The following is a 57,671-nucleotide window of genomic DNA, read 5'->3' on the forward strand; positions in this document are numbered from 1 at the left end:
GAGAAATAATGATAAAGTCAAAGTTTTGTGATATGGTTGGAATTAAATATCCTATAATACAAGGTGGAATGGCTTGGATCGCAGATAGTTCTTTAGCAGCAGGAGTATCAAATGCAGGTGGTCTTGGAATAATAGCAGCAGCAAATGCGCCAGTTGATTATGTTAGGGAGCAGATAAGAAAAGCAAAAAAACTTACAGATAAATCTTTTGGTGTTAACATAATGCTTCTTAGTGATAATGCTGAAGAAGTAGCTAAGATTGTTTGTGAAGAAGGGGTTAAGGTTGTTACAACAGGAGCAGGAAATCCTGGAAAGTATATAGGAATGTGGAAAGAACATAACATAAAAATAATACCAGTAGTAGCTTCAGTAGCTCTTGCAAAAAGAATGGAAAGAAGCGGTGTAGATGGAGTAATAGCAGAAGGTATGGAATCAGGTGGACATGTTGGAGAATTAACTACCATGGCTCTTGTTCCACAAGTGGTAGATGCAGTAGATATACCTGTAATAGCAGCAGGCGGAATTGGTGATGGCAGAGGTATTGCAGCGGCTTTTATGTTAGGAGCAGAAGGCGTTCAAGTAGGAACAAGATTTTTGGTTGCTGAAGAATGTACAGTTCATCAGAACTATAAAGATAAGGTTATATCAGCTAAGGATATAGATACTATGGTTACAGGAAGACCAACAGGTCATCCTGTACGTGTTTTAAGAAATAAGTTAACAAGACAATTTCAACTTCTTGAAAAAGAGAATGCAGAGATTTTTAAATATGAAGAATTAGGAAGAGGGGCTTTGCCTAAAGCTACTCGTGATGGTGATGTAGATTTAGGCTCTGTAATGGCTGGTCAAATATCAGGTCTTGTATGTAAGGAACAGTCTTGTAGTGAAATAATTTCAGAGATGTTTGAAGAAGCTGAGAGAAAATTAAAGATGATATATTCCTTGGGATTATGTACCAAATGAAGAAAGGAACTGATGAAGTTCAAGCATATGTTATTCCACCAACCTACGACTCTATGATTGCAAAACTTATAGCCTATGGAAAAGATAGACAGGAATTAAAAAGTCGCCCAATATTGAAGGCGACTTTTTATTACTACCTTAGTTTAGATTTTCTTCAGCCCATTTAACCACATATTCTATAGCATGTTTATCATTAGAACTGCACTTGTATTTTATTTCATTTAACAGCTTTTTATTCGCATTTGCTACGCAAAATCCATAGCCTGATTTCTTAAGCATTTCATAATCATTCATGTTATCGCCTACTGAAATTGTGTTGGAAATATCTATATTTATCATTTCACACAGCCTGTGTAAAGCATGTCCTTTTGAAGTATTTTGAGGTAATATTTCTAAAAAGTTTTCTCCGCTTCTAACTAAATTTACTTGTCCAAAAATAGAAATAAAGTCTTCCTCCAGCTTATCTATCTGTTCTTCTTCACCTAATATTAAAACTTTTGTCCAATTTGTGTTCCATAATCTTTCAGGTATATCATAATACACATCAGGTCTTTTGGCATCAAATCTTTTTGTAAACCTGCAGTGATTGAAAATACAAACATTTTCCTCACAGTATATCTCTATTCCTAAAGAAGCATCATACTGCTTTATCTGCTTAATAATGCTTTTAATTTTATCTTCTAAAAACAGTTCGTATATAGTTTCCTCTTTATTATAGTCATAAATCTTTGTGCCATTGTATAATATTACGGGAATATTTATATTAATAAGGTGTAGATATCTTCTTGCTGATTCCACCATCCTGCCTGTAGCCAGTGTAAATATTCCTCCTCGCTCTACAAAGCTGTTTATAGCCTTAATATTTTTCTCAGAGATTTTTCCATCATTATCAATTAGGGTTCCATCCATATCTGAAACCAATAAATAACCTTGAAATTTTTTATCCATATCCTTCTCCATCTTTCTAGTACTAAATAAAATATTTACTTTATATACTTAGATTTTATACTAAAAACTCAAATTGTCCAGTAAAAATGTATTTATTATTGCTTAACTTCATGCAATTAGTCCTTACCCTGTTCTACAATTGCTATGTTAGTCTCTAAAGAATGATGTCTCATGCATATAAGTATTAACTTAGCTATTACACCAAATCTTTTTTTACCTTCATCTACAGCAGCTATTATGGATTTTACAGCTTCGTGAAAATCCATTTTTTCGTTGATAAAAAGCTGAGGAGAAAATCTAATTTCAATATATTTAACATTAGCTTTATATGAATCCTCTAATAATTCTAAAGTAATGCGATAAAGATATTCTGGTTTTTGCATTACTTTTAAAACTAAATCAAATTTTTTAAGATAATCTTTTAATGATGTACATTGATCTTGTACTTTTAAATGCTTTTCCAATTCTAAAATATCCTTACTCGGTAGTAGGATATTTTCCTTATTTGATATTTCAAGTACTGTTTCTGGTCTTACACTACCGTCTAAATGGCAATGTAGCTCTACTTTGGGAAGATTTGAAATCAATTTTACTATATCCATAAAATTCTGCTGCTTTAAATATGCACAAATGTGTTTATACAAAGATAACTCCTGTATTATATTTGTAAAGTCAGCAGCAGCTTTTTCACCACCTTTCATTTTATTAGTATATTCTATAATTTTTAAAGGTGTTTGTCTATTTTTTAAAGAATTATTTACATCTATTAAATTACATAGCTATATAGATAAAAATAACAGACACTAAAATAAGTTTTCTGAATTTTCAAAAAGTATATTGTATTCTGACAAAGGCTACGATATAATATATATAAGAAGTAAATAGAACTTCTTACAATAAATCCCAAATCACATATTAATATTATAAAAAATATTCTTTATAAAGAGTGTACAAGCTTTGTATAAGTATTAACCAATAGTAGTAACTAAGTTTCAGTACTAACTATATTATAAATATTAAATATCCATAATAGTTTAAGTAATTATTATGAAGCAGAAAGGGTGATGGCAATTCAAATAGAGTGTAATTGTTCAGATTCAGATTCAGATGGGTTGGGATTTGTTTGAACACCAATTAGTGTCATTTAGCTAGTTGGTGGTTTTTAATTTATTAGCCTTATAGGTGTAACTGAAGTTAAAGTTAACCCAAATTGTTATATAAAAGTTGAAGTGAGTAATGTTTGTGTGGGAAAAAATGGGTTTGATTTTAATTACTAATCTAACAGAATACTTATAATTGTTAAATATACTAATTCAACAATGTCATATTATAGTAAATATTTGTGTACATCAATTGGTGTAAGTGAAGTAGAAGTAGAAAGTAAAAATAAAATTAAAATAGGGAAAGAAGGTAGGCATATGGGCAATTCACAGTTAGTAATTTCAAAAATATCAAAATCTAGGGGGTTTATGGAATTTATTAATGCATTAAATATCAATAATATATTAGTTTTTGGAACTGTTCTAAGAGATGAATTTAATGATGACTCAGATGTGGATATAGCAATTTTATCAAATGAGAAACTGAATTTAAATGATATATTAAACTTAGAATTGTTATTAGAAGATATGTTAGATCGGTATATCGATGTAGTAGATTTAAATAGTGATAATTTAGATTTGTTCGTTAAAATAAGTATATTAAATACTGGAAGAAGTGTATATTCTTCTGATGAAAACAAGAGCTTAGAAGACATGATATACAAAGTAGAAAAGTATTATAGAGAAAATGAGAATTTCTTTTATTTTAGGAGGTTAGATTTATTATCATGAATAAAGAAAGACTATTAAATATAATTGAAGATATGTCTGAATCTATAAAAAATATTCAAGACTGTAAAGAGGTTTTAAAATCAACTCCAGAAAATAAGACAACCATTTTTATTGAATTTGGATTGAAGCAAATTTTTGCAGACTTTTTTATTACTGTTGAAAATTTAACTTCTATGACATTAAAGGAATTAGGAGAGTTTAAAATAGGTATTGATATGAAGAATTCATTATTAATACTGAATAATAATAACATAATTGATTCAGATATATACTATTTTTTAAATCAGGCTAGATTGTTAAGAAACAGAATCTTTCATAGATATAAGCAACCTTCTAGAGAAGAATTGTTAGAGTTTATTGATAGTAATATAGATAAATTTAATAGTGTACTAGAGTTAGCAAAGAAGTACATTAAAGATTAATAGAATCATGAAGATTTATTTTAGTATTAACTAACAGAGCCTGGACTATATACCACATTTAAAGAGTATATATATAAGTCTTGACTGAACTGCTACGTTAATATGTGCAGTTTTATTAAAACAATACATGTTTGAAGCTGGAAAATATTTGAATAAAGAAAAGCTTCCAGAATTTAGATCAATAGATACTTAATATAATTCTCTGGGTTAAAAAATATATATTAATGTGAAAAAATGTGGCAAAGTGGGGTAAAATTAAATTAGTAGTAAATAACTTGGAGGTGATTTGCATGGCTATTGCTGAGGCAACAATAGTACCAGTAGGAACAGGTTCTACAAGTGTTAGTAAATATGTGGCTGACTGCCACAAAATATTAAATGATGAGAAGGGTATCAAATATCAACTTACTCCTATGGGAACAGTATTTGAAGGTGACTTAGATACCATTTTAGAGGTAATAAGAAAAATGCATGAAGTACCCTTCGAAAGTGGAGCTATGAGAGTTATTACTTCAATAAAAATAGACGATAGAAGAGATAAAGAAGCCTCAATGAGTCAAAAGTTAAATTCAGTAAAAGAAAAACTGGATAAGTAAATAAAAGTAATTGGTCTGAAGAACACGTAACTTATTAGGAGTCAGATGAAGCTTAAGCTTCATCTGAATTAAATTTATAAGCATTTAGTAACAGGAATCTGTATTTCCGTTATATATTCATCAGGGCTATGCTTTGACCATTCTCCCTCTAGATAAAGTTCTCTATTTGCTCCAGCAATTTTATAGTTGTTATCTTCAATCCACTTTTGGAGAACAGTATATGCGTTTGTCAAATTTTCATAACTTCCTTTGTGTATAACACATGCCATTTCCTTTACAGCTTCTAGCTCCTTGACTTTTATTCTATCAGTTTCTGGGGCATTGCCTATGATATGCTCACATACTTCAATATCAACATCACTTTCCTTATATCCAGGGTCATAGTAGATTGCAACACAAGGTTGGATAACTTTTATATTATGCCTACCTAAGTGACTCATTAGTTCCTGCCATAAATGGTGCTGTTTGCTGTAGTCAGGTATTATATCTCTTATTGAGGCAACCTTTAGAGAATCTACTTCTTTTATAATAACATCATAATTTAACATAAATACATTTTCCTCCTCTTTAATTTTACTAATTAATGTCTGTAAACGGGAAAGCTTGATTTCTTCACTTTTGATGTTTTCTTCAATCTCGTTTCTTTTTATGTTTAGCATTGAAATTACGGTATCTGTGGTAAAGTTATTATCAAGCATTATAGATATCTGATTTAGAGAAAACCCTAAGTCTTTTAGTGCAAGGATTCTGTTTAGTCTGGGAAGCTGACTGGCTGAATAATACCTATAACCTGTTTGTTCATCTACTTTCATAGGTTTCAATATATCTAGTTCATCATAATATCTAAGGGCCTTTACAGAAATCTTATTAAGTCTTGAAAAATCACCTATTTTAAACATTTATAACCTCTCCTATGTGCACATATTTTAGTTACAATTTGATGATAAACCCTTCCATAGGAGGAGAGTCAATACATATTTTATAATTATAGAAAATTTTATAGCTTGTAAAAGAGAAATGGGAATAAAAAGGGAAATAAGTAAGGCGGAGATTGTGTACTTTTTTAAGTAAGGAAGAGCTAGCTCTAGTTAGAAACGAAATTTTTGCAAGACATGGATATGTTTTTCAAACAGATCCATATAAAAGCTATTTTAATGGGAAATCATAGTACAAAGCTGATTCAAATTTTAAGGGCGGTAATGAAGGATTAAATGATGCTGAAAAATACAATGTGCAGTTAATTTTAAAATATGAAAAAAAATAATCAGGTAGCAAGGGAACAGAACAGGGAAGGTTTTTTCTGCCACTGTGGCAGAAAAAACCTTCCCTTTCTCCTAAATACCTTTAGCTTCTCCATGAACAATCTTTAGCATATTGTTCTCTCTAGATATATTGTATGTAGTGCTATACTTACTTAACTTAGTACTATTACCATTTCTTTCAGTAGCGTCTATGATAGTAACTACCTGCATACCGTTGGAAATTTTTGAAATTGTCATATTTTCTACTTTTACTGATATAGTGTTTAGATATCCCTTTCTAAAGTCTGTATAAGATGTTTTTGTCTGCCAATCTGCACCTAAAAGCGAATATGCTGTAACATAATCCTGAGAATTTAAGCTATCATAAAAATAAGAAACCAAATACGCTGCATCCTGTTCTGACAAACTTTGTTTTTGTTTAGAATTACTAACTTCAGATTTAGTTGATGAAACAGATGGATTTGCAGCCCAGCTGTTTGCTAAACTTAAAACCTGATTTATGGGAATAGAAAATCCTATGGTTTCTTTACCCACTTTTGCAGAATTTATACCTAAAACTTCCCCGGTTTTTTTATCAAGCAAAGGTCCTCCGCTATTTCCAGGATATATAGGAGCTGATATTTGGTATACTCCCTTATATGCATAGTTTTCTATATTAAAATCACGATTTACACCACTTATAATACCAGTAGTTACTGTATTCTGAAGACCTAAAGGACTTCCAAGAGCTATCACTTCGTCTCCCACTTCCATATTTTTGGCTTTTGCTATTTTAAAAGGTTCTTTACCTGTTAGCTCCGCAACTCTTACTAAGGCTACATCCGTTGTAGAACTTTTTCCTATAACAGTTCCTCTATATATTGTAGTATCAGCCATTTTTACATTAACAGTAGATGCATCTCCTACTACATGAGAATTAGTAATAATATCGCCTTTATCGTCATAAAAAAAGCCTGAACCTAGTGCCGTACCTTCTCCAGTTTCAGCTTCTATAGAAACTACCAGTTTCTGACTTTCATGTATTATTGTTTTTAAATCTTTATTCTTTACTTCATTTGATTTAGAAGAATCCATATCAGCAAGTTTAGAAGGGTTAGCAGAGACCTTATGACTCATGGAGTTATGTATAAAAAAGGCTCCTATGATTCCACATATAATTATTAATATAGAACTTAATACAGAAATTATTAACTTTGTATTTTTCCCCATAATTTAATTCTCTCCTATCTTAAATACCAAGTCATTCTAGTAACCTTTATATGATGTCCACTTGGTACTCCGTATTGTACATTTTGAAAATCTCCTGTATCATTTATGTTAAGATAATTCGGAGATACATAAGCATAATCTGTACCAAGCTCCTTATTATTAGCATCATAAATTGTGTAATATACTTGTACAGAACTTATGGGCTTTGTAGCTACATTTTTTACTTTTCCACTTACAACAAGATCACCATATTGATTTACAGAAGCGTTGGTTTCAACAACCTGTACAGCATTAGTTCTGTTACTCTTATCTTCTTGTGCAGCAGCTGCCATAGCTTGTGCAATTCTATTCTGCTCTTGTTTTTCAAAATCCTCTTTATGCTTTGTAATTGTGCTTTTAAAAGATATCAACTTTTTATTACTAGCATCATATTTTAGGCCATCTTCTATAGCCGCTTCAGCGCTGGAAAAGTCATTTTTCTTTAAAAATTCATTAGCATTATTATAAGCTACAGTTCCTATCTTTGTCTTAAGAGCCTCTGCTGTATCCTTTGCTTCTTTCACATTATATGCAGATATTTTAGCAAACAGTGCTGATAGCTCTTCAATAGAGTTTTTATTATTCATTTCACTTTTTATCTGAAGAACTGTTACTCCTGTTTTTTTACTTTCTATATTTTTCTTAAGCACATCATAAAAAGCTCCATTACTATTTGCAATGGCTTTCCTGGCACTATCCAGTTCATTTAAAGCTTTGGTATAATCTTGTTTTTTTATAAAGGCCTCAACGTTATTTATATGCTGCTCAACACTTTGGCCATCCTTAACAAAATTTTTGTTTGCTTCAAGTGTCTTGTTATTTGGTCTTAAAGCTAAAGCTTTATCTATTATGGTGGCAGCCTCTGAAATTTTACCCGCAAGGGCCAAATCTTCTGCTTGCTTACGCATGTTTTCAACTTTTGCAGTAACTCTAGTTTCATAGATGTAAAATCCTAAATTTAAAGCTGCAACAGCTACTAGAGAAATTAGGGGAATTAACCAAAGTATCTTTTTCCTGTTTTGCTTAATGGATTGTCCTGATTCATAGGTATTTATAACATTGTTATTTTCTTCTTTATAGTCTGGAAGCACAATTACTTTGTCCATAACAATAGTTTGATCTTCCTGGTTAACATTAGTTTCATCTTTTTCTATAAGGTTTTTAGTAAAGCCCTCCTTAAATACCTGTATATTATCTTTTTCAAGATCTTCATTATTAGAATTTTCTTTTACTTTTGCGCCACAATTATTGCAAAAAATGGCATCATTTTCGAGTTTTGTTCCACATTTATAGCAAAACACGATCATTCCTCCTCTTTTCTGTCTGTATTCTTTTATGTATTCTATACATTTCATAAAAACCCTTCAATAATAATATAAAAAAACAGTGGTAATTTATGCCTATTTGGATTACTTTATGGTATCTTGTAGAATTTTAATGCCTTCGGTATTTAAAAACTAATAAATATTAAAGCTAAAGAATTAAAAAAGCACAGAAGATTTTATCTTGTGTATGAACAACAGATACTTGTGTAAAGAACCATAATTTTCTATGTGTTATTTCATGAAACAAAAAAACCTAAACAATGATATACAAAAGAAAGAGAAAATAGAAAGTAGCATTAAAAGAAAACCACCGCATATTTACGTAAATGCGGTGGTTTTCTTAAATTCAAGTCTTTTAAATTAAACAACATCAATACTTTCACTAATGAACAATTGTTTAAAACAGAGCCTATTAAGTTTGTCATATTGGAACTGTTATATATCCTGTCTATATATGTAGTATAATAACCTAATTGGTTTAATAAGACTTGGACTGTTTTGTGTTTTGTAAATTACCAATAAAGTTCCCATAAATCATGTAGTATAATCAGTGTAATCAGCAGTAAACCATTTAATAGATATACTAAGCTTCCCAGTATCGTCTTTAGGATTTATCTGAAGCTCGTCTGCACTTATATTGCTTCCATTTAACAATAATGCTGTGTTTTCAGCATCATCACAGTAGAAAGTTAAACCTCTAATGTTTTCTAAGGTAGGAGTGAACTTACCGAAGATAGGATCGTTTATATAATTTATATTTATATATGTCTTACCACCTTCAGTTACCTTTTTATATGTTACATATTTATGGATATTAGCATAGTTTAAAAGTCTTGAAGTTTTAGCAACCAGTATCTTACCATTGGATTCATAGTTCTTTAACCTTCTAAGGGATTTTATGTTTGCTTCTGTAAACAAATTCTCTGCATCTACTCCAAAATGCTGTGCTACTATGGAGTATTGCTTATTTTTTATTAGATTATCCAAATTTTCTTGAGTTAGCTGACGATAAATATTTTCAGGAGTCCAAGTCCAGTGAATTTTACCATTTGTTAAATTATTTGTATATCTGTAAAAACCCCAAACCTTTTTATTATCTCTTAATGTAATTTCATAAAGTGGGTAGTCCTGCCCAAAGCTATAGTCAGATATAGAATTCCAAACATACTTTATGCCATTACCTAAAGTCAAATCTGTATGATAATGAGGTGATTTAGGGTTATCTCCTTGCTGATAACTCATGAATTTTGTTGTGCCATAAGCACCAAAGTTTTGTTCATTAGAGGTATTTCCATGATTTATCCAAACTTGTGTTTTAAAATTTATTGATTTATATGTTTCCCAGGCATCCACAGCTAGTTTCCTGTTAAAAAGGGTGCTTTTTTCATTTTCTGTTGAAAAGTCACCGAAAGTGTGAAGGCTGTCTATCCATCCAGCATTAATAAAATGTATTATTTCATCTGCATCATGTTTCTGTGTCTTATCCGTACCCTTGAAAAAGGTCATTGTATTTTCAATGCTGTTGCCATACTTATCTACACTACCTTTCATATTGTCAGCCATGTATAGCCACATAGAGTCTCCAATGTCTAGTCCTAAACCTTCTCCGTAGGGAGTTTGTGCTTTTGTATTTAGAAACTTATGATAAGTTCTAAACTCCTCAGAAGTTGTATCGTCAATATCAGAGCATATAGCTAACATTGCATCATATGGGTAAGGAAACTTTCTTAAATCTTTATTTTTAGTATCTGTATTAGAATCTTGGTCATCATAAGAGTTTAAAACTTTTAAAACAGACACTGGGATTTCATCAGAAATTTTACTTTTTGTATTATGTAAATTCTCTATGTTATTTGGAGCAGGGGATTGTACAATATTTTTATTGGAAAATCTAAAAGCACACGTGTATCCCAATAAAATCATTAAAATAATAAATAAAGTTAAGTATAATCTTTTAGTTTTTTTCATAATTATATACCTCAGCAGCAAAGTTTTTATAAAAGCACATTTTAAATATATTAAGTAATACCATTATTACTTAATTCACAATAAAACTTATTAGTATGTGAATTTACGCTTAAATTATACTACAACAGAAAAATATTTTATTCCACTTTTAGAAGATTTAACTTATAATTAATGTAAAAAGATGCTGATAGTCGAAGGGGTAAAAATTTATTAAAAGGAGAGATGGTGAAACAGTGGGGAGTAGCAGATTTAAAAAGCCACTAATAGTGGTATTTATATCTGCAGCATTGTGTTAGCAGAAAAAAGGGGATTTATCAAATACAGTTACAGCACTCCCAGAAATAATAGAATATTTAAAATCTGGAGGCTATAAATTTGCTAAAATCCCTGAACCATTGGATATTTCTCCGAGCCTGTCATAGGAGGTTTTGTATAATATTATAAATACTAGATATATTGCTAGGTTTTAAGTTTTTTTAAAAAACTTGCTTTATACCAATTAATATTAGTATAATACCTGCGATTATGTTTGCCCTTTTCCCTAGATTCCACCTGTTAAAAAATTCTGTAATATAGTTTCCAGCCCAAAGAGCTAGAAAACTTATTATGGCAGAAAAAAGACCTACAAAGAACGAGTTTAATCCTATCATGCCAGCGCTTAAGCCTCCACCAATATTGTTAACTGATAGGGCGATTCCTAGAAAGGTTGCTTCTTTATAATCAATGTCTTTAGAGTTATCTGCATCTGCATTTTCTGGTTTCATCAATATACTGTAAATTGTGGTACTGTTTTTATCATCAGTTTCATGGATAACAATATTTTCCTTCTTAAAATAAGGTTCTAGTATAATCCATAGTCCAATAACAACCAGTAATATCATACTTATTAAAGAGGCAGTATGATTATTAAAAAAATTAGATATAATTTTTCCAGAAAAAGCGGCAAGAGAGGAAACAAAGAAAGTAATAACTGAAATCCATAGATTCTTTAAGGTTGAAATCTTTATTCCTCGAATACTATATGCAATTCTAACACTTATGTTATCTAGATTATTAGCAAGTGCAATAAAAATTGTATAAATAAAATGCATATCAATTATACCTCTCAAAATCTTTGTACAATTTTATTATATGCTTTCTAGAAAAATATGTGTCTTAATATTTTTTATATAGTTGCTAGCCATTAACATGTATAAGAAAAAATCTTATTCTGCTGTCTCCCCAGCCTAAATCCCATGGAACGTGGTATCTATCTGTTGTATGTGAGTTTACAAGAGGGTAACCATGAGAATCATATGCTGTAACTACAGCAAAGTGGTCTATTTGACCCTTTTTTTCATAACAAACAAGATCCGCTAGGTCAAGTCTTTCAACAGCACCTCTAGAGTAGTCTGGAGTAGCAGCGGTCAGATCCTTAAAAGTACCTACTTTTATAACACTGCCTTTTCCACTGTTCAACAAATAGCGTTTTAACTCACTGGCGTTAATCCAAGCCGTACTCCCTTGGCTGTTACCATATTTTAAATACTCACATCGCCATGTTTTGTCCGTTGGTAGTGCTCCTGCTTCTTTATCGCCTAGCACTTGAGAAGCATAATTTGTGCAATCACCACCAATGCCATTGAAATCCTTATATTTAGCATTATACTTAAAATCATTACCACTACCCCAAGCAGCACCACAGTATTTATCTGCATATTCTACTGCTTTTTCCCTATTATAATAGCGATTCTTTGGGATTTCACGTTGGTTAGATACTGCAGAAACATATTTGGAGTTATAGATCTGTTGAGATGTTTCAGAGGAAACCAAGTTTCCAGTTATCTCACCAGAATAAGCCTGAAGAGCGTCTTCGAAACAATCTGTGTACTCATCATTATAAATCAACAGTTTAGTATCTTTATTAATAAGACTAAGTGTATGCCTTATTCCTACACCAAAAGAATTGGTTACGGGGTCCACATCTGTAGGATAAATATAATCAAACTTATATGTTTCTTCTAGAGCTAACTTTATGGTTTCTTTCGTAGGATATATCTTCTTAATTCTTACAGTAGATTGTATGTTTGTAAATTTTATTCCTCTTGCTTTAGACCAAGTATTTAAATATTTTAAACGTTTCACTTCGTGTTCTAATGCCCATTTACCGTATTTTTCAGATGTATCAAAGTATTCCTTTAAAGATTCCAAATCACCAGTAATAAAGGTACAGGAACGTTTATTATATATGTTCTCAATTTCAGTTTTTAATCCTTCCTTATCATATGGCTCAGCAAATAAGTTAGTAGAAGATTGAAGTGAATAGTTTTCATATTTATTGTTATAAATTATGGGTATTATATTTATACATGCAACTAGAAGAGTATATGTAAATAATCTCTTAATATATTTTAAATATGAATGCAAGCAGGCTTCCTCCTTTTAATTATAAAGATTATCAGTGCTCAATTTAGTATTTACATTTTGAAATTTTTTAATATAATCATAGAAATAAATAATTATACTAAATGGTTATCTATATAACCTAATGTTTACATTTTTCGAAAATGTATTTGAATGATATTGCTTTTTCAAAGTTCTTTGAATTTTGTGCAAGTTGTATACTGAATAAATTGTTAAAAATAGATTATTGCATTGATGTTTTTTATAGATATATTGGGAAAAGTGGGCTATAATAATAGAGCATTATATAAAAGAACGACAAATATTTTATTTTTCTATACATTTTAAACTGTGCTTAAAAGGAGCTGTAAATGTTTATGAATACTAGTAATATAAGAATAATCTATACAATAATTGTTTTTATAGCTTTAGCAGCCTTTGATAACATTATTATAGGATTGTTTCCACCACTTTTTTCTTCTATTGCAAAGGAATTGAATGTACCAGTGTCAGCCTTAGGATTGGTTTCAGCTGCTAATATTTTAGTTACAGCTCTCTCATCAATTTACTGGGGTTATCTTGCAGGAAAATTCAATCGTAAGAGGCTTATTATCATAGGTACCATTTTTTGGTCACTGTCAGTATTTTTAACTTCACATAGCAGTACTTACGTCCAACTTTTTATTTTTCAAATTTTTACTGGAATAGGGCTGGGATGCATAACATCCATTGGGTTTAGTGTTTTAACTGATTATATTCCTCATAGATTCCGTGGAATGTTATTAAGTCTTTGGGGAATGTCACAGGGTTTCGGTGGAATCGCAGGAGCACTAATGGCGTCTCTAGTTGTTCCTGTTGCAAGTTGGAGAAAACCCTTTGAAATTGTTAGTATTATAGGATTCTTATTAATTATCTTATATTTCTTTATAAAAGAACCTGCTTTAGGCGAATCGGAACCAGAATTGAAAGAACTTATTAAAGAGGGCTATGAATATAATTATAGTATAGAATTTAATCATCTGTATGACATTACTTCAAAGGGTAGTAACATTTTACTATTTTTACAGGCATTTTTTATGAATATTACAACTGGAACTTTAATATGGCTTCCAACCTTATATATTGCAAAAATTCAGCAACAAGGATATAGTACTAAAACTGCAATAATTGCCTCTGGATATCTTTTTGCTTTATTTCAAATAGGCGGCTTGACATCAGCTTTTTTTGGCTATCTCGGGGATAGATTTCAGAGGAAAACTTATAAAGGAAGAGCTCTACTCACATCATTTTTTGTTTTTATTATGATGCCTATTTATGTTGTAATGTTTATGCTTCCAATGAATAATCTATCATTACCTAATAACAATGATTCTCTATCAATACTTTTAGCTTTATTAAAGCAAATAATCATAAACCCCTGGATGACATTAATATTTGTTTTGTCTTTTCTTGCAAGTGCAGCGCAATCTGCCAACACACCAAATTGGCTTGCTTTGGTAACGGATGTAAACCTTCCTGAGCATAGAGGAACAGCCTTTAGCATAGCTAACCTTGCTAACGGCTTAGGAAGAACCTTAGGAAATGCTGGAGTTGGTGTTTTACTTTCTATTGTTTCCATACACACAAGAGAACCACAGAACTATATAATTACGCTAGCATTGTTTCAAATGCTTTTAATTCCTTCATCTTTATGCTATATAAAGATGTTAAAGACTAACGTCAAAGATATAAGAGAAGCTAAATTAATCCTTCGTAACCGTACCAAGTTAAATTAGTTTCATAATATTGCTATTAAAAGTTATACTAGGGGAGAAAATTAGACTTTAATGCGTACATAGCTTTATATTATAATAAATATGGTTCTAATTTCCTAGAACCAAGATCTTTAGTGTACTATCCACAGTAATAATGATTTAAAATAGGAGGGTTAGCTAATGACCAAATATAAAAAATACTATTTTGTTTTAATTATTTTTATTTTTCTTTTTACTGGATGTGAAAATCCACTGAGCTCATCAAATAATAAGCAAAGTTCTACATCTCCAAGTACAACGAAAAACTCTGCTTCAAAAAATTCTACACTTCCAACTATAAATAGTGGTGTAAATGCTCCTAATGCTAGTATTATTGTTGGTCCTAGTAATGTTGGAGCATCTATAAAGTTCTCATCAGTTATACAGGCTGGCAACACTTTATATTATTCTAACTGGTCTGATAAAGATAAGATATACAAAATAAATGCAGATGGAACAGGAAAACAAAAAATTAGCGATGATTCTGCATCTGAATTAATTTTATCAAATAATACAATTTACTATAGTAATAAATCTGATTCTTATAAGATTTATTCTATAAATACAGATGGAACAGGTAGAAAGAAATTACTAGATGAGAGAACTTATAATTTAATACTTTTGGGTACTTTTATATACTATATTGGTCCTAATAACACTATATATGCACTGGATGTTAGCAATGGAAGTAAGTCTTCTTTAAATATACAATCAAGATGTTTTGATAGTGATGGAACTAATATTTACTATGAAGACTATTTGATGAATGGCTCATTGAGTAGTATACAGATTAATGGTACTAACAAAACAAAGATTTCTGATGATGCTCCAATGGATATAGTAGTACAAGCTAAAGTAATTTACTATTCTAATGCTGGGGACGGCAATAAACTATATAAAGTTTCCAGTGATGGTACCAATAAAACTAAGCTTAACGACTTTAAATCTATGAATTTAGTGCTTGATAACGGATGGATATATTATATTAATGATTCTGACTATGATAAAATATATAAAATTAAGCTTGATGGAACCAATAATACTAAAGTAAGCGATGAAAGCTTCGTAAAATCTTTTTCAATTGCTGGAAACTTTATTTATTTTAATAAAAAAACAGATTCTACTTCAGCACCTTTTATATATAAGATAAGCAAGTAATGTAGAGTTTTTATAGGTACGGAACTTTTAAATATAATATAAGTCAATGTGATAATGCAGCATAATATTTACTTAAACCGATAAACTAATAGTTAGAATACCGAATAGAAAGGATGAAACTTATGTATTCTAATTCAAGTATTTCTGTGTATAGTGAGATAGGGCAGCTAAAATCTGTTTTGCTTCACTGTCCCGGGGAAGAGATTGAAAATATTGTGCCGGATTATTTACGAAGACTTTTATTTGATGAGATTGCATACTTAAAACAGGCTCGTAAAGAGCATAATGAATTTGCAGATATTTTAAGAAAAGAGGGAGTAGAAGTTCTCTATTTAACAGATTTGATGGCAGAAATTTTGGAGGAGTCAAAGGTTAGGCAGGAATTTTTAACTGAATTTATGGAAGAAGGAAAAGCTACTACAAAAGGACTACAAGAGGCACTTATGGAGTTATTCAGCACTTATTCTTCCCATGAACTTATAAGAAAATGTATAGCAGGAGTTAGAAAAGAAGAACTCAAGGATATTAAGCCAAAATCTTTAGGAGATATGGTGAAAAATCCATATCCTTTCTACCTAGATCCTATTCCAAATTTATATTTTCAAAGGGATCCCTTTGCTTCCATTGGAAAAGGAATTTCTTTAAATGTCATGGCAAATGTAACTCGAAACAGAGAAACTTTATTTGCTAAGTATATTTTTAACTATCATCCTAGATTTAAAAATGTAAAGAGATGGTACAATAGGGACAAGAGGCATTCTGTAGAAGGGGGAGACATTTTAGTTCTTTCTGACAAAGTATTAGCTATTGGAATAAGTGACAGAACAGATGCAACAGCCATAGAAAGACTGGCACATAACCTTTTGAGTTCAGATGAAGAACCTTTTGAAGTGGTTATGGCTTTTGATATTCCGAAAGCACGAGCTTATATGCATTTAGATACTGTATTTACCATGGTGGACTATAATCAGTTTAGTATCTATCCAGGAATTGAGGAGCCCTTAGATATTTATAGTATTACAAAAAAAAAGAATAAGGAAATTAAAATTATTTATGAACATGAAGATTTATCCTCCATATTGAAAAGACATTTACACTTATCCGAAGTAAATTTAATAAGGTGTGGAGACGGGGATCGTATTGCTGCCAGTAGGGAGCAGTGGAGTGATGGAAGTAATACTTTTGCAATTTCACCGGGAAAAGTTGTTTGCTATGATCGTAACTATGTAACCAACGAGGCATTACGAAGAAACAATATAGAAGTATTAGAATTTCAGTCCTATGAACTGTCAAGAGGACGTGGAGGTCCAAGATGCATGAGCATGCCATTGGTTCGGGAGATGTTATAATTATTTTTACAAGAAAATTCACCTTCAGCTCCTAACAAATATTGTTTAGTAGGAAGTTATCAAGGAAAGTTAAAAATTAAAGGTAATAATTTAATATCTAATAATTTAATATCTAATATGGGAGAACATAAAAACACTGAAATAAATTTAGATAGTATAATAAATAGTTTGAATGATTTTGTTAAATCAAAAAAATAGAGAAATTTATATTAAATTCAGCAGGTAACTTCTTTTAGGTTTTCTAAAAGTTACCTGCTTTTTAACTATAATAAAATTTCGGTGTAGATTAGAGCTTATAGATTCTAATTAATTTTAGTGCCTATTATTTTTATTTATATAAGTATGTAATTTAATGATATAATGTTAAATAATTAATATGTAGTGGTAAATTATTCTAAACTAACAACATTAAAAAATTGTTAAAATTGAAATAAGAAAAAGGAAGTGATTGCTATAATAAAGAAGAATTTTTAAACCAACCGAATATTTCTAAATATTTAAACGGAAATTTCAAGATAAAATGATATCAAGAGAAATGAATATTCTAATGAAAAAGAGTTTATTATGAGCTGGTATATATAAATTAAACGAAATCTTTATGAAAAATTACATTATAACAAATGCTGCATTGTGGCAAGATATATATTAGTACTTACATAGAGTAAATAATTACTTTTAAATGAGGTGTAACAATGATTTCTAATTTCTTAATAAAAAAATTTATAAGAGAATATTCTGATGTTAAAAACAAAAAAGTGAGGGACAAATATGGGTACCTTGGTGGAATAGTAGGAATCTTAGTAAATGTACTTCTCTTTGGTGTTAAATTTACTATAGGAATGGTTGTAAATAGTATTGCTGTTACCGCTGATGCCTTTAATAATCTCTCTGATGTAGCTTCATCCATTGTAACTATTTTTGGCTTTAAGCTATCTAGTAAACCTGCAGACAAAGAACATCCTTTTGGACATGGTCGAATTGAATATATTTCTGGATTAATAGTGGCCTTTTTAGTATTATTAGTAGGATTTGAATTTGTTAAGAGTTCTTTTGATAGAATTAAAAATCCTACTCCTGTGGAATTTTCTTTTGTACCCTTTATCCTATTATTAATTTCTATATTATTTAAAGTATGGCTTAGTAGATTCTATAAGAATGTAGGAGAGAGGATAGATTCCTCTGCACTTAAAGCTTCCGGTGTGGATGCTCTTAGTGATGTAGTTTCTTCTGCAACAGTGGCATTTTCTCTTTTGATTTCTAGATTTACTTTAGCACCCATAGATGGATACATAGGTATGGTTGTTTCTGTTGTTATTCTTTATGCTGGATATAAGTTAATAAAGGATACTTTAGATCCACTTCTTGGCTCTGTACCAGATAAGGAACTTGTGGAAGATATCCAAAAAATGCTTTTAAATTATGAATACATAGACGGAGTTCATGATTTACTAGTCCATAATTATGGTCCAGGAAGAATCATTGCATCTATTCACGCTGAAGTTCCTTTAAATATATCAATAGTTAAAATACATGAAATCATAGATAGAGCAGAGAAAGAAGTATCTGCAGCCCTTGATATTTACTTAGTAATACATATGGATCCCATTACTGCTGATGATAAGGAAATATTAGATGCTAAAAAGGAGCTTATAGAAGCTCTAAAAGCTGTCCCTATAGTAAAATCCTTTCATGATTTTAGAGTAGTAGGTGAAGGCGAAAATAAAAATTTAATTTTCGATGTGGTAATTGATGCTGATCATATACTTACAAAAGATAAGGAACTTAAATTGCAAAAGGATATAAATTTAAATTTAAAAAAGCTACATCCAAATTATAATGCAATTATAACTGTAGATAAAGATTATTTAGGTGTACAAAAATTAAGTAGTGAAGACTAGTATCCTATGTATTTTAAATGTTTAAAAATATATTCCAGGTAGTTATATCCAGCACACCGCATATAGTACAAGTTCTTCACAGCACTCCTTAAATTTGTAGCTTACAAACTGTTGATCTTTATCAGTTCTTATAACAGGTTTTACAACAAATCAATGCATCTTACATACTTAATATTGCATGTTGAAAGGAATCTATAGCTTAGATTTATAAAATTTAATACAATGAAATTGTAAAGAGCAGGAGGTGTTGGGTTTGAAAATAATTATTTTAAATGGAAGTCCAAAGTCAGAAAAAAGTGTTACAATGCAATCAATGAAATATTTACAGCAAAGTTATAAAAACCATGAATTTGAGTATGTGAACATTTTAAAAGAAGTAAAAAGATATGAAGAAGACAAGGAAGAATTAGAAAAGCTGTGTAAAAAAATTGAAAGTGCAGATGGTATTATATGGGCTTTTCCACTATATCATACTTTAGTACCTTCCCATTATAAAAGATTTATTGAATTAATATTTGAAAATAACTTAACAGATTATTTTTCGGATAAATATACTAGTGTGTTTTCTACATCTATTCATTATGCAGACATTCATGCACACAATTTTATGAGGGCAATCTGTGAGGATTTAGGTATGAACTATGTAGAATATCTATCCCATGAAATGTATGATTTAACAAAAGAAAAGGGAAGAAGGGAACTTAAATTATTCTTTGAAAATTTACTGATTTATATTAATGAAGGTCTAACTACTAATAAATTATTTAAACTCTTAAGTAAAAGTATCTTTAAATACAAGTCAGGTGAAACAGATAAATTTATCCATACAGCTAAAAAAATAATTATTGTAACAGATGCAGAAAAAGAAGATCATAACATTAATGAAATGATTGATAAGTATAAAAGTTATTTTAAAAATCCAGTAGAAGTGTTTAATCTTCATGATGTAGATATAAAAGGTCCTTGTTTAGGTTGCTGTAAGTGTGCTGCAGAAAATATATGTGTTTATGATGATAAAGATGGTTACCGAAAATTTTTAGATTATATTATTAAAAATGGAGATATAATTATTTTTGCAGGAACTATAAAAGATAGATATTTATCCTCACGTTTTAAGCTTTATTATGATAGAAGCTTTTGCTATAATCATATTCCTTTCTTAAAAGATAAGCAAATAGGCTATATGATTTCGGGTAAATTAAGTGAACATCAGAATTTAAGGCAAATACTAGAATTATATACTGGAGAAGATAGAAATTTAATTGGATTTGTTACTGATGAAAGTGAGGATAGTGATATTATAGATAAACAAATATATACTTTTGCTAAAATGGGTGTAAGCTACTGTGAAAGAAATTATTTTAAATCAGAAACCTTTTTGGGTGTAGCTTCGAGAAAATTGTTTGCTGATGCCATAGAAGGAGAATTAGGAGCCATATTTGCAGCTGACTATAAATACTACAAAGAAAATGGAATTATGAAAAAAATATCCTTTAAGCAGAAAATGCAGGGGAAAGTTATGAGATACTTTATGGGAAAAGAAAGATTCAGGAAAGAGGTACAGAAAAATATGATTGATTATATAATTGCTGGTCATAAAAAAGTTATTGAAAAAGGTAGGGAGTAAAATAATGATCAATAGTTTGAAAGTAACTTTAAATGTAACTCTAGGATTTGTACCTTTAATATTTCTTTGGAGTATTTCAAATAAATTGGGACTTATTTTAGGCTTAGCTTCTATTTTAATACTATTTGCAAAAAATATAATAAATAAAAATATAGGAATTATGTCCAGTGTGTTATTAGCCTACTTTACTATTTATAATATACTATATTTTTATTTTGATATGGACTTTATTATTCAATATAGATATTTAACTTCTTATGTAGTACTAGCTTTAATGGGGTTTGTTTCTATTAGGATAGGAAAACCTTATACCATGTATGAGGCTAAAAGCGGATATAGAGAAGGTTTTGGGGAATCTCCATTATTTATAGAGGTTAATGTTTTGATAACAAAAATATGGGCAACAATTTATTTAATTAATGCTATTATAGAATTAATGGGACATAACACTATTACTATTATCGTTATGAATATACTAGTAGCTCTAGGAGTTACATTATCCATTATAATTCCAGGGTTACTTCCAGAAGCTTAAAGTAAAAGAGGTTTTTATATGGAGATGGATGTAATTTGCTCAGAAAATATTAGAAGAATATTAGAAGAAATTCTTACTAATCGTAAAATAAGGATTATTAAAGATGCTAAGGTGTGTATCATTGAAAAAGGATTTGATTTAGAAGCAGGCAAAATAGGCATATATTTTGATATGACAACTATAAATGTTTTAATTGACTATTTAGACCAAATATCAGTGAGCAAAGAAGAGGTTAAAAATATAATCACAGGAAGATGTGAGGAAGATGAGCTTAAAGTACTGACTTATGATAATATTTATTATTTTGAAGCCATGGGCAATGATGTTTTTTGTATGACAAAAGATAAAAAATATAAAGTGAAGGAAAAGCTTTATGAATTAGAAGAAAAGTTAGAAAATAAAGGCTTTATAAGAGTAAGTAAATGTTTTATTGTAAATATAGTCAAGGTAGATCGTATCATTTCCTGGTTTAATAGTAAGCTAATATTAAAAATTATGGATATAGATGAAGAAGTTTATGTTACACGAAAATATTTAAATGAATTCAAAAAATTTCTTGGATTTTGAGGTGTTTTAAGTATGAAAGAGAATTTAAAGGATTTTTTATTTAATTTATTAATATCTATATTTATTGGATTATTTGTTGGTATGGTTCAAATAACTGCTATAAATATGGACAGTGAAACTGTAGCCATACTAGTTATGAGTTCAATAATTGGAGGCGTTATTGGAACAATTTCTAGACTTGTTTTCATATATATATTTGAGATAAAACGAAAGAATGTAAAGCTAGCATTTATATCAGTGTTTATTATAATAGGAGCTATTTCCTGTATACCATCTGTTTATTATTATTTAGTTGAAAATGCTAATATTTCTATAGTGGAGTTAGTACCAATTTTAGTATCAGCAGAGCTTCTTGGAATGAGCTTTTGTTATTACTCTTATAAAAGGTGTTTGGAGCTTAATTTAAAACTCACAAATAAAAAACAACAGTTAACAAGTAATGATTAAGAAAAAGCATTCCAATACATAACGTGGAATGCTTTTTATTTGAATTTTTTCCATGTGGGTATCAGGTTAGTACATTTAAGTTATTTTATTTTGCCAATTGATATATTAACACGATAGTTACCATAACTTAAAATTTCATCTAATATATTCATAAGTTCTTCTTCGTTTGATACATTTACCTTTAGTAAATAACACCCATCACCACTTATGCGATTTCCTTCTAACACTTCTGGTTTTTCTTTAATGAAATTTTGAAAAGATAAATGATCAGTGGTTTTCATAAATACAGTAATAAAAGCAATTAAGTTTTTACCTAGTTTGTTTTGATTTAAATTAATAGTATAGCCTTCAATAACCCCTAAATCTTCCATTCTACGTATACGATTTGCAACGGCTTGTCCTGTTAAATGAACTAATTCTCCAATTTCTCGCCACTGGATTCGAGAGTTCTTCTTTAATAAAGATAATATATGAAAATCAGTTTGATCAAGCATAGTTTATAATTTCCTTTCACCATTCAATTTATAACGAGCTTTTATTTTCTCCAGTAAATATGAATATATCATATAATAAGTATATCATATGCTTTGGAGGTATCGATAATGAAAATTAGGCTAGTTAGGCATGCAACTTTACTTTTAAATATTAAAAATAAAAGAATTCTAGTTGATCCAATGCTAAGTCCAGCAGGTACAATTGAGGCCATACCTAATGTTTGCAATACTAATAAAAACCCATTAGTAAAACTACCTATTGACCTACATAAAATTGTTAATGTTGACGCAATTCTTTTAACACATATGCATAGAGATCATTTTGATGAATTTGCAGCTCAATTAATTCCCAAGCATACACCAGTATTTTGCCAGCCTGAAGATAAGAAGAAGGTAGAATCAAAAGGATTTTTTACTGTTATTCCTATTGAGCAACTTTATATATGGGAAGGTATTAAAATTAATCGTACTGGTGGACAACATGGTACAGGAAAGATTGGAAAAGAAATGGGCGCAGTTTCAGGCTATGTTATTACTGCTCAGAATGAACCTTCTCTATATATTGCAGGTGATACTATTTTGTGCTCAGAAGTTGAAGGAGTGTTGAAAACATATAAACCACAAATAACTGTTGTTTTTGCTGGAGCAGCTAGATTTAGTGAAGGAGACGCTATTACAATGACAGAGGAAGATATTTATAATCTTTGTAGGAAAGCACCTTATACAAAAGTTGTTGCTGTTCACATGGAAGCATGGAATCATTGCACTCTTACAAAATTAAAACTAAAAGAGTTTTTAGAAAAACATGCACTAAATAGACAAGTATATGTACCTAATGATGGAGAATATAGAGCTTATTAAAAGTTGTAAGGGAAAAGTGCATTACGTTAAAAAAGGAGAGATAGGCAAAACTCCAGAAAGTATGACTATTCTCCAACTAAATCACATTTAAACAGCGATGGCATTGTAAAGATATTCTTCTTTAAGGGGAATCATTAGGCTTACGATTGGTAACTGTTATGCCAAGCACGTTGGCCATCATCCCTGACCCAAGACTTGCGGCAAGTCCCCATAATAATTCGAACTGCCATAAAGACTTCATAAGCCTTTTTTATATTGTTTTGCTATAGCTATAGAAAAATTTTCCTATAGCTTATTGGTGGTTTCTATTTTTATTTTTTATTAAATTTTCTTGTGAAGCTTTTTCCGGGACAACTTTTTTCAGAATTAAACCAAGCACATACCTTGCAATTTAAACATAATGAAATATCATTATTTTGCTTAGCTTTATTAACCCATTCAGCATCCACTAATAAGTTTTTACCTATAGCAACAAAATCCGCTAAGTCATTCTCTATTAGAAAACTGGCCTGTTCTGGCGTTTTAATATTGTTAACTACAATAACAGGAATATTTACATTTTTTCTTATTTCTGTGCCACTATATACTATCCAATTATAGCTGAAATTGTCTGGAACTTGTGGTAATTCACTAGAATCAATTTCAGGAGGCAAAAACATACCAGAAGAAATATGAAGCAAATCAACTCCAGCTTTTTCAAGCTCTTTTGCAGTTTTAATTGAAGTTTGTAGGTCGGGATCATTACAGCCTATTCTGCAGCTAATGATAAAATCATTTCCTAGAGTCTTTTTTATTCCTCTAATTATTTCAGTTACAAATCTAGTTCTATTAGGTACACTTCCTCCATATAAGTCTGTTCTTTTGTTTATTGCTGGTGATAGGAATTGATTAATCAAATAACCGTGTGCACCGTGTAGTTCTATTCCATCATATCCAGCTTTTTTAGCTCTTGCAGCAGTATCGATGAATGCTTGTTGCAAGCTGTGTATTTCGTAAACTGTTAAACCACGAGCAGAGATAACACTATTGTCCACCTTTGACACTTCATAATAATCTGATGAAGATACTATATCATCCTTAGGTGAATTTCTAGCAGCTTTTAATCCAGCATGAGCAAGTTGTACTAAAACTTTGGCTCCATGTTTATGACAAATATCTGAAATTCTTCTAAAGCCTTCTATGTACTTATCAGACCATAATCTAAGTATCACATCATTACCTTTTACACAGGAAGTTGCTTCAGTGATTATTAATCCTACACCTCCTTTAGCTCTTTCTTCATAATGCTTTACATGCGCATCTGTTACTGTTCCATCTTCTTTTGCATAAATGAAAGTAACCATTGGAGGCATAACAATTCTATTTTTTATCCTCAAGTTATTAATATTTATTTCTGAAAATAAAGTACTCATTTTTACACTCCCTATATAAATACAAATTGATTTTTAAGATAAAATCTAATAATATAATATTGGAATAAATGTAATTTTACAAGTACGCATATTATTAGTACATACTAATAAAAAAGATACTATTAAGAAGGGAAGTAAATTTAAATGGGGAAGATGTATTGTAATAAAGAAGAGTTTTGTCCTATTGCTATTGTGCAAAGGTTGATTGCAGGCAAATGGAAACTAATTATCTTGTGGCATTTAAGTAAAAATACTAGAAGATTTGGTGAACTTGAAAGATTATTACCTGAAATATCACAAGGAATTCTTACTCAGCAGTTAAGAGAACTTGAACGCGATGGATTGGTACATAGAGAAGTATATAGAGAAGTTCCACCCAAAGTAGAATATTCGTTAACAGATATGGGGAAAGAATTCCTTCCTATATTTAAAGTTATGAATGACATAGGTAATAGTTATATAAATCAAAAATTCATAGCCAATAAAGAGTAACATAAAGTTATCTATTTTGGATAGCGATTTTATAGCTGTCATAAGAGAAAAAATGGATAAGTAAATAAAAAAGCCCATAAGGGAAAATATTCCATTTTGGGCTTTGAAAATTTCTTAGCAGCTATCATATAATTAAAAAATTCTAACTACAGTACCTACAGGTACTAAATTTAAAACTTCGATCACATCTTTATTAAACATTCTAATGCATCCATGTGAAACTAATTATTTAAAAATATATTCCAAGTGTTTATGTCTAGAACACCACTAGTTAATCTTCCCCAATTCTTTTGCAAGTTAGTTATAGCTTGGAAGGTAGGTTCATCGTATACCATGGGAGTATAAGAATTAGGCTTTAAAAATTCCCACCCTTTGCTTTCTAGTTTCTGCTGCAGCCATAACACTACATGGCTCCTGTGTTCCTTTACAATGAGTTTTCCAACTGCTTCTAAGTTATCTATTGTTTCTTGATATACATTACCGTCTATGTTCTTTAATTTAGCATTATAGTCTAAGTTTAAATTATATTGTAATGCTTGTATTTGAGCTTTCAATGTAGGATTCTCAGTAGCAGATATTAAAGTACTATCAATAGCATCATATTGGTAGAGTTGGTACTGTTCTATAATTTCAGTTAACTGACTAGTATAGTTAGGATCAGTAGCATACCCGTCTTGCTGTATCAATTTGCAAGCTATTTTATAATCTTTAACACCTAATAGGTTACTGTATCTGCTATTATTAACCAGAAACAGAGCATGGTCATAAACACTATCTGCCAAAGAATCATAAACTCTAAACTGAGCATTAATAGTCTCCCAAACTCCGTTATAATACTCTCTTGTAGGTAAGGTTTGGGATCTGTAACCACAGCCATTAGTCCATTTTATTCCGAATAAATTGTTTCCAGGATCAGATTTACCATAGCTTGATTCAAGGATTGCCTGAGCTATAGTCAAAGAAGCACATATACCGAAGTGGCTTTGTGCTTCAATAGCTCCTTTCTTCACTAAATTTATAAAGTCTTCACTGTTCATAAGTTGTTTCTCCTCTCCTTTTTGAATTTTATTCCATTAAAATATATACAGTAGCGTTCTATATAGGTAGAAAATTTTTTAAATAGACTAGGAATCTGCCTATTTAATTAGGTTCTATTATACATTGCTGTTGTCAATTCTACTTATTAACTCTTTATCAAATTCTATTTTATTATAGGAATATGTATAAGCACAAACTAGCCTGTTGATTCAATTATCAGGCTGCTTTTTTGTATATTTTGTATTATATTACATGTAATTTAATGGTATAATGTAAATAACTAGTATAGTATATGTTAAATATGTAATAAAAGTAAGCAATAAAATTTCATTTAATCAAGAAACTACTCTTTAGGAAAAAGTAGTATTAAAAATGTAAAGAAATCAAAATCTAAGGTTTTTACATAGGATTTAGGGGGTTAAAAAATGAGTGATATGTCATCAGTAAGTAATGCTTTTCATACTTTTATTAAGGAGGCTCCAGAATATCAAAAAATATGGATGGAAACAGTGCAAAAGCTAGATTCGGCAAGTAAACTTGATCCAAAGTCAGAGGAACTTGCATATATAGCAGTATTAGCTTCATCAAGGCTTGAAGGTGGAATACCTTTTCATGTTAAACACGCTAAATCTCTTGGCGCAACAAGAGAAGAAATAATAAGTGCCATTTTAGTTGGTTTACCAGCAGTGGGTAATATAGTAATTCAAGCATTACCAATTGCTTTGAATGCATATGATAATGAATAATTTTAATTTATAATCAATATATTGAAAGTTATTTACTTGTGGAATATAATTGAATTAATGTATTGAAAAGTATAAAAACTCTCAGTTAAGAAACAAAGGACATGTGGGCTAAGTTAAAAGTGCCCTCATGTCCTATTTTTGTCATAAAAATTATTATGAGGTCATAATATGAAACAATTAAAGAATATTTTATAGGTAAGGATGCCCTTGTGAAACAAAAGCAGAAAGGTTTAAAGAAAAACATAGTTGGATTTGAAATGAAGGACAGAAACAAGCTTTATGAAGCCTTGGTAGTTAGTAAAAGGTTTTATCCGACGACTACTCGATCTAATACTTCACGCTTTTTCAAAGGATGAGAGTAGAGAGCAGCTATGTCTCTATTTATAACAAAAATTATAATAAATAATTTATATTTGGGGGGATTTATAAATGAAAGTTTTAGATAGTTTAGTATATACTGAGGAACACCAATGGGTAAAGATTCAAGGAGACAAAGCTTATATAGGTATAACTGATTTTGCACAGCATTCTTTAGGAGATATTGTATTTATTGAATTACCTGAGGTAGATTCAGAATTTTTAACAGGGGATACCTTTGGGATTATTGAATCAGTAAAGGCAGCTTCAGATTTGTATATTCCAGTTGGTGGGAAAGTAGTGGATATAAATGAGGAACTAATAGATAACCCAGCTGCCGTTAACGAAGATGCTTATAAAAATTGGATGATTCTCATTGAAATAACTGATAAATCAGAGCTTGATGAGTTATTAGACTCTCAGAAATATGAAGACTTATGCGGTAAGGGGGAGTAGCATGCATCCTCCATATTTATCAGCAACAGCAGAAGAAAAAGAGCTAATGCTAAAAGCAATAGGGGTAGATACCATTTCTCAACTACAATGTTCTTAATAAGGGGATCTGATCCTCTTTCGTAATTAAATACGTAATAGTATTGAAACTATTTATAATTTTCTTTTTTTGTTATGAATAATATTAAAATACCGAAAGGTATTTTTTTTATACCTAAATGACACAGAACTAGCAAATGAATAGAAGGCAAAAGATGTGATTATTTCTAAGCAGGACTATAAAAACATTTTTTGTGTATTTATTATATATGTCTGTTTTTCTTTGAGATATATTGACAATAAAATATTACTTTGATATTATATTACCAATGGTAATTACTATTGGTAATATGAAGGGAGGTAATAATATGCAAACAAATAGAAAGTATGTAAGTAAAGAAATCATAATAGAAACTACATTACGTTTAATTGAAGAAAAAGAAGGAATTAAAGATGTAAATTTGAGGGAAATTGCTAAAAATATTGGATGCGCTCACACAAATTTATACAACTATTTCAACAGTCTTGATGAAATCTTTTGGGAAGCACTTGGACAAGTCATACTTAAGATGATTGATTATTCAGAAACTAATCTAACTACTGAAACCGATCCAGAAGAAAAATTTTATTTGTTATTATCAAATATCATTGATTTTTCAATGGACCATCCTGGTTGGTACAGACTTATATGGTTGGAATCTATAGGTGGAAAACCTTCCATTGAAGTTATTAAAATATTAGATACATCTGACGAAGGATTTAATGAAGCAATTATAAAAGCAAGTAATAATAAACTTTCAGAGGAAAAGGCAAGTTTAATTGGTGATATATTACATGGTTATTTACATGGTGAATTGTGTAAATGGATCAATAATCGAAGTTTTATAAATAGCATAGAGAAAACAAAAATGAATATATTTTCAAACCTTAAATATTTATATAAATTATTAATTCAGCAGGAGGAATTTAGATTATGAAAGTTTTGAAAAAACTGGTGGAAAGTTATAATTATTGTCATTGTATGTGTTTCTCTCGATTTAATTCTCCATGGATTAGCAGCACTAATACAGGGTGTAAATACACCTATTTTTACTAATGGGAATTCTACTGGGGATTTTTATAGGAACTAATGAAACCAAAAATAGAAAGAGGCAAAAATTTTTTTCAATTTTTGTTATAACTATTTTTTATATTATAGGTAGATACTTCGCATACTCTATATTACACATAGAATCCGCATATAGTATTAAGCCCTTAGGAACATTTATCTGGACACTATGCCAAGGATTATGGATAGGAATAATCTATTTTATTTTACAATCAGGTATTAAAGGGAAGTCTGTTGTTTCACAGGGATTATTCTTTGAAATTGTAATTTTCGGTTTGAACTGGTTAGCATATCATTTTTTTATTCCTGTCATGTATGACGTATCACTTGTTGATATCTTTATGCGTGTAGGAATAGATGTTTTATTTATAACAGTTGGTGTATGTACTTGTAAAAAGTTATTTGATAAAAGTTGTTAATTTTAAGGTATCTTTTTTATTATAAAAAATGTATAAGAATATACTTAAATAATACATGAAAGATACTACATATTGTTCTTATTAACTGTCACAACTATTAAAAAATGAATAATTTTTAAAATACCGTATTATTCAATAAAGTGAATTTCACGGTATTTTTACGTTATACTTCAAGAATAATTACTAGCTATCTTGAAAATTAGAATATATTAGTTTAAGGGGATAACATAAAATGTCTGATAGGAATGCATCATTATAATAAATATTAATATGGAAGTAATGATTTAATGCTTATGTAGTTAGGTTTCTGTAAATAGGAAATTCTAATAATTTAAATATGAAACTAATGAAATTATAAGGAAGGTAAAAGTAGATATAGGACAAATACTAAGAAAACTATGTGAACATAAAGGAGTAGAAATAATTGAAGCAAATGCATGTAAAGATCATATACATATGTTTGTAAGTATACCAACAAAATTAAGTGTAGTTCAATTTATGAGATACTTAATTTATTAATTTTTATTAACAAATTATTTATATGTTAATAATTTTTTACGAAATTAACAAAAAAATAATCAAACTTGTTTAATAACATTTTATGTAATATAATAGAATAAATTGTTCGATAAAAATGAAAGAGTGATTTTTTTGGCTCATTTTGTAAGTGCTTTTCTATATGATTTATTCTCAACACTCTGGATGGCAGTATATATGCTTTTAAAGGGAGAAGTGAATATAGTTATAAAAGCATTGTTTGTGCATATGGCATGAAAGATTAAGAAATTACACTGGAGCAGGCACTTCAAGTTAGACAATTTGTGTCAGCTTTAACCTATGGTGATGTAATAATTCCAGCAATAAGGGGATTTACTTTAGTAGGAGAGGTTATATTTATAAAGGCTTCTTTAATATTGCTACGTACAACTTTAACAGGAACAGCTTCTTATCTATTATGGTACTACTCTGGATGGCAGTATATATGCTTTTAAAGGGAGAAGTGAATATAGTTATAAAAGCATTGTTTGTGCATATGGCATGAAAGATTAAGAAATTACACTGGAGCAGGCACTTCAAGTTAGACAATTTGTGTCAGCTTTAACCTATGGTGATGTAATAATTCCAGCAATAAGGGGATTTACTTTAGTAGGAGAGGTTATATTTATAAAGGCTTCTTTAATATTGCTACGTACAACTTTAACAGGAACAGCTTCTTATCTATTATGGTACTACTCAATTCATAAGATAGGAGCAACAAGAGGAATGATATTAAACATGAGTGATTCAGCATTGGCAATCATCTTCTAGGTAATATTTCTTAAGAATCCTGTTAGTTTAAAGCTTGTAATATGTTGTGTGGTGATAATGTTAGGCTCAGTTATTGCAAATTACCAAGTGGAGGTATAGATATAATTGCAAAAAACTAATATAACTTCAATTGCGTATTAAGTTTAGAAAGCTTAGTGATTTTTAAATATTGATGTTGTTATAAGTTATAGTAAGAAGAATTTATTCTACAAATTTTGTATTTATAGTATTTAAAATTAGTTTTTTAAAAATCTACTATTAGCAGGACAAATTAGAGGGGGAAAAGAGAATGATTACACTTCATCAGCCAATAGAAAACAACATAAATGTGAGTCAGGATATTGATAGAAATATTAAAAAGTTATGCATGTTATTAAAATATGATGTTGCAACAGTAATACACTTTAATGATAGAAATAAAATCGTTACATCAAAAAGAGCTTTTATGAAAAAAGGCACTGAATACGTAAAATTGAAAAAAGAATGGACAAGAGTTATTAAGAAGTCTTCAAAAAATATGTTAAATTTAGTTAGGGAGAAGAAGCAAATTATACTTTATAATAACAATAATGATGAAGATGATAAATACATACCTTTAACAGAAAGTGCTTCAGCAGAAATATATATACCTATTTTTTTAAATAAGAAGAATAGTAAAGATCTAATAGCTTCTATATATTTAGCAACTTTTAATAATATAAATAATGTTACAAAAATTGATGATATTATCCAAGGAGAAGTTAACGATGTAATAGGTAATATAGAGAATTTATATCAAATAGTACATCTAAGAAAGCAAAGAAATGAATCAATTTTAAACTTAATTAATATGATGTCTGAGATAACAAGAGAAAAAGAACCTTTTATGATATTACATCCTTATCATGTGGCTCAGTTTTCAACAGAAATCGGTAAAAGTTTAAATTTAAATGAAGAAACAGCTAGTAAACTATATCTTGCAGGTATTTTGCATGATATAGGTAAAACTTATTTAGATAGCGGTGTTTTAAATAAAGAAGGCTCTTTAACAGAAGAAGAATATGAAACATTAAAAAATCATAGTATTTATGGAGCTAATATAGTAAAAGATGTAACAGGATTAGAAGATATATCTTTAATTGTTAGGCATCATCATGAAAGATATGATGGAACTGGATATCCTGATGGATTAAAAGATGAAGAAATACCATTTGAAAGTAGGGTGATTTGTGTAGCTGATGCGGTAGATGCAATGATATCACACAGGAGTTACAGAAGTCCTCAAAGTGTAGATTTTGTTATTACTGAGCTTTTAAAGAATAGAGGAAAACAGTTTGACCCTAAAATTGCTGATAGTATGATAAGTATACTTACGAAAACTAAAGACGAAATTACAGAGATATTTTCCGATTCTATAGTGTGGAGTACATTAATCATTACTACAGAAAAAAAAGTGCATTCTATAGAAGGAACACTTGGAAAATATGACTTTGGATACTTTTTTAAAGCAGATAAGTTCAATTTTTTATCAGAAATCAATAGAGCAGATATAACTAGTATTAGTCTATATATAAATAAAAATAATAATATTGTTCAGTATCAATTAAAGTTAGATTATTTTGAAGAAAATATAGTACACATTTCTGAGTTTAAATATATTCAATCAAAAGATTCTTTTAGTATATTGTGGGATTTATCCGGAGAGCTATATTTAAATACTTATGATACATATGTTGTGAAAATATGTAAATTAGGAGGTAGTGGCCTTATGTTTTGTTTAATTGGAAAACAAATTGAAGGACACATGGAAAATAAAATTTTAAGTTTAAAAATTTTATTTGAAAATAACAAAAGTATAACTGTTAGTGGAAAAATAATTAGAAGTTTTAAGGTCGCAAACACTAACTACTATGAATTTACATATATAGATGTAAGAGATAGTATAATAGATGAAATCTTTAGGGAAATATTTAATAAACAAACACAAATTAAGCGTTTGATAAGTAATTTTGTATAACTTAGGTAAGTGGATATTTCCAAAAAGTGTTTTAAACATACCTTTTATTATTTTTTAAAAGGTGAATTTTGATAAAGAAAAATTAGAACAGAAGATATAGAAATATATTGCAAGCGTCGAATAGATAAAAGAAAGGTAATGCCATTCATTATTATGACAGCATTATCTTTCCCACTACTAAAGCCTATTTTTAGAAGCTTAGTAGATATGTAAAGAATATAACAATCTACCTCGCATTACTATGGATAGCTTATTACCCTGCTATAATCTTTCGACTATAACAAAGCAGGTCACAACCTATAATAATAGTTCGTTGGACTATACAAAATATCTACACAGATTTATGCAACCTGACCGTTGCATAAAACTCATATATAAGTCTTGACTCAACTGTTATATTCCTTACGATATTAATATGTGAAGTTTTATTAAAACAATACATGTTAAAAGTTGAGAATTGTTGCATAAAATCTTTTTTTATCAAAATAATTTTTTGTATTAAATTTTGCTATGTGCTATACTTAAACTTGTTGTTGCTTTATATATTTCTGTAAAAGTATTTTTTACTCTAATATACGTAATGCTATTTATATTAAGTTTTTAGACAGGAGGAACAAAATGAACAAAAATTTTAAAAACATGATAATTATTTTCGTAGGTTTCTTTTTTTTGTCCTTATTTTCCAATACATTATCACCTTTTATAACAACCATAAAAAATACATATAATGTATCAACGGATACTATTGCAATACTTCCATCAGTAGTTTACTTTGCTTCATTCGTAATGACTATAGTAGGAGCAAAGCTTATGTCTGTGTTGGGACTTAAAAAGGGAACACACTTGGGGCTTTTATTTGTAATTTTTGCAAGTGTCATAATTTTATTTTCGAAATCGTTTTATATCCTTTTATTTGGATACTTTATATCAGGACTAGCAGTAGGGTTAAGTTCTTTATTTTTAAGTACAATATTTTCATTGCTTCCAAAAAAATATCAAAAATTTAGTCTTGCCAATGCATGCTTTGGATTAGGTGGAATTTTAATTTTACCCATAGATAGGTTTGTATTAAGAAACGGAATAAATTTTAATTACACTTATGTTATTCATATAGTATGTATGCTGTTGCTTATTATTTTTGTAGCAAAAATTGACATTACATCATCATCTGAAAATAATTCTCACAATAAAGTTTCCTTTAGTATACTAAAAAATCCTTTAGTTTTATTACTTTCCATTGCAATATTCTTTTATGTGGGAGCAGAAATATCCACAACAAACTGGACAGGGGGGTTCCTTGAAAAGTATTATGGAATTAGTAAGGCAGAAGTCCCTAATATTCTTTCTGGTTTTTGGATTTTGTTTACTATAGGAAGAGTTGTGGGAGATAAACTTTTGGATAGGATGGGTAGGCTTAGATTCCTTTCAATTTCTCCTATAGTAGCAATTTTAGGTATATTTATCATTTTGTCTGGTACAAACAAAATTCAGGCTTTATTGGGTCTTGCAATTATAGGTATATCTATATCATTAATATATCCTGCCATTCAAGGATATATTATACAACATGTGGATAGAGAGAATATACCCTCTGCAGCTACAGTTATAACGGTTTTTAACAATCTTGGTGCAACGTTTTTAACTTATGCAATAGGTTTTGCAGGTGGAATAAAAATTACTTATGTGTTCATAATTCAAATATTGTTTTTCCTATATATAGCGTTAGTTTCTGTGCGTTATTTGATTTTAAAACCTAAAAAACAGTTAGGTTTTAATAGAGATTAAATAATTTACAAGTAAACATAATTCAATAGAATCTCTGGATTTAGCTACATATGAAAAATAGAAATTTAGTCAATGTAGTAATAGATTTTAAGAAAGGTGACTTAAACAGGTCACCTTTATAATTTCAGCTATTTTTTCACCTATTTGGGGACAGGCAGCAGATAAATTTAGACGAAAACCAATGCTTCTACCAGCAAGTCTTGGAATGTCGGTGATTATATACATTATGGGTTTTGCACATAATGTATATCAATTAATTGCCTTAAGACTATTGCAGGGAGTTATTACAGGTTACAGTACAGCCTGCATACTACTTTGATTGCAACTCTGACGGATAGGGAGCATACGGGTTGGGCACTGGGTACACTTTCAACAGCCTCAATTGCAGGTTCTTTGCTGGGGCCAATGGTTGGTGGTTATATAGAGGAAAACCTTGGCAGCTTACTTTGGTATTAAATTTAGTTAAAAAATAACACATATACAGCTCCGGGCGTATCGTTATTAGATACTTAGAGAATTTAATATGAAAATCAAAGTTTTAGTTATATATTTTAAGATAATGAGGCATAAGGAAAAATCATACTATGATAAAAATGGTAAAATATAAGACATCAATAGAGATTGGGAAATAATTAAAGTTGATAAATTAAAGAATAAAATACAGCAAAATTATAGATTTTGTTGTTCTATATCTATGCGGGAGTGGCTCAGTGGTAGAGCGTCACCTTGCCAAGGTGAACGTCGCGGGTTCGAATCCCGTCTTCCGCTCCATGATGTAATTAAAAGCCGTGCTGATTTAACTAGCACGGCTTTTTAGGTTGACTTAATAGTATATTAAGTCAACCTAAAAGGCTGTTGGTATAACATGTTTATCAACAGCCTTTTAGGTAAATACGTTTGATGTCTCTATCTATTTATCATTGTTTCTGGTTTTGGTGTTGAAGTTTGTTGTGCTTGTTGACCACATCCTGTAAAGAATGTAGCTGCTACTGCTACTGATAGTAATAATGCTTTTATTTTCATGGTAAAGCGCCCCTTTTAAAATGTAATATTATTTAATTTTAACTAAATTATAACATATATAATTAAGAATTAACATACACAAGGCAATAATAACGAATATCCATAAAGTGATGATGAGCAAGTATATATATTGTAAAACAGCTAAAGCCTGCATCAATTTAGATACAGGCTTTTCTGTTGCTATAATAAAATACTAATGTAGAATAGAGGGTTATTTATGTATATATAGTATATGTAATTATAAAATAATTATTATTAATTTATAAAAATAATTAATCACATATTTAAAAATGTTAGTATTAATTATAAAATAACTCTTGATGACAAAGTAAAAGGAGTTAATCCTGATATTATCTAATACGGTATTAAAATTGAGGATGTATTTTCCTAATGTGTAATATATTAATGAGATGGTATAAAATAAATGTTATAATTTTTATATTAGTTAAGTTAAAATGGTAAGAAAATGCGAAGAAAATTGAAAATGTGGGGTATTGGAATTTATGCGAAATGGCTATTTCAAAAATTGAGCAACTATAGTATTAGCATTTAACTTTGTTCCAATTTTAGGTGTTAACTTTTTGGGCTCAACTTCTGAATACAAATCTATTCATATTACGACCCAGTAGGTGAAGCTTCATTTACTTTTTAAGATAAGGTGGAATACTTACTGTTTTATTGATGATGTAAATAATGTTTGGAAAGAATGCTATAGAGTTTTAAAAAAAGGTGGTAGTTTACTAGCTGGATTTTGTAATCCTATTATGTACATTTTTGATTTTCATGAATGGGATGTAAACAGTAATCTAGTAGTGAAATATAACATTCCTTATTCCGACATAGATCAACTTCCAAAAGAGCAACTAAAAGCAAGAATTGAAGCTAATGCTCCCTTAGAGTTTGGACATTCTTTAGCTAATCAGATTAGTGGTCAAATTAAAGCAGGTTTTATGATTAATGGTTTCTATGAAGATTCTTCAGGTGGAGACCTACTTGACCCATATATTAATACATTTATAGCAACAAGAGCTATTAAGTTATAAAGAGTATTAAGCTTATCGTTTAACTTCGTAGTACGTTACTTTGTAGGATAGAACTAAACCGTGTGTCCATGTTCTATATATTTGAGAAGGACGTTGAGATTTACGCTTACTATTTATCATATTAATAATTGAAAAAATTTGAAGGTGGGAGGTGAAATTTTGAAAAGTGAAGTTTTAACACAAAATGTTACTGTTAAAAATAGGATTTATTTTCTTGATAACCTTAAAGTTTTTCTTACATTCCTTGTCATAATACATCATATTGGTCAAGCTTATGGTCCAACAGGTGGATTTTGGCAATATAAAAGCAGTTTAGGATAGGCATATTTGGTTTTATTCAGTCTGAAGTTGCACATCTTCCGCAGTATATAATACTTTTTGTTACAGGAATAATAGCATTTAGAAAGAACTGGTTTCTAAAATGTGATAAGAGAATAGGTTATAGTGCTTTAACAGGCGGTATTATAATGGCTGCAATTGTATATTTACATTATCTTTTCCCTGAATCAATTAGAAACATATTGTTTTTTAATTGGGCTTTTTATGAATCATTTATGGCAGTTTTTATATGTTATGGTCTAATCATTTTTTTTAGAGAAAAAATCAATAATACTTCGTTTATCGCAAGATTATTAGCTGAAACCTCATATGCGGCATATATATTCCATTTTCCAATAGTTTTAGCCATTCAGTATAGTTTAGATAAGGTAATTATTTGTGGAGCGGTAGGAAAATTTATTGTGGTAAGTTTCCTATCAATAATAATAACATATACTGTAAGTTATTTAATTAGGAAGATACCATGTGTCAACAGAATAATTTAAGTTGTTTTGGAAAAAATACAAAAAACTTGTTATTCATTTAAGAACAGAAAGCGAAGTATTAAAATTAAATCCTAACTTTGAAAAAATGAAATGTTTAGAATTTAAAATGGATGCAAAAGGTATTGGGGTTACTTGTAGAGGAAATGAAAAATATGACTTTATATCTAGGTATTTTAATCCATGGGCAGGAGTTAATGAAGATCCAGTTACGGGTTCAGTTCATACATTGTTAGCATCATAATAGAAGAGTTATCAGAAGACTTTTTTGATACTCTAAAAAATAGTGTTTTACTAGATCAAATTTATATATTAGAAGAAAATGATGAGATGCTAGGTTTTGGTATTATAGAAGATTGCAATATTTTTACGGAGTATAAAGCTAACTGGGGTAGAAATGTCTTCCGTAAAGATAACTAATACATCTGGACTTTAAGTTTCTCTTGACCAAATAGCACAAATATCACTAGGTAATAGTCCACAGGAACAATTAAGAATGAATAGGGATGAAATGGTCACTATCTTCAAAGAACGGAACCTTATTAATTGATTATACTAATAATCTTATGAAAAGAGGCATGCACCTAAGAGAAGCACTTATTGAGGCGGGAACTACCAGATTAAGACCAATAATGATGACATGAATAAGTTTTTTAAAAGAAAAAAAGCAACAAAAACAAATATGGTAGGGGGACAATAGCATGAAAAATACTAAGTGAAACAAATTGTAGACTCACATGAGGGACAGATGTGGGTGAGTAACGAAGAAGGTGGAGTAGCTTTTTATATAGAACTAGTAAGGTAAAAGAAAGTAAATCATAAATCGTTGAAAACTGAATAATACCATAGTAAAAATATTTATTATGTTAGATAAAAATAGTGATAAGTAATATGAAAAATATGTTATAATTTTGATAAAAGTTAAAATTGCAAATTAATGCTAAGAAAATTTATATTTTGAGAGGTGAAAAGAATGAAGACTGTGGTAATATACAAGTCAAAAACAGGTTTTGCAAAGAAATATGCTGAATGGATTGCCGAAGAGTTATCAGCTGATATTTTTGAATTCTCAAAGGTTACTACCAATATGCTGACGAGCTATGATACTGTGATTTACGGCGGGAGTTTGTATGCCGTTGGTATCAACGGCGTAAAGTTGATAACACAAAACTTAGACAAACTTAAAGGTAAAAAGGTTGTTGTCTTTGCAACGGGAGCATCACCCTCAAGAGAAGAGGTAATAAGTGAAGTGAGAAACAAAAACTTTACTTCAGAGCAACAAAAATATATACGTTTTTTTTATTTACGAGGTGGCTTTGATTATAGTAAATTGAAGCCTTTCGATAAAGTGCTTATGACATTACTAAAATGGAAGATAAAATGGAAAATAAAAGGGAAAAAGAAATCAACACCTGATGAAAGAGGTATGCTCACCATCTACGACAAACCAACCGATTTTACAAGAAAGAAGAATATAGATGAAATAATCACTTATGTCACTTCGTAAACTTCATTGTAATCGTCACAATTGATAAAAAACTTGATTCCAATATGGCTCATTGTACTTGTAAATTTGAATTTAAGTTTGTAATATGTTACTATTACATGTATATATTTTCAGAAAAGTGGTGGAGTGTTAATGAGTATAGTATTTGCTGAAAGGATGAATAAAGTTCAAAAATCATTTATAAGGGAAATTCTTAAGGTAACTGAGAATCCAGAAGTAATATCATTTGCTGGTGGTCTTCCAAATCCATTGTCTTTCCCAGTTAAAGAAGTCCAAGAGGCGTCACAAAAAGTCTTAAATGAAAATGGTAACACTGTGCTTCAATATAGCACAACTGAAGGTTACCTTCCTTTAAGACAATACATTGCAGGAAGGTATTTTAAAAGATTTGGATTAAAGGTTGATCCTGAGGAGATATTGATAACAAATGGATCACAGCAAGGACTTGACTTAATAGGGAAAGTATTGTTGAATAAAAATGACAATATTCTTATAGAGCGTCCGGGTTATTTAGGCGCAATACAGGCGTTTTCAATTTTTGAGCCAGTTTTTAATTCTATTCCTTTGCAAAGTGATGGAATTGATATTGATTCATTAGAAAATGCTCTGGAAGTACACAAGCCTAAACTACTTTATACAGTTCCAAATTTTCAAAATCCTTCTGGTATTACATATTCAGCAAAAAAGAGGGAAATGGCTGCAAATATTTTAAAAAGATATGATACGGTTCTTATTGAAGATGATCCTTATGGAGAGTTGAGATTTATGGGGCAAGACTTACCTCCTATAAGAACTTATTTACAGGATAACTCAATTATGCTAGGGTCGTTTTCTAAAATAGTGGCACCAGCAATGAGGTTAGGGTGGATATGTGCCAAAGGCGAGATCATGGAAAAATTAATAATTGCAAAACAAGCGGCTGACTTGCATAGTAATTATTATTCACAAAGAGTAGTGCATCAATATTTAATGGATAATGATTTTGAAGATCATATAAAAAAAATAAAACAATTGTATAAAGGCCAAAGGGACTGCATGGTATCAATGATTGAAAGGTACTTCCCAGAGGAAGTAAAGAGTACAAAACCTGAAGGAGGAATGTTCATTTGGGTAACCCTGCCAGAAGGAGTTTCATCGTTGGATTTATTTAACCTTGCGGCTAAAGAAAATGTTGCTTTTGTACCTGGTGATCCATTTTATGTTAATGAAAAAGGTACCAATACATTAAGATTGAACTATACAAATTCCAATGAAGTAATGATTGAAGAAGGTATTAAGAGGTTAGCAAAAGTAATAAGAGAGACTATAAAGGGTATATAGCAACTATGCTTGTAATGTAAATGAATTGTATTATAAGGATTTATAATTTATTAAAATACCGTAAAATTCATTAAAATGAATTTTACGGTATTTTTACGTCTTGATGGTTTTTATTTGTGAAATTTTTCATATTCTAATTCATGATATTTGTTAAGAAATTTGTAAGAAATTTTATAAGTTATTTGTTAGAAATGCTTTGTATGCTTAATTCATAGCCTAGGTAAGGAGGTGGAAAGATGATATAATTTTACTAAAGAAAGGATGGTATGACATAAATATGCTTAAGTATAATGTGTTAATAGTTGATGATGAAGAAGAAATAAGAGAAGCTATAGAAATTTATTTAACAAATGAAGGTATAAAGGTCTTTAAGGTCAAGGATGGTATAGAGGCTTTAGAAATTTTAGAGGAAGAAGAAACTCACTTAATAATAATGGACATTATGATGCCTAGGCTTGATGGAATAAAAGCTACCTTTAAAATCAGGGAAAATAAAAACATTCCTATAATAATGCTTTCAGCTAAATCAGAAGATACAGATAAGATATTAGGTCTTAATATAGGGGCTGATGACTATATTACAAAGCCTTTTAATATGTTGGAGCTAGTGGCAAGGGTTAAGTCACAATTAAGAAGATATATAAACCTTGGACATTATAAGGAAAGTGATGAAAACATAAGCGTGGGTGGTCTTATATTAAATAAAAAAACGAAAATGGTTACTGTGGACGAGCAGGAAATAAGGCTGACTCCTATTGAATATAAGATATTAGAGCTTTTAATGGAGAATAAGGGACAGGTATTTTCAATTGAGGAAATATATGAAAAAGCATGGAGAGAACCTTATTATAATGCAGAAAATACTGTGGCAGTACATATAAGAAGAATAAGAGAGAAAATTGAAATTAATCCTAGAGAACCTAGGTATCTAAAGGTGGTATGGGGAATTGGGTATAAAATTGAAAAATAAGTATATATACATAGCTAGTTTTATTATAGGTTTCTATATGTTAAGTTTGGCGTTAGTGTCAGCACAGGATTATATGAAGAATAGCGGTTATTTAACAAATGAATTTTATTTTAGTAATGAAGATTTTAAAAACAAGTTAACTGAATACTCAGGTAAAGTATTTACTTTTTACAATACTTTAAAAGATTATTCTCTAAAATCTGATGCAGATAAGGTTGATAAAGATAAATTAGAGGAACTAAAAAGGAGATATAATTCTCAATTAAAGGATAAGGAAGACGCGGTTTATAATGAATATAGTCAATTAATTGTAGATGCAGAACGAAATGGCAATAAAGATAAGGTTAACAGTCTTATGGAGGAAAAGAATAAAAAACTGGATGAGGTTAAAAAGGAAAACACAAAAACTGAAGAAGAATTGAAAAAAGAAGTAGTAAAAAACTCGGATGTAGAATATAAAAATCTAAAAACATATATACAGGAAAAACCAGACATAAAGTACTATATTAATAATATAAAGACCGGAGAAACATATACAAACTTAGATAGGAGCATTAGTATAGACTTTCATATAGAAAAAGCACTGCATGTTGAAGAATTTCCTTATCAGGACAAAAGTAATGGTAAATTTGAAGATATTAATAGGCGGTTTAGGGAAAATAACTGCCAAGGATATTTAATAATTCCAAAGGAAGTACAGGGATACAGTGAGTTGATTGAGAATTACAAGCAGGATGTTTCTAAGAGAACTGAAGTTATAAAGGAAAGTATAACAGCTGGAGTTTCAGTACTTATAGGCTTATTTGTATTAGTATTTGTAAAAAAACATGAACAATTTAAAATAGCTCTTATAGATAGAATAAAAGGCTCCTATGTAAAAATACCTTTAGACTTAAGAATAGTTATGTTTATTATTTACAGCTTTATGATGTGGCTTTATAAGTTTAATAGTGACTTTTTTTACAAACAATCTGTTATAGACCAAGCTATTAGGCTTACTTTTATAACACTATACATTGTATATTTAGTTTATAATATAAAAGGATGTATAGCATTTATTAAGGATAGAAAGAAGCTTTTAATTCAGTGGGAAGACAGCTTATTCTATAGAAAGTTTCTGCTTATTCATAGTACTAGGAAGAAAATATTTATTATTGGTATATTTACTTTATTTACAGGAGTAGTAACATTATCAAAATATATGTTTGGACCACATGGAACTAAGCTAGAACGCTTATTAATCTTTTGTGTGATATATCAGTTTACAGCTCTAATTACAGCTTTATTCTATATATTAAAAAAATCAGATTATATAGATAAAATATTAAAAGGAACAGAGGAAATCCTTTCAGGAAATTTAGATTATGTTATAGAACAGGAAGGCAAAGATAGCATTGCTAAGCTGGCTTACAATATAAATAACATGAGAACAGGCTATAAAAAATCTCTTGAAAGTGAAATAAAAAGTGAGAGACTTAAAACTGAGCTTATTACCAATGTATCACATGATTTAAAAACACCACTGACTTCCATAATAAATTATATAAATTTGTTAAAAAAAGATGGACTTTCTACTGAAGAAATTAAATCATACATTGAAGTTTTGGATAGGAAGTCTGAAAGGCTTAAGACTCTTATCGAAGATCTTTTTGAAGCATCAAAAATGTCTAGTGGTTCAGTGGAGCTAAATATTGAGAAGGTAGATGTGACAGAATTATTAAAGCAGTCTATGGCGGAGTTTGATGAAAAATTTAAAAGTTCATGTTTAACACTTAAGTTTAACTGTGATAAGAAGCATATTTACGCAAATTTGGATGGAAAAAAAAGCTGGAGGGTGTTTGAGAATTTAATAAGTAATATAATTAAATATTCTCAACCAAACACCAGAGTATATATTGATTTAGTGGAAGAAGAAAATAAAATAAAAATAGTTATGAAAAACATTTCTTCCTATGAACTTGATTTTAATGTGGATGAGATTTTTGAGAGATTTAAAAGGGGAGATAAATCTAGAAATAAAGAAGGATCTGGGTTAGGGCTTACCATAGCAAAAAGTATTGTGGAGCTTCAGGGTGGTAAATTAAATGTTGAAATTGATGGTGATTTATTTAAGGCTATAGTACAATTTAATGGGTTGTAAATAATTATATCTATTCTCTTTCTTTTGCCAGTTTTAAAATCAAAATTATATAGTTGAAGACTAAATAGAGGAAATAAAATTCTAATGGATGGTGAGGAGTTGCCGTACTTAGGTGGAATGCTTGTCGAAGCCACTTCATTATATCTGTTGGTTACATTAGATGGAAAGCTTAAAGGGTTGTCAGTCAGTATAAATAGATTAACCAATGCCATCAAAAGCTCTTAAAAAGTGACTGCAGGACATAGTTCTACAGACACTTTTTTTCTTTAACATGTAATTATGTTACAATTATCTACTTTTATTTTTAATACCGCATTATTGTTACTTCTCATATTTTCTTTAGCTAAAAGTTAATTTACGGTATACAAATTGGTACTATACAACAATTAAGTACCTACTTGTAAAATAATGCTATAGTATTTATTATTATAGCATGAGAATCATTTCGGGGTAAAAGAAACCGAAAAAGGTTACTCATGAATGTTTTTACTTTTTGTAAAGGTGAAAAGCACATTTACACTTACGAATATCTTGAGGAGAGGTGAGTGCCACTTTCAAAAATTAATTGTTTCAAGTGAGCTGTATGATTTTATAAGTGGCAATGCGACAATTAGTAAATTGATGGAGGTTATTTTATGAAAGTGATTGCTTTTAACGGAAGTCCAAGAAAAAATTGGAACACTGCGACTATGCTGAATCATGCACTTGAAGGTGCAGCTTCACAGGGAGCCGAGACAGAACTTATTCATCTATATAATTACAATTATAAAGGCTGTATCAGTTGTTTTGCCTGTAAATTGAAAGATGGCAAAAGTTATGGCAGGTGTGCAGTAAAGGATGAACTGAAACCGATCCTTAAAAAGGCTGAGGATGCTGATGCCATCATTCTGGGCTCGCCAATCTACTTCGGAATGACCACGGGAGAGATGAGGTCTTTCCTTGAACGGTTGATGTTCCAGTACTTAGTATATGATGCGAACTATTCTACTCTTTTCAAAAAAAGAATACCCACAGGCTTTATCTACACGATGAATGTAAACCAGAGTCATATGGGGGAGCTTGGATATGAGCAGAATCTGAAAGGTACGGAAATGGCAATTAAGCGGATTTTCGGAGCTTCGGAATCACTGTTTGTTACAGATACCTATCAGTTTGATGATTATTCCAAATATGAAACATCTAGATTCAATGAAAAAGAGAAAAAAAGACGACGCGTAGAAGTGTTCCCGGAGGATTGTAAAAAAGCGTTTGATATGGGCGTCAGATTTGCCCAGCAAGACAGCATTGACTAAGAATGAATATAAGAATTAGATATTCCTAAAAGTAAATATAAGAACTGTAAGTGGAGTTTTAATTAATTAATCTGCTTATGGTTCTTTTTATAAATGATTTTAAAGATATAACAGAAAAATATTATTCAGCACAGGTGAATTCAGAGGATTTTAGTAACGCTGATACTGTAAGTAAGATAAATAAATGGGTGGAGCAAGCTACTAATGGCCAAATTAAGAAAATTATTGATAGCATAGATGAGTATGATACTGCAGTTTTAATTAATTCCTTATATTTTAAGGGAAGATGGCAACATGAATTTTCGCTTAATAATACAAGAAAAGAGGAATTCACTCTATCTAACGGTAAGAAAATAAGTATTGATAACATGAAAAGACGAGGATATGTAAGTTATTTTCTATGAATGGCTTGATGAATACTGCCTTTCTAAAAAAGGAGCAGAAAAAGACTTTAAGCTAGAATGGGATGCAACAAGATACTTCATAGTAGGAAAAATCTTCGCCATGCAGGGTGGAGATAAATATAAGAAAGCTATTATTTATATTTTGAAGATAACTAGTATTTATTTTTGAATTACGTACTAAATAAAATATTAAAATCTAATTAATTTCTTATAGATAATTTTTTATGAATAACTAATTACAAAATTAACATCATAATATTATTGGTCTAAAATACTATTATAGGAGTGTCTTTTATGACTTTAAATATTATATTAGGTTTTATTATCCCTTGGGTAATTGCCTTAATTATTGTTCGTGAACGTAAGATTATATATTATATTGCTCCCTTTGCTAGTACTATATCATTTATAGTTGACGATTTAGGATTCTACTACTTTTGGAACCTATATCCATTTAAACTTGTTAATCTTTCAGCAATACCATTTAACATAGGATTGTTTTGCCTTTATCCATGTATTATCATTGAACTTATGAGAGAATATAATATTAGAGCTTGTGTTGGATTACCTATAATGAGCTTAATAATAACATTAATAGAGGGATGTGGATTATTGATTGGTAGAATAGTTTACTATAATCATTGGAATATAATTGCAACATACTTTTCATACTTTATTTCATTACTTATTTCCTACACATTCTATAAGATTTTAAAAAAACAAAATCTTATTTAGCTCATTACGCCGTACTTTATTCATAAGGTTCCTTAAGCATAAATCTACCATATTTCGAAAATATGGGTATTATAATTCTGAAACTTATATTTTTTCTGCCTACTTAATATATACCTGTGTATATATTAAGTGAAAGGGGTTGATAAATATGGCTGCAACAGCAACAAAACTGCAGACTACTCTACTTGTAAAATATGTTGATGGGGTGGATGCACAAGGAAAAGAAGTAATTAAAAATCAAAGGTTCTCAAAGATAAAAACAACAGCTACAGAACAAGGTATATATGATGTGGCGCTAGAAATTCAAAAGCTTCTTGGAAAAACCTTAAATGAAGTGGTAAGAGAAGACCAAAGCGGCATAACAAATTTATAAGCATTGTAGGATGTGAGGAGAAATTTAACTAAAAGGGGGAAACCGTATGAGTAAAATATTAGTTATGAACTTTTTAAATGAAGAGGGTAAAAAGGTAGCAGTAAGGGTTAACAGTGTAAGAGAGGATTTATCTGCTGTAGAGGTGGCTTCTGCTATGGATGTAATAATTGCTAATAATATATTTACATCTACTGGAGGAGATTTAAAGTATAAGGATTCTGCGGAAATTATAGATAAGACCTCTACTGAGTTGACAGTAAAGTAGCTTGAAGTCATAGATAATTTAACCAATGCCATCAAAAGCTCTTAAAAAGTGTATGCAGGACATAGTTCTGCATACGCCTTTTTTATATATTTTTATTCATTATATTGATAAAAACTAATAATTGGGCAGGTTATAAATAGTGATTGATTACAAAGAAAAGCAATACGTATGTATGCTAGACTTAGGCTTTGAATTTATAAGAGGCAAATGGAAGGCTGTTATACTATGTCATCTTGGAGATGGAGCAAAAAGATTTCTTGAACTTCAAAGAATAACCTGTGGCATTAGTCAAAAGGTACTTAATGAAAAGCTTAGAGAATTAGAAGAGGATGGATTAATACATAAGGTGATTTATCCAGAGGTGCCGCCAAAAGTAGAGTATTATCTTACTGAAAGAGGTAAAGAACTGTATCCTGCTCTAAAGATGATTGAGGAATGGTCTGGCAAACACTACATGCAATATCAAAATGAATCAAATAAAGATTAATTAAGGAATGTCTAATGGCATTTCTTAATTAATCTTTATTATGCTGTAATGAGGTAGATTTAATAAACTTAAAAAATGCATTTACTGTATTCAAAGTTCAAGTCATTTATAATGGTGAAAAAATATATTGTTTAGATGATACTAGTGTAGCATATTTTGAAATGTATTCTTTTAAAGACTATGCTTTACTAAATGAAGCATCTATCTTGCTTTGCACTAATTACTAGATACTTGTTGTTAAACTCTATATCTATAGCTTCTTTACCCTATAAAATCTTCCCTCTGATAATATATGAGCCAAATATATCGTCTTTGGCCGACCTATATACACCCCATTTAGGAGCATATATAAGTCTTGATTCAACTGTTATGTTCCTCACGATATTAATGTTTACGGTTTTATTAATATCATACATAAAACTAATTGGAAAATTTTTTTATAATTTTTACATTAAAATTTAAAAAAACACTTATAAAAAATATGGAAAAAGTATATAATTATAATAAATACGAACGAATGTTCCTTTAATTGAGTTATAAAAATTAATAAAGAGGTTTTATTTATGAGCAGATTAATTTTCCATATTGATGTTAACAGTGCATATCTATCTTGGGAAGCAACTTATAGACTTCAGCAAGGAGAACAAGTAGACCTTAGAACAATACCTTCTGTGGTAGGTGGAAATGAGGAAAGCAGGCATGGTATTGTTTTAACTAAGTCAATACCTGCTAAGAAATTTGGTATACAGACAGGTGAAACTTTATATAATGCTAGAATAAAGTGTCCAGAGGTAGTAATAGTACCTCCAAGATATTGGCTTTACATGCAATGTAGCTCAGCTATGCATCAAATATTACAAGAGTATACACCTAACATACAAAGATTTTCTGTAGATGAAAGTTTCTTAGACTTTTCTAACATGGAGAATTTATATCCTGACTATATGGAGTTAGCTGAAACTATAAAAAAGAGAATAAAGAAAGAGCTTGGCTTTACAGTCAACATAGGAGTATCAAATAATAAGCTATTGGCAAAAGTTGCATCTGACTTAAAAAAGCCAGATATGATTCATACTTTATTTCCAAATGAGATAAAGCAGAAGATGTGGCCACTGCCGGTTGAAGACCTATTCATGGTAGGCAGAGCTACAGCACCCAAACTACATAAGTTAAACATCAACACAATAGGTGATTTAGCAAACTACGATATAGAGATTTTAAAGAATAAACTAAAGAGTCATGGACAAGTAATTTGGAATTATGCTAATGGGATAGATCACTCAGAAGTCAGAAAGAGTAACTATTTTGGTATGAAAGGTATAGGTAATTCTACTACAACAGCTTTTGATATAGAGGATAAAGAAACAGCACATAAGGTATTGTTATCTTTATGTGAAACAGTAGGTATGAGGTTAAGGGATTCACATAACTGCTGCACTGTAGTTTCTATAAGTATAAGAGGTAATGATTTAGTCTCTTACTCACGCCAAAAGAAACTAAGTACAGCTACAGACTCTACAAGAAAAATATATGAGGTAGCTTGTTATCTATTTGATAATGTATGGAAAGGCAACCCAATAAGGCATTTAGGGGTCCATATAACAGATTTCTGTAATAATGACTACCATCAATATTCTTTGCTAGATACCTTTAATTACGATAAGGACAACAAGATAAATAAAGTAGTTGATGAAATTAGATTAAGGTATGGTCATAAAGCTATTTTTAGGTCATGCTTTTTACATTCAGGTTTAAGTTCTATGTGTGGAGGGGTAGGAGAAGAGGACTACCCATTAATGAGTTCTATGTTATAAGGGAAGGTGGGTATTAACATAATGAAAATTGTAGCACAGCCAATTGAAGTAGTTTCTTATACTGATAATAAGGGCGATGTAAGACCTTTAAGATTTAGACTACAAGCAGAAGATGAAACAGTGAAGGTAATAAAAGTAGATAAAGTTATTGTCAAGGAAATTGAAAAATTAGCAGGTAACCCTATGCTTGTGTTCAGGTGCCAAAGTTTAATTGATAATGTTCAGAAGCAGTTTGAAATTAAGTATGAGTTGCAAACTTGTAAATGGATATTATATAAAATTTAGAAGTTATAATTATTCTATAATATAATAAAAGTATATAGTTTTTTAGATGTAAATTTTCTTATATTGGTTAAACCGAAATGGTAAAATATTATGAACTTGATTAAACGTATATGATAAAGATTTTAGGGGAATTGAAAGAAATGAGCTATTTTTCTGAAGAAGAGTATTCATGTAGACTGGACAAACTCAAAAAGTATTTCAAAGTTAATTAGTATTTATTACACATTCTGTTGCCTTGTTCATAATTTGCAATGCTTTCTCTCCTAAGATTGTAGATAGATTACATATAAAGAAAAAATTATTAATAAAATAAAGCCTGAGCGTTAAACTCGGGCTTATTTATTTTACGCCTTCCCTTAGACTAGAAGCTTTCCCAACTTGTCCACCTAACTTTTTCCATAGATTTTACTGCAAATGAAATTAATGAAATCATTGAAAAACTTAAAATAATGTCTGAAAAGGCAATAAATGAAACAGGTAAATATAGATTGGAGGAATAATATGAAAAAACTTTTTAAACTAGCGATTTTATCACTCTCCTTATTGACAGTTATGTCAGGAGCCGCTGTTGCTCCAGCACTTGGGATAATAAGCAGATACTTTAGCGATGTTAATCCTGTTTTTATAAAAATGATTTTAACATTACCAGCATTTTTTATTATTCCTTTTACTTTAATCTCCGGAAAACTTGTATCCAGGCTGAACAAAAAAACTATTGTAATAATCGGGCTGTGCCTGTATATATTGGGCGGCATCGGCGGTGGATTTGCAAGAACAATATATGAACTTTTGTTTTTTAGAGCTATTCTTGGCATAGGAGTAGGTCTTATTATGCCTCTATCCACGGGGTTAATTGCAGACTTCTTCACTAATGAAGAAAGAATTAAAATGATAGGTTATTCAGCAGCTGTTAATAACTTAGGTGGCATTATAGCTACACTTGCTTCAGGTTTATTGGCTGCAATAAGCTGGAGATATTCCTTTGGAGTATATTTTATGGGTGTGCTTGTTTTTCTTTTAGTAATCTTTGCGTTACCAGAACCTGAAAGAAAGGCTGAAATTCAAACAGAAAAATCATCACTAAGTAAAAATGTATTTAAAATGGCCTTTTCTGGGTTTATTATAACAATAATATTTTATACTGTACCAACTAATTTATCTCTTTTCTTAACCAATGAAGGAATAGGCGGTGCTGGTACTTCAGGGGTTATGATTTCCCTGATGACATTTTCATCATTTTTGTTAGGTATGAGCTTTTCGAAAATAATAAATTATTTACAAAAGAGCACAGTAATATTTTCACTTACATCCCTGCTTATAGGCTTTTTACTATTAAGTCTTGCAAATAGCATATATATTGTTGTACTAGGAGTAATTTTTATAGGTGCAGGATTAGGTATTTTAATGCCGCTCATAATGCTTAACACAGCTAAAAGCACACAGCTAAAAGCACACATCAAAAAAATACTACCTTTGCACTTGCAGTGGTAAGCAGTTTTTTATTCTTAGGACAATTTTTATCTCCTATTGTTGTTGGATTACTGGGAAGAATTTTGAATACAAGTTCTATAAGGTTACCGTTTTATTTTTCATCTGCCCTTAGTTTGATATCAATAATTGTTATAGTGTTTATGGAGACAAAACGTCGATACAGCCATAATTAGCATAGTATATTAAACCTTAGAACATTTGTTTTAGGGCTATTGAATAAAATTAATGAGAAGTATAATTATATAGCTTTATAGAATTGCATATATACCTATGATATAATTTAGTTGAATTACCGATAATTATTCGTTAGTGGTATTATAGATTGTATTAAGAAGAGGGCGGTTTTATGCTAACAATACTTATAGTTGAAGATGATGTTACTTTAAGCAATGGAATTATGTTATCGCTGCGTCAAAAGGATGTGGACATTCAGCAGGCTTATAATATTCAGCAGACTAAGAAAATATTATCAGATAAATCAATTGATCTTGTTATCCTCGATGTAAATTTACCTGATGGAAGCGGATTTGAACTCTGTAGAGAAATTCGCAAAACATCCCTAATTCCTATAATATTTCTCACTGCTAATGATATGGAAATTGATGTGGTTACAGGTCTAGAGCTTGGTGGTGATGACTATATTACTAAGCCCTTTAGTCTTATGATTTTGCGTGCAAGAGTAATGGCATTACTAAGACGTTCCCAGAACTTAAAGACTGACAATAAAATTGTAATAGATAATATGGTGTTTAATTTTGAAACTATGGAATTTACCAAGAATGATGAGAGTTTTGTTCTTAGTAAAACAGAGCAAAGGCTTCTTAAAGTTTTTTTAGCTAATAAAGGCAGTATTCTATCACGGTCACAACTTGTTGATAAAGTTTGGACTGATGGAGCTGAATATGTTGATGAAAATGCACTAACTGTGGCAGTAAGCAGGCTTAGAAATAAAGTAGAGGATAATCCCAATTCTCCTAAATATATAAAAACAATATATGGCATGGGATATATGTGGTCTGGTGGTGAGATCAATGAGTAAGATTACTCCGGCATCATTTCACAGGATTTATTTTATTTTTGGAGGCTTATTTTTATTATTGACTTTAGCAGTTGTAGTGTTTTTATTACATGCTGATAACATTGAAAATTTAAACTTTATTTTTGTTATACTTACATATGCTTTTTTTGTATTACTATTATCAATTTTATTTGTAGTTCTGTTGAAGAAAAAAGTAACACTAGTTGTTAAGTCCGTTGATGGTATTATAGATAATGCAGTAAATGGGAAAGATAATGTATATACAGGCTATGATGAAACTTCCATTTCTGCTTTGGATGGAAGCAGTAGAGAAGGTACTTGATGAATTTAGCGGAACTATGGTTTTTGTTTCTATTGAGGGTTAGAGCGAAGTTATGCTTTAACCCTCAATTTTTATAACAGATAAATTATAAGCAATATAAGCACTATCATTATAGCTGCAATGATAGTGCTTTATTTTCAGGTCATTGAAGAGGGAGAACATATTGTTGTATTATTTTAATATAATTATCTCAATTCGTCTGTTTTTCTGTCTATTTACATCTGTATCATTAGGTGCAACAGGGTCATATTCTGCAAGTCCTGCTACTTCGAATTTTTTAGGATCAATTAATTCATTAGAAGGTACCTCTTCAGTAAAATATTTTACTACATTTATAGCCCTAGTAGTAGATAGTTCCCAATTGCTGGAAAATTCGCTATTTTTAATAGGAACATTATCAGTATGACCTTCTATTCTAACTTTTTTATCATACTTTTTAAGTAGCTTACCAAAATCAGATAAAATATTTTTAACCTCAGATTTTAAATCAGCTTTTCCTTTATCAAAAAGCATCTCATCTTTAAATATTAAAAGAATACCATTTTCGTCTTTTTTAAGCTCTGTCTTCTTACTTAAGTTTTCTGAATCTAGCAGTTCACGTACTTCTTTGTATAGCTTATCTATTTCATCCTCTCTATCTTTATTTTGAATAATAGTAGAGTTTGGATTTAATTTTACGAGGGAGTCACCTGTATATGTGCTTAAAGTACTCATACCAGTAAATGAGGAAATAGCAGTTTGGAATTTTATGTTGTCTATGTTTGACATAGCGAATAAAAGTACAAAGAAACAAAGGAGAAGTGTAACAAGATCACCATAAGTGGCAAGCCATTCATTTCCACCAGATTCATCATCATCATCAGTATTAAAACCTTCGCTCATTTAAGTCACACCTTTCTTATATAATTAGCTAGCTAGGGCCTGTTCATTCATTAATTCTACTTTTTTAGTTTCTTTGTCATCTAAATAAGACATCAACTTTTGTCTTAGAGCTGTAGGATTTTCTCCAGCTTGAACACCTAATAGTCCCTCTAAAATCATTTCTTTTTGAAACACTTCTTCAGAAGTAATTGCTTTAAGCTTTTTTGATATTGGCATAAAAAACACATTTGCTAGCAAAGAGCCATAAAAAGTTGTAATAAGGGCTACAGACATCTGAGGTCCTATAGTTGATGGATCAGATAGAGTTTTGAGCATATTAACAAGACCAATTAACGTTCCTATCATACCAAATGCAGGAGCTAATGCAGCTCCTGTATCAAAAATCCCTCTGTTATTTTTATGTCTATCCATAACTCCTCTTATTTTTAAACTTAAAACGTTTCTTAGCGCCTCAGGCTCCATTCCGTCAACTATCATCATCATACCTTTCTTGAGAAAAGGATCATCCAGTGATTGAATGGTATCCTCAAGGGATAGAAGACCTTCTCGTCTTGCTTTTGAAGAAAAATCAATAATATTATTGATTAAGTCAATATCTTTCACCTTATTTTCTTTTAGCACTAGAGTAGTTAGTTTAAAAAATAACTTAGCATTTTTTGCTTTACTACTTACCAACATAGATCCCAATGTACCACCAACAACGATTAGCATAGAAGGTATATCTATAAATGTACCCAGATCGCCACTAGCAATAATACCCATTAGCACAAAACCTATAGATAAAACAAAACCTAGAATAGAAAAAATGTCCATAAATGCCTCCTTAAATGATAAATATATTAAAAAATATGCAATAATCTATATTTCTTCAATCCTCTATTTGAGCATGTTAAGGAAATTATTAAATATTCAATTCAGGATACAGTATTGCATTAATCTCGATTAAAGATTAACAGATATAGCATCAAATTGTTTATCGATGAAATCATTGGAAACTTTAGTGATACTATTAGGAATTTTATGAAAAATTAGGGATAATGTTACCTCTAATAATGAGGATAAGATTATTTTATAGAAAGATATGTATTTGTTGGTACTGGTAATTTTATAGTCTTAGCCAAGTATATGCCTAAAATTACAGCAACTAGACCCTTTCCTTATATCAATTCCATACAACTCTTTAGTAATCAAATATGCTGTTGGGATTGAACCACACAAAAAAGAGAACATAATTGTAATTACAAGGTTAAATATTTTACTTTTATTAAAACATCATCTTCAGGAAGAGAACCAATTGCTCTATTGACAATTTCTCTTAATAAATGTAGAGCCTTATGTAATATACTTATTTGGTTCTGGTGTGAAAGGAATATTTAGACAAGATAGTGATATAGATATAGCTTTCTTAAGTGATAAAGAAATTTCGGATTATGATTTATTTATGGTTTCTCAAGAATTAGCAGATATACTCAAAAGAGAGGTAGATTTAATAAACTTAAAAAATGCATCTACTGTATTCAAAGTTCAGGTCATTTATAATGGGGAGAAAATATATTACTTAGATGATACTAGGGGAGCATATTTTGAAATGTATTCTTTTAAAGACTATGCTTTACTAAATGAAGAAAGAGAAATAATATTAAATAGCATAAGAGAAAGAGGATCAATATATGAGTAGAGATGCCTTTGAAGTACTTTATAGTAATAAGTTCATTGATGAAGGACTGATGAAAAATTTAAAGTCAATGGTAGGGTTTAGAAACATAGCTGTTCATGATTATCAAGCTGTAAATTTAAATATAATAAAATTTTATTCAAGATATCAAAAGAATGTGGGAATAAACCTAAAAATGAATTCTAGGATCGGTTTTGATTAAATCATATATATAATCCATTAGTTCATCATTACTAGTTTCTCTTAGGTCTGTAATTAGTTTTCTTCTTTATGTATAATTCTTATTAAGTTGTCTTTATGCCTAAATATCATTAAAATACAGGCTATTGCAGTAGAAACTACCACTGAAATAGGTAATTTCATAATAATGCATATGATAGGTATTAATATGCCCATTGCAATAGACCTAATAGACACTACACTTGTAAACAAACGCAATATAAAATAAACTGCCACCCCAGCTAGTATTGGAACTGGTGCAAGTAAAAGAAATGCACCAAGTGTTGTATTTACGCCTTTACCACCCTTAAATGCAAGAAAGGGAGTATAATCATGTCCCAAAACTACTACTATGGCAATAATAGAAAGATATGTACTCGTTGGTACTGGTAATTTTATGGTCTTCGCCAAGTATATACCTAAAATTATAGGAATTGTACCCTTTAAAACATCTATTACCTGAGTAATGATAGATAACTTAGTTCCTGCAATTCTTTTCACGTTTGTTGAACCTATATTTCCACTACCTTTAGTTCTTATATCAATTCCATACAACTTTTTAGTAATCAAATATCCTGTTGGGATTGAACCACACAAAAAAGAGAACATAATTGTAATTATAATAATCATTTGCCTCACCCTAAATTTGTATTATTATATAATCTTCACTTCTAATATAGATTATAGCATATTTTCTTAGATATAGAAAATACTTACATACTTTAATGCCATATTATTTAATTTTCAACCATTCGTGATTTGCTACATAGCCGCCAATGAAAATAGGGATGTGGTATATCACGGCAGCTTGCTATACGGCTTTTTTCATAGATTCTTTAAGTATAAATCTATTATATTTCAAAAATATCGGTATTACAACTCTGAAACTTATATTTTTATTCATTATATATCAATTCACTCATATCTTAAACTTATTGATTGATCATTTATCTTTCCTGTTTCATTTGCATTATGGATATGATGTTCTTAAAAAACTCTTGACTTAGAGTGCACTAGAGGGTGTAATATTTTGGATATGATGGAAAATAAAAAGTGCCAACTCTATAAGTTCTAATTAAATCTTATTATTTATCTAAAGGGAGGAATTATAATGTTATACAGAAAGTTTGGGAAGACAAATGAAATGGTTTCAACTTTGGGATTTGGATGTATGAGGCTTCCAATTCTTCCAGGAGGGGATCCATCTAAAATTGATGAAGAAAAAGCAACAAAGCTAGTTCGATATGCAATTGATGAAGGGGTGAACTATATAGATACTGCTTATCCTTATCATGGAACAGGTATGGGCAAAGGTGGACAAAGTGAACCATTCGTAGGAAAAGTACTAAAAGATGGATATAGAGAGAAAGTTAAACTAGCTACAAAACTTCCTAGCTGGTTGATAAAAACAAGAAGTGATATGGATAAGTACTTAAATGAGCAATTACAGCGCCTTGACACAGATACTATAGATTTTTATTTAGTACACGCACTTAATCGTAAAGATTGGGATAGGTTAAAAGAAAATGGTATTGATGAATTTTTAGATTCTGCGATAAAAGATGGAAGAATAAAATATGCAGGATTTTCATTCCATGATAAACTAGATCTTTTTAAAGAAATAGTAGATTATTATGATTGGTCATTTTGCCAAATACAGTACAACTATTTAGATGAGGATTTTCAGGCTGGAACAGAAGGCTTAATCTATGCTGCTCAAAAAGGTTTAGGTATTACAATTATGGAACCGCTTAGAGGTGGTAAGCTTGTTAACAATCTTCCAGAGGAAGCTAAAGAGATTTTCATTGTAGGAGCAGCAGTAGCAATAGATTATTTGAAGGTTGATAAGATTATGGCTTCACCTGTTCAGGTGGGAGGCGGATTTGTAAAGTGTGCACATGGTCTTATACCTGTTCCTGCACCAGCAACTGTTAAATTTAAAGAAACTACTTCAATTGGAATTAGAAAATTCAAAGTTAAAAAACTTATTTTTGAAGTGCGACGTAAAAATACCGTAAAATTCAACGCTGAATAATACGGTGTTCCACTAACCTGTACATTTTTTTATGTCCGTCAGGCAGTTAATTACTTTGACCAGTAGGGTGGGCGAACCAGCATCATGGGTAGCTTTGTATGAGAATCACCCTTAGCCGTGTTGATCTGGGCTTGGGTAAGAAAGATACTATTTGTGAGATTAGCTCCACTAAGATCGGCATCTCGCAAATCAGCCCCAATGAGATCAGCTCCACTCAAATCTACTCCTCTAAGGTTTGCCGCAATAAGACACGCTCCCCTCAAGTCTGCACCTCTAAGATTGTTTTTTCTCAGGTCTGCGCCAAAATAATCTAACCGCCGAGAGTTGGCGTTTCGATTTCTTGAAGGAATGTTCTTTCCACTGCGGGCTTTAGTACGTACCAGCTCACTGGTATTTTTAATCAGCATGTTAACCTTGGTGCGATGAGCTGCCACATCCAGTGCTAATAGGGAACCAACGTCAAGAAGGGTAAGGCGTTCAGTATTGTCCAACAATGAACTTATCTTCTCTTTGATACTGTTATCAGTTTGCAGGATAAATGCTTGAGTAAGATACCATAGCATTTCATGAAGCTGCCTCATAATCAGAAACACCTCAAACATTTGATTAGCAGATTCGGGGGCTTGTCGCCAGTCATGTCCGCCATAAGTAACTTGAGCTACCATTTGACCAGCACCAAAGCAGTCATAAGAAGTACAACCC

61 protein-coding genes, 1 tRNA gene and 8 pseudogenes (1 of these 70 cut by a window edge) are annotated in these 57,671 nt (G+C 30.2%); 53 read left to right on the top strand and 17 right to left on the bottom strand.

Annotated elements, in window-relative coordinates; translation table 11 throughout:
• Nucleotides 1–8 precede the first annotated feature (8 nt).
• Nucleotides 9–962: an enoyl-[acyl-carrier-protein] reductase FabK gene (fabK, locus tag HGI79_RS00485; protein WP_185648759.1), complete on the top strand. Its 954-nt coding sequence runs from the start codon at nucleotides 9–11 to the stop codon at nucleotides 960–962.
• Nucleotides 959–1,129, top strand: a complete 171-nt coding sequence (locus tag HGI79_RS00490) for a hypothetical protein (RefSeq protein WP_185648850.1) — start codon at nucleotides 959–961, stop codon at nucleotides 1,127–1,129. The genes fabK and HGI79_RS00490 overlap by 4 nt, the downstream gene beginning before the upstream one ends.
• Here the strand turns inward: HGI79_RS00490 and HGI79_RS00495 are convergent.
• Entirely contained in the window at nucleotides 1,101–1,910 is an 810-nt protein-coding gene (locus tag HGI79_RS00495) for an HAD family hydrolase (RefSeq protein WP_185648760.1), read from the bottom strand. The two genes, HGI79_RS00490 and HGI79_RS00495, sit on opposite strands and share 29 nt — an antisense overlap.
• A gap of 116 nt (nucleotides 1,911–2,026) precedes the next feature.
• Entirely contained in the window at nucleotides 2,027–2,611 is a 585-nt protein-coding gene (locus HGI79_RS00500) for a hypothetical protein (protein WP_185648761.1), read from the bottom strand.
• Between the two features lie 618 nt (nucleotides 2,612–3,229).
• On the opposite strand from HGI79_RS00500, the gene HGI79_RS00505 reads away from it, so the two are divergent.
• The 3 genes from HGI79_RS00505 (at nucleotide 3,230) to HGI79_RS00515 (ending at nucleotide 4,760) form a co-directional block, all read left to right on the top strand.
• Nucleotides 3,230–3,742: a nucleotidyltransferase domain-containing protein gene (locus HGI79_RS00505; RefSeq protein ID WP_241428100.1), complete on the top strand. Its 513-nt coding sequence runs from the start codon at nucleotides 3,230–3,232 to the stop codon at nucleotides 3,740–3,742.
• Complete coding sequence (locus HGI79_RS00510; protein WP_185648762.1) at nucleotides 3,739–4,164, top strand: HepT-like ribonuclease domain-containing protein; 426 nt, start codon at nucleotides 3,739–3,741, stop codon at nucleotides 4,162–4,164. The genes HGI79_RS00505 and HGI79_RS00510 overlap by 4 nt, the downstream gene beginning before the upstream one ends.
• A 290-nt stretch (nucleotides 4,165–4,454) precedes the next feature.
• Nucleotides 4,455–4,760: an MTH1187 family thiamine-binding protein gene (locus HGI79_RS00515; RefSeq protein WP_185648763.1), complete on the top strand. Its 306-nt coding sequence runs from the start codon at nucleotides 4,455–4,457 to the stop codon at nucleotides 4,758–4,760.
• Between the two features lie 74 nt (nucleotides 4,761–4,834).
• On the opposite strand, the gene HGI79_RS00520 is transcribed toward HGI79_RS00515, so the two are convergent.
• The gene (locus HGI79_RS00520; RefSeq protein WP_185648764.1) at nucleotides 4,835–5,659 is read right to left on the bottom strand and encodes a MerR family transcriptional regulator; all 825 of its coding nucleotides are present in this window, start codon (nucleotides 5,657–5,659) and stop codon (nucleotides 4,835–4,837) included.
• A 152-nt stretch (nucleotides 5,660–5,811) separates the two neighbouring features.
• Here HGI79_RS00520 and HGI79_RS22610 point away from each other — a divergent pair, with 152 nt between their 5' ends.
• Nucleotides 5,812–5,928: a YARHG domain-containing protein gene (locus HGI79_RS22610; protein WP_241428102.1), complete on the top strand. Its 117-nt coding sequence runs from the start codon at nucleotides 5,812–5,814 to the stop codon at nucleotides 5,926–5,928.
• 166 nt (nucleotides 5,929–6,094) lie between these two features.
• Here HGI79_RS22610 and HGI79_RS00530 read toward each other — a convergent pair whose 3' ends face one another.
• The 5 genes from HGI79_RS00530 to HGI79_RS00550 form a co-directional block, all read right to left on the bottom strand.
• Entirely contained in the window at nucleotides 6,095–7,231 is a 1,137-nt protein-coding gene (locus HGI79_RS00530; protein ID WP_185648765.1) for a S1C family serine protease, read from the bottom strand.
• 14 nt (nucleotides 7,232–7,245) lie between these two features.
• Nucleotides 7,246–8,625: an FxLYD domain-containing protein gene (locus HGI79_RS00535; RefSeq protein WP_185648766.1), complete on the bottom strand. Its 1,380-nt coding sequence runs from the start codon at nucleotides 8,623–8,625 to the stop codon at nucleotides 7,246–7,248.
• A 504-nt stretch (nucleotides 8,626–9,129) separates the two neighbouring features.
• Nucleotides 9,130–10,563 carry a hypothetical protein gene (locus HGI79_RS00540; RefSeq protein ID WP_241428103.1) on the bottom strand — a complete coding sequence of 478 codons (1,434 nt, stop codon included), beginning with the start codon at nucleotides 10,561–10,563 and terminating at the stop codon, nucleotides 9,130–9,132.
• 476 nt (nucleotides 10,564–11,039) lie between these two features.
• The gene (ytaF, locus tag HGI79_RS00545) at nucleotides 11,040–11,654 is read right to left on the bottom strand and encodes a sporulation membrane protein YtaF (RefSeq protein ID WP_185648767.1); all 615 of its coding nucleotides are present in this window, start codon (nucleotides 11,652–11,654) and stop codon (nucleotides 11,040–11,042) included.
• Between the two features lie 85 nt (nucleotides 11,655–11,739).
• Entirely contained in the window at nucleotides 11,740–12,969 is a 1,230-nt protein-coding gene (locus tag HGI79_RS00550) for an amidase domain-containing protein (RefSeq protein ID WP_207725661.1), read from the bottom strand.
• 347 nt (nucleotides 12,970–13,316) lie between these two features.
• Here HGI79_RS00550 and HGI79_RS00555 point away from each other — a divergent pair, with 347 nt between their 5' ends.
• The 8 genes from HGI79_RS00555 to HGI79_RS00590 all read left to right on the top strand — a co-directional run bounded on the left by HGI79_RS00555 (nucleotide 13,317) and on the right by HGI79_RS00590 (nucleotide 22,319).
• Nucleotides 13,317–14,720, top strand: coding sequence for an MFS transporter (locus tag HGI79_RS00555; protein ID WP_395939485.1), 1,404 nt, complete (start codon nucleotides 13,317–13,319; stop codon nucleotides 14,718–14,720).
• Nucleotides 14,721–14,879: 159 nt separating this feature from the next.
• Nucleotides 14,880–15,896, top strand: coding sequence for a DUF5050 domain-containing protein (locus HGI79_RS00560; RefSeq protein ID WP_185648769.1), 1,017 nt, complete (start codon nucleotides 14,880–14,882; stop codon nucleotides 15,894–15,896).
• Nucleotides 15,897–16,018: 122 nt separating this feature from the next.
• Entirely contained in the window at nucleotides 16,019–17,245 is a 1,227-nt protein-coding gene (gene arcA, locus HGI79_RS00565) for an arginine deiminase (RefSeq protein WP_185648770.1), read from the top strand.
• Nucleotides 17,246–17,937: 692 nt separating this feature from the next.
• The gene (locus HGI79_RS00570; protein WP_185648771.1) at nucleotides 17,938–19,143 is read left to right on the top strand and encodes a cation diffusion facilitator family transporter; all 1,206 of its coding nucleotides are present in this window, start codon (nucleotides 17,938–17,940) and stop codon (nucleotides 19,141–19,143) included.
• A gap of 244 nt (nucleotides 19,144–19,387) precedes the next feature.
• On the top strand, nucleotides 19,388–20,770 hold the full coding sequence (locus HGI79_RS00575; protein ID WP_313885161.1) for an NAD(P)H-dependent oxidoreductase: 1,383 nt from the start codon (nucleotides 19,388–19,390) through the stop codon (nucleotides 20,768–20,770).
• A gap of 4 nt (nucleotides 20,771–20,774) precedes the next feature.
• Nucleotides 20,775–21,305, top strand: a complete 531-nt coding sequence (locus tag HGI79_RS00580) for a hypothetical protein (protein ID WP_185648773.1) — start codon at nucleotides 20,775–20,777, stop codon at nucleotides 21,303–21,305.
• An 18-nt stretch (nucleotides 21,306–21,323) separates the two neighbouring features.
• Nucleotides 21,324–21,872, top strand: a complete 549-nt coding sequence (locus tag HGI79_RS00585; protein WP_185648774.1) for a LytTR family DNA-binding domain-containing protein — start codon at nucleotides 21,324–21,326, stop codon at nucleotides 21,870–21,872.
• A gap of 12 nt (nucleotides 21,873–21,884) precedes the next feature.
• Nucleotides 21,885–22,319, top strand: a complete 435-nt coding sequence (locus HGI79_RS00590) for a hypothetical protein (protein WP_185648775.1) — start codon at nucleotides 21,885–21,887, stop codon at nucleotides 22,317–22,319.
• Nucleotides 22,320–22,399: 80 nt separating this feature from the next.
• Here the strand turns inward: HGI79_RS00590 and HGI79_RS00595 are convergent, their stop codons facing one another.
• Nucleotides 22,400–22,813 (bottom strand): Lrp/AsnC family transcriptional regulator, encoded by a 414-nt coding sequence (locus HGI79_RS00595; protein ID WP_185648776.1) that lies wholly within the window; start codon nucleotides 22,811–22,813, stop codon nucleotides 22,400–22,402.
• A gap of 108 nt (nucleotides 22,814–22,921) precedes the next feature.
• On the opposite strand from HGI79_RS00595, the gene HGI79_RS00600 reads away from it, so the two are divergent.
• A complete protein-coding gene (locus tag HGI79_RS00600) occupies nucleotides 22,922–23,674 on the top strand; it encodes an MBL fold metallo-hydrolase (protein WP_185648777.1) in 753 nt (250 codons plus the stop codon).
• A 311-nt stretch (nucleotides 23,675–23,985) separates the two neighbouring features.
• On the opposite strand, the gene HGI79_RS00605 is transcribed toward HGI79_RS00600, so the two are convergent.
• Nucleotides 23,986–25,086: an NADH:flavin oxidoreductase gene (locus tag HGI79_RS00605; RefSeq protein WP_185648778.1), complete on the bottom strand. Its 1,101-nt coding sequence runs from the start codon at nucleotides 25,084–25,086 to the stop codon at nucleotides 23,986–23,988.
• 144 nt (nucleotides 25,087–25,230) lie between these two features.
• On the opposite strand from HGI79_RS00605, the gene HGI79_RS00610 reads away from it, so the two are divergent.
• Nucleotides 25,231–25,578 carry a helix-turn-helix domain-containing protein gene (locus HGI79_RS00610; protein ID WP_185648779.1) on the top strand — a complete coding sequence of 116 codons (348 nt, stop codon included), beginning with the start codon at nucleotides 25,231–25,233 and terminating at the stop codon, nucleotides 25,576–25,578.
• 132 nt (nucleotides 25,579–25,710) lie between these two features.
• Here HGI79_RS00610 and HGI79_RS00615 read toward each other — a convergent pair.
• Nucleotides 25,711–25,788 (bottom strand): annotated as a pseudogene (locus HGI79_RS00615) (hypothetical protein); the annotation flags it as partial.
• An 11-nt stretch (nucleotides 25,789–25,799) separates the two neighbouring features.
• Nucleotides 25,800–26,615: a glucosaminidase domain-containing protein gene (locus tag HGI79_RS00620; RefSeq protein WP_185648780.1), complete on the bottom strand. Its 816-nt coding sequence runs from the start codon at nucleotides 26,613–26,615 to the stop codon at nucleotides 25,800–25,802.
• A gap of 426 nt (nucleotides 26,616–27,041) precedes the next feature.
• Between HGI79_RS00620 and HGI79_RS00625 the strand changes: the two genes are divergently transcribed.
• The 33 genes and pseudogenes from HGI79_RS00625 to HGI79_RS00780 all read left to right on the top strand — a co-directional run bounded on the left by HGI79_RS00625 (nucleotide 27,042) and on the right by HGI79_RS00780 (nucleotide 52,158).
• The gene (locus tag HGI79_RS00625) at nucleotides 27,042–27,362 is read left to right on the top strand and encodes a carboxymuconolactone decarboxylase family protein (protein WP_185648781.1); all 321 of its coding nucleotides are present in this window, start codon (nucleotides 27,042–27,044) and stop codon (nucleotides 27,360–27,362) included.
• Nucleotides 27,363–27,571: 209 nt separating this feature from the next.
• The gene (locus tag HGI79_RS00630) at nucleotides 27,572–27,718 is read left to right on the top strand and encodes a hypothetical protein (RefSeq protein WP_185648782.1); all 147 of its coding nucleotides are present in this window, start codon (nucleotides 27,572–27,574) and stop codon (nucleotides 27,716–27,718) included.
• 73 nt (nucleotides 27,719–27,791) lie between these two features.
• Complete coding sequence (gcvH, locus tag HGI79_RS00635; RefSeq protein WP_185648783.1) at nucleotides 27,792–28,175, top strand: glycine cleavage system protein GcvH; 384 nt, start codon at nucleotides 27,792–27,794, stop codon at nucleotides 28,173–28,175.
• A gap of 404 nt (nucleotides 28,176–28,579) precedes the next feature.
• Entirely contained in the window at nucleotides 28,580–29,188 is a 609-nt protein-coding gene (locus tag HGI79_RS00640; protein WP_185648784.1) for a TetR/AcrR family transcriptional regulator, read from the top strand.
• A gap of 118 nt (nucleotides 29,189–29,306) precedes the next feature.
• Nucleotides 29,307–29,738, top strand: coding sequence for a hypothetical protein (locus HGI79_RS00645; RefSeq protein WP_185648785.1), 432 nt, complete (start codon nucleotides 29,307–29,309; stop codon nucleotides 29,736–29,738).
• A gap of 333 nt (nucleotides 29,739–30,071) precedes the next feature.
• Nucleotides 30,072–30,248 (top strand): annotated as a pseudogene (locus tag HGI79_RS00650) (transposase); the annotation flags it as partial.
• Between the two features lie 311 nt (nucleotides 30,249–30,559).
• Nucleotides 30,560–30,730 (top strand): hypothetical protein, encoded by a 171-nt coding sequence (locus HGI79_RS00655; RefSeq protein WP_185648786.1) that lies wholly within the window; start codon nucleotides 30,560–30,562, stop codon nucleotides 30,728–30,730.
• 97 nt (nucleotides 30,731–30,827) lie between these two features.
• A complete protein-coding gene (locus HGI79_RS00660; RefSeq protein ID WP_185648787.1) occupies nucleotides 30,828–31,046 on the top strand; it encodes a hypothetical protein in 219 nt (72 codons plus the stop codon).
• A gap of 289 nt (nucleotides 31,047–31,335) precedes the next feature.
• Nucleotides 31,336–33,042, top strand: coding sequence for an HD-GYP domain-containing protein (locus HGI79_RS00665; protein WP_185648788.1), 1,707 nt, complete (start codon nucleotides 31,336–31,338; stop codon nucleotides 33,040–33,042).
• A gap of 618 nt (nucleotides 33,043–33,660) precedes the next feature.
• Complete coding sequence (locus tag HGI79_RS00670) at nucleotides 33,661–34,827, top strand: sugar MFS transporter (protein ID WP_185648789.1); 1,167 nt, start codon at nucleotides 33,661–33,663, stop codon at nucleotides 34,825–34,827.
• Nucleotides 34,828–34,936: 109 nt separating this feature from the next.
• Nucleotides 34,937–35,265, top strand: a pseudogene (locus HGI79_RS00675) (MFS transporter); the annotation flags it as partial.
• 258 nt (nucleotides 35,266–35,523) lie between these two features.
• Nucleotides 35,524–35,598 (top strand) — tRNA-Gly (locus HGI79_RS00680).
• Between the two features lie 881 nt (nucleotides 35,599–36,479).
• Nucleotides 36,480–36,893, top strand: coding sequence for a hypothetical protein (locus HGI79_RS00685; protein ID WP_185648790.1), 414 nt, complete (start codon nucleotides 36,480–36,482; stop codon nucleotides 36,891–36,893).
• A 159-nt stretch (nucleotides 36,894–37,052) separates the two neighbouring features.
• On the top strand, nucleotides 37,053–37,214 hold the full coding sequence (locus HGI79_RS00690; protein ID WP_185648791.1) for a hypothetical protein: 162 nt from the start codon (nucleotides 37,053–37,055) through the stop codon (nucleotides 37,212–37,214).
• A 47-nt stretch (nucleotides 37,215–37,261) separates the two neighbouring features.
• Nucleotides 37,262–37,717 carry an acyltransferase family protein gene (locus HGI79_RS00695; RefSeq protein ID WP_395939488.1) on the top strand — a complete coding sequence of 152 codons (456 nt, stop codon included), beginning with the start codon at nucleotides 37,262–37,264 and terminating at the stop codon, nucleotides 37,715–37,717.
• A gap of 1 nt (nucleotide 37,718) precedes the next feature.
• Nucleotides 37,719–37,958, top strand: coding sequence for a PhzF family phenazine biosynthesis protein (locus HGI79_RS00700; protein ID WP_185648792.1), 240 nt, complete (start codon nucleotides 37,719–37,721; stop codon nucleotides 37,956–37,958).
• A 274-nt stretch (nucleotides 37,959–38,232) separates the two neighbouring features.
• A pseudogene (locus tag HGI79_RS00705) lies at nucleotides 38,233–38,355 on the top strand (efflux RND transporter permease subunit); the annotation flags it as partial.
• Between the two features lie 332 nt (nucleotides 38,356–38,687).
• Nucleotides 38,688–39,221: a flavodoxin domain-containing protein gene (locus HGI79_RS00710; RefSeq protein ID WP_185648794.1), complete on the top strand. Its 534-nt coding sequence runs from the start codon at nucleotides 38,688–38,690 to the stop codon at nucleotides 39,219–39,221.
• A gap of 132 nt (nucleotides 39,222–39,353) precedes the next feature.
• Complete coding sequence (locus HGI79_RS00715; protein ID WP_185648795.1) at nucleotides 39,354–40,541, top strand: PLP-dependent aminotransferase family protein; 1,188 nt, start codon at nucleotides 39,354–39,356, stop codon at nucleotides 40,539–40,541.
• A gap of 277 nt (nucleotides 40,542–40,818) precedes the next feature.
• Nucleotides 40,819–41,511: a response regulator transcription factor gene (locus tag HGI79_RS00720; protein WP_185648796.1), complete on the top strand. Its 693-nt coding sequence runs from the start codon at nucleotides 40,819–40,821 to the stop codon at nucleotides 41,509–41,511.
• Complete coding sequence (locus tag HGI79_RS00725) at nucleotides 41,489–43,651, top strand: sensor histidine kinase (RefSeq protein ID WP_185648797.1); 2,163 nt, start codon at nucleotides 41,489–41,491, stop codon at nucleotides 43,649–43,651. The genes HGI79_RS00720 and HGI79_RS00725 overlap by 23 nt, the downstream gene beginning before the upstream one ends.
• Nucleotides 43,652–44,286: 635 nt before the next feature.
• Nucleotides 44,287–44,943, top strand: coding sequence for a flavodoxin family protein (locus HGI79_RS00730; RefSeq protein ID WP_185648798.1), 657 nt, complete (start codon nucleotides 44,287–44,289; stop codon nucleotides 44,941–44,943).
• 77 nt (nucleotides 44,944–45,020) lie between these two features.
• The gene (locus HGI79_RS00735) at nucleotides 45,021–45,347 is read left to right on the top strand and encodes a serpin family protein (RefSeq protein ID WP_185648799.1); all 327 of its coding nucleotides are present in this window, start codon (nucleotides 45,021–45,023) and stop codon (nucleotides 45,345–45,347) included.
• Nucleotides 45,337–45,483, top strand: a pseudogene (locus HGI79_RS22615) (MmcQ/YjbR family DNA-binding protein); the annotation flags it as partial. The gene HGI79_RS00735 and the pseudogene HGI79_RS22615, both read left to right, overlap by 11 nt.
• Nucleotides 45,484–45,641: 158 nt before the next feature.
• Nucleotides 45,642–46,082, top strand: coding sequence for a hypothetical protein (locus HGI79_RS00740; RefSeq protein WP_185648800.1), 441 nt, complete (start codon nucleotides 45,642–45,644; stop codon nucleotides 46,080–46,082).
• 148 nt (nucleotides 46,083–46,230) lie between these two features.
• Nucleotides 46,231–46,455 carry a DUF1659 domain-containing protein gene (locus tag HGI79_RS00745; protein WP_185648801.1) on the top strand — a complete coding sequence of 75 codons (225 nt, stop codon included), beginning with the start codon at nucleotides 46,231–46,233 and terminating at the stop codon, nucleotides 46,453–46,455.
• Between the two features lie 46 nt (nucleotides 46,456–46,501).
• Entirely contained in the window at nucleotides 46,502–46,720 is a 219-nt protein-coding gene (locus HGI79_RS00750; RefSeq protein ID WP_185648802.1) for a DUF2922 domain-containing protein, read from the top strand.
• A 139-nt stretch (nucleotides 46,721–46,859) separates the two neighbouring features.
• Nucleotides 46,860–47,207, top strand: a complete 348-nt coding sequence (locus HGI79_RS00755) for a helix-turn-helix domain-containing protein (RefSeq protein ID WP_313885162.1) — start codon at nucleotides 46,860–46,862, stop codon at nucleotides 47,205–47,207.
• A 563-nt stretch (nucleotides 47,208–47,770) separates the two neighbouring features.
• Nucleotides 47,771–49,021, top strand: coding sequence for a DNA polymerase IV (locus HGI79_RS00760; protein WP_185648803.1), 1,251 nt, complete (start codon nucleotides 47,771–47,773; stop codon nucleotides 49,019–49,021).
• Nucleotides 49,022–49,042: 21 nt separating this feature from the next.
• The gene (locus HGI79_RS00765) at nucleotides 49,043–49,306 is read left to right on the top strand and encodes a hypothetical protein (protein ID WP_185648804.1); all 264 of its coding nucleotides are present in this window, start codon (nucleotides 49,043–49,045) and stop codon (nucleotides 49,304–49,306) included.
• A 501-nt stretch (nucleotides 49,307–49,807) separates the two neighbouring features.
• Nucleotides 49,808–50,797 (top strand): MFS transporter, encoded by a 990-nt coding sequence (locus tag HGI79_RS00770; protein ID WP_185648805.1) that lies wholly within the window; start codon nucleotides 49,808–49,810, stop codon nucleotides 50,795–50,797.
• Between the two features lie 346 nt (nucleotides 50,798–51,143).
• Nucleotides 51,144–51,836 carry a response regulator transcription factor gene (locus HGI79_RS00775; protein WP_185648806.1) on the top strand — a complete coding sequence of 231 codons (693 nt, stop codon included), beginning with the start codon at nucleotides 51,144–51,146 and terminating at the stop codon, nucleotides 51,834–51,836.
• Nucleotides 51,829–52,158: a hypothetical protein gene (locus HGI79_RS00780; RefSeq protein ID WP_185648807.1), complete on the top strand. Its 330-nt coding sequence runs from the start codon at nucleotides 51,829–51,831 to the stop codon at nucleotides 52,156–52,158. Before HGI79_RS00775 ends, HGI79_RS00780 begins: the two co-directional genes overlap by 8 nt.
• Nucleotides 52,159–52,329: 171 nt before the next feature.
• On the opposite strand, the gene HGI79_RS00785 is transcribed toward HGI79_RS00780, so the two are convergent.
• The 3 genes and pseudogenes from HGI79_RS00785 to HGI79_RS23600 all read right to left on the bottom strand — a co-directional run.
• Nucleotides 52,330–53,040 carry an OmpA family protein gene (locus HGI79_RS00785; RefSeq protein WP_185648808.1) on the bottom strand — a complete coding sequence of 237 codons (711 nt, stop codon included), beginning with the start codon at nucleotides 53,038–53,040 and terminating at the stop codon, nucleotides 52,330–52,332.
• 24 nt (nucleotides 53,041–53,064) lie between these two features.
• Nucleotides 53,065–53,853, bottom strand: coding sequence for a motility protein A (locus HGI79_RS00790; RefSeq protein WP_185648809.1), 789 nt, complete (start codon nucleotides 53,851–53,853; stop codon nucleotides 53,065–53,067).
• A gap of 257 nt (nucleotides 53,854–54,110) precedes the next feature.
• Nucleotides 54,111–54,270: pseudogene (locus HGI79_RS23600) on the bottom strand (glycerol-3-phosphate acyltransferase); the annotation flags it as partial.
• Between the two features lie 88 nt (nucleotides 54,271–54,358).
• Here HGI79_RS23600 and HGI79_RS00800 point away from each other — a divergent pair.
• Nucleotides 54,359–54,718: a type VII toxin-antitoxin system MntA family adenylyltransferase antitoxin gene (locus tag HGI79_RS00800; protein ID WP_185648846.1), complete on the top strand. Its 360-nt coding sequence runs from the start codon at nucleotides 54,359–54,361 to the stop codon at nucleotides 54,716–54,718.
• Nucleotides 54,714–54,917: pseudogene (locus HGI79_RS00805) on the top strand (HepT-like ribonuclease domain-containing protein); the annotation flags it as partial. The gene HGI79_RS00800 and the pseudogene HGI79_RS00805, both read left to right, overlap by 5 nt.
• A gap of 53 nt (nucleotides 54,918–54,970) precedes the next feature.
• Here HGI79_RS00805 and plsY read toward each other — a convergent pair.
• The gene (gene plsY / locus HGI79_RS00810; RefSeq protein ID WP_185648811.1) at nucleotides 54,971–55,564 is read right to left on the bottom strand and encodes a glycerol-3-phosphate 1-O-acyltransferase PlsY; all 594 of its coding nucleotides are present in this window, start codon (nucleotides 55,562–55,564) and stop codon (nucleotides 54,971–54,973) included.
• Between the two features lie 481 nt (nucleotides 55,565–56,045).
• On the opposite strand from plsY, the pseudogene HGI79_RS00815 reads away from it, so the two are divergent.
• Nucleotides 56,046–56,738 (top strand): annotated as a pseudogene (locus tag HGI79_RS00815) (aldo/keto reductase); the annotation flags it as partial.
• Nucleotides 56,739–56,969: a nickel insertion protein gene (larC, locus tag HGI79_RS22625; RefSeq protein ID WP_313885166.1), complete on the top strand. Its 231-nt coding sequence runs from the start codon at nucleotides 56,739–56,741 to the stop codon at nucleotides 56,967–56,969. It abuts the pseudogene before it with no gap.
• Between the two features lie 50 nt (nucleotides 56,970–57,019).
• On the opposite strand, the gene HGI79_RS00820 is transcribed toward larC, so the two are convergent.
• Nucleotides 57,020–57,671, bottom strand: the 3' portion of a protein-coding gene (locus HGI79_RS00820) for a pentapeptide repeat-containing protein (RefSeq protein WP_185648813.1). It continues 200 nt past the right edge of the window; only the last 652 of its 852 coding nucleotides appear in the window; the start codon falls outside the window, past its right edge; the stop codon is at nucleotides 57,020–57,022.

Source organism: Clostridium sp. DJ247 (assembly GCF_014231265.1).

Bases quoted from the DNA above. Each gene is read 5' to 3' on its own strand.
- HGI79_RS00780 (WP_185648807.1), top strand. From the start codon at position 51,829: ATGAGTAAGATTACTCCGGCATCATTTCACAGGATTTATTTTATTTTT.
- HGI79_RS00560 (WP_185648769.1), top strand. From the start codon at position 14,880: ATGACCAAATATAAAAAATACTATTTTGTTTTAATTATTTTTATTTTT.
- HGI79_RS00735 (WP_185648799.1), top strand. From the start codon at position 45,021: ATGGTTCTTTTTATAAATGATTTTAAAGATATAACAGAAAAATATTAT.
- HGI79_RS00790 (WP_185648809.1), bottom strand. From the start codon at position 53,853: ATGGACATTTTTTCTATTCTAGGTTTTGTTTTATCTATAGGTTTTGTG.
- HGI79_RS00620 (WP_185648780.1), bottom strand. From the start codon at position 26,615: ATGAACAGTGAAGACTTTATAAATTTAGTGAAGAAAGGAGCTATTGAA.
- gcvH (WP_185648783.1), top strand. From the start codon at position 27,792: ATGAAAGTTTTAGATAGTTTAGTATATACTGAGGAACACCAATGGGTA.
- HGI79_RS00775 (WP_185648806.1), top strand. From the start codon at position 51,144: ATGCTAACAATACTTATAGTTGAAGATGATGTTACTTTAAGCAATGGA.
- HGI79_RS00785 (WP_185648808.1), bottom strand. From the start codon at position 53,040: ATGAGCGAAGGTTTTAATACTGATGATGATGATGAATCTGGTGGAAAT.
- HGI79_RS00510 (WP_185648762.1), top strand. From the start codon at position 3,739: ATGAATAAAGAAAGACTATTAAATATAATTGAAGATATGTCTGAATCT.
- HGI79_RS00765 (WP_185648804.1), top strand. From the start codon at position 49,043: ATGAAAATTGTAGCACAGCCAATTGAAGTAGTTTCTTATACTGATAAT.
- HGI79_RS00760 (WP_185648803.1), top strand. From the start codon at position 47,771: ATGAGCAGATTAATTTTCCATATTGATGTTAACAGTGCATATCTATCT.
- HGI79_RS00605 (WP_185648778.1), bottom strand. From the start codon at position 25,086: ATGAGTACTTTATTTTCAGAAATAAATATTAATAACTTGAGGATAAAA.
- HGI79_RS00535 (WP_185648766.1), bottom strand. From the start codon at position 8,625: ATGAAATGTATAGAATACATAAAAGAATACAGACAGAAAAGAGGAGGA.
- HGI79_RS00505 (WP_241428100.1), top strand. From the start codon at position 3,230: ATGTCATATTATAGTAAATATTTGTGTACATCAATTGGTGTAAGTGAA.
- HGI79_RS00750 (WP_185648802.1), top strand. From the start codon at position 46,502: ATGAGTAAAATATTAGTTATGAACTTTTTAAATGAAGAGGGTAAAAAG.
- HGI79_RS00500 (WP_185648761.1), bottom strand. From the start codon at position 2,611: ATGAAAGGTGGTGAAAAAGCTGCTGCTGACTTTACAAATATAATACAG.
- HGI79_RS00580 (WP_185648773.1), top strand. From the start codon at position 20,775: ATGATCAATAGTTTGAAAGTAACTTTAAATGTAACTCTAGGATTTGTA.
- HGI79_RS00665 (WP_185648788.1), top strand. From the start codon at position 31,336: ATGATTACACTTCATCAGCCAATAGAAAACAACATAAATGTGAGTCAG.
- HGI79_RS00570 (WP_185648771.1), top strand. From the start codon at position 17,938: ATGATTTCTAATTTCTTAATAAAAAAATTTATAAGAGAATATTCTGAT.
- fabK (WP_185648759.1), top strand. From the start codon at position 9: ATGATAAAGTCAAAGTTTTGTGATATGGTTGGAATTAAATATCCTATA.
- HGI79_RS00610 (WP_185648779.1), top strand. From the start codon at position 25,231: ATGGGGAAGATGTATTGTAATAAAGAAGAGTTTTGTCCTATTGCTATT.
- HGI79_RS00585 (WP_185648774.1), top strand. From the start codon at position 21,324: ATGGAGATGGATGTAATTTGCTCAGAAAATATTAGAAGAATATTAGAA.
- arcA (WP_185648770.1), top strand. From the start codon at position 16,019: ATGTATTCTAATTCAAGTATTTCTGTGTATAGTGAGATAGGGCAGCTA.
- HGI79_RS00600 (WP_185648777.1), top strand. From the start codon at position 22,922: ATGAAAATTAGGCTAGTTAGGCATGCAACTTTACTTTTAAATATTAAA.
- HGI79_RS00520 (WP_185648764.1), bottom strand. From the start codon at position 5,659: ATGTTTAAAATAGGTGATTTTTCAAGACTTAATAAGATTTCTGTAAAG.
- HGI79_RS00490 (WP_185648850.1), top strand. From the start codon at position 959: ATGAAGAAAGGAACTGATGAAGTTCAAGCATATGTTATTCCACCAACC.
- HGI79_RS00555 (WP_395939485.1), top strand. From the start codon at position 13,317: ATGTTTATGAATACTAGTAATATAAGAATAATCTATACAATAATTGTT.
- HGI79_RS00715 (WP_185648795.1), top strand. From the start codon at position 39,354: ATGAGTATAGTATTTGCTGAAAGGATGAATAAAGTTCAAAAATCATTT.
- HGI79_RS00640 (WP_185648784.1), top strand. From the start codon at position 28,580: ATGCAAACAAATAGAAAGTATGTAAGTAAAGAAATCATAATAGAAACT.
- HGI79_RS00710 (WP_185648794.1), top strand. From the start codon at position 38,688: ATGAAGACTGTGGTAATATACAAGTCAAAAACAGGTTTTGCAAAGAAA.
- HGI79_RS00770 (WP_185648805.1), top strand. From the start codon at position 49,808: ATGAAAAAACTTTTTAAACTAGCGATTTTATCACTCTCCTTATTGACA.
- HGI79_RS00645 (WP_185648785.1), top strand. From the start codon at position 29,307: ATGGGAATTCTACTGGGGATTTTTATAGGAACTAATGAAACCAAAAAT.
- HGI79_RS00590 (WP_185648775.1), top strand. From the start codon at position 21,885: ATGAAAGAGAATTTAAAGGATTTTTTATTTAATTTATTAATATCTATA.
- plsY (WP_185648811.1), bottom strand. From the start codon at position 55,564: ATGATTATTATAATTACAATTATGTTCTCTTTTTTGTGTGGTTCAATC.
- HGI79_RS00495 (WP_185648760.1), bottom strand. From the start codon at position 1,910: ATGGATAAAAAATTTCAAGGTTATTTATTGGTTTCAGATATGGATGGA.
- HGI79_RS00540 (WP_241428103.1), bottom strand. From the start codon at position 10,563: ATGAAAAAAACTAAAAGATTATACTTAACTTTATTTATTATTTTAATG.
- HGI79_RS00530 (WP_185648765.1), bottom strand. From the start codon at position 7,231: ATGGGGAAAAATACAAAGTTAATAATTTCTGTATTAAGTTCTATATTA.
- HGI79_RS00730 (WP_185648798.1), top strand. From the start codon at position 44,287: ATGAAAGTGATTGCTTTTAACGGAAGTCCAAGAAAAAATTGGAACACT.
- HGI79_RS00740 (WP_185648800.1), top strand. From the start codon at position 45,642: ATGACTTTAAATATTATATTAGGTTTTATTATCCCTTGGGTAATTGCC.
- HGI79_RS00670 (WP_185648789.1), top strand. From the start codon at position 33,661: ATGAACAAAAATTTTAAAAACATGATAATTATTTTCGTAGGTTTCTTT.
- ytaF (WP_185648767.1), bottom strand. From the start codon at position 11,654: ATGCATTTTATTTATACAATTTTTATTGCACTTGCTAATAATCTAGAT.
- HGI79_RS00745 (WP_185648801.1), top strand. From the start codon at position 46,231: ATGGCTGCAACAGCAACAAAACTGCAGACTACTCTACTTGTAAAATAT.
- HGI79_RS00515 (WP_185648763.1), top strand. From the start codon at position 4,455: ATGGCTATTGCTGAGGCAACAATAGTACCAGTAGGAACAGGTTCTACA.
- HGI79_RS00720 (WP_185648796.1), top strand. From the start codon at position 40,819: ATGCTTAAGTATAATGTGTTAATAGTTGATGATGAAGAAGAAATAAGA.
- HGI79_RS00595 (WP_185648776.1), bottom strand. From the start codon at position 22,813: ATGCTTGATCAAACTGATTTTCATATATTATCTTTATTAAAGAAGAAC.
- HGI79_RS00625 (WP_185648781.1), top strand. From the start codon at position 27,042: ATGAGTGATATGTCATCAGTAAGTAATGCTTTTCATACTTTTATTAAG.